At 71.7% G+C, this 42,343-nt stretch carries 38 protein-coding genes and 1 pseudogene; 17 read left to right on the plus strand and 22 right to left on the minus strand.

Annotated features, from left to right (window positions below; translation table 11 throughout):
- A pseudogene (locus AB0O28_RS37575) lies at positions 1–94 on the minus strand (DNA-binding response regulator); the annotation flags it as partial.
- A 100-nt stretch (positions 95–194) separates the two neighbouring features.
- On the opposite strand from AB0O28_RS37575, the gene AB0O28_RS37580 reads away from it, so the two are divergent.
- Positions 195–1,202 (plus strand): lactonase family protein, encoded by a 1,008-nt coding sequence (locus tag AB0O28_RS37580; protein ID WP_363647378.1) that lies wholly within the window; start codon positions 195–197, stop codon positions 1,200–1,202.
- On the opposite strand, the gene AB0O28_RS37585 is transcribed toward AB0O28_RS37580, so the two are convergent.
- From AB0O28_RS37585 to AB0O28_RS37595, 3 genes are all read right to left on the minus strand, one after another.
- Positions 1,192–2,043 (minus strand): SAM-dependent methyltransferase, encoded by an 852-nt coding sequence (locus AB0O28_RS37585; RefSeq protein WP_363647380.1) that lies wholly within the window; start codon positions 2,041–2,043, stop codon positions 1,192–1,194. The two genes, AB0O28_RS37580 and AB0O28_RS37585, sit on opposite strands and share 11 nt — an antisense overlap.
- A gap of 25 nt (positions 2,044–2,068) precedes the next feature.
- Positions 2,069–2,884 carry a DUF4253 domain-containing protein gene (locus tag AB0O28_RS37590; protein ID WP_363647382.1) on the minus strand — a complete coding sequence of 272 codons (816 nt, stop codon included), beginning with the start codon at positions 2,882–2,884 and terminating at the stop codon, positions 2,069–2,071.
- A gap of 69 nt (positions 2,885–2,953) precedes the next feature.
- On the minus strand, positions 2,954–3,925 hold the full coding sequence (locus tag AB0O28_RS37595) for a LuxR C-terminal-related transcriptional regulator (protein WP_363647384.1): 972 nt from the start codon (positions 3,923–3,925) through the stop codon (positions 2,954–2,956).
- A gap of 136 nt (positions 3,926–4,061) precedes the next feature.
- Here AB0O28_RS37595 and AB0O28_RS37600 point away from each other — a divergent pair, with 136 nt between their 5' ends.
- The 4 genes from AB0O28_RS37600 (at position 4,062) to AB0O28_RS37615 (ending at position 8,738) form a co-directional block, all read left to right on the plus strand.
- Complete coding sequence (locus AB0O28_RS37600; RefSeq protein ID WP_363647386.1) at positions 4,062–5,666, plus strand: ABC transporter substrate-binding protein; 1,605 nt, start codon at positions 4,062–4,064, stop codon at positions 5,664–5,666.
- 7 nt (positions 5,667–5,673) lie between these two features.
- The gene (locus AB0O28_RS37605; RefSeq protein WP_363647388.1) at positions 5,674–6,603 is read left to right on the plus strand and encodes an ABC transporter permease; all 930 of its coding nucleotides are present in this window, start codon (positions 5,674–5,676) and stop codon (positions 6,601–6,603) included.
- Complete coding sequence (locus tag AB0O28_RS37610; RefSeq protein ID WP_363647390.1) at positions 6,590–7,429, plus strand: ABC transporter permease; 840 nt, start codon at positions 6,590–6,592, stop codon at positions 7,427–7,429. The genes AB0O28_RS37605 and AB0O28_RS37610 overlap by 14 nt, the downstream gene beginning before the upstream one ends.
- 61 nt (positions 7,430–7,490) lie before the next feature.
- Positions 7,491–8,738 (plus strand): hypothetical protein, encoded by a 1,248-nt coding sequence (locus AB0O28_RS37615; protein ID WP_363647392.1) that lies wholly within the window; start codon positions 7,491–7,493, stop codon positions 8,736–8,738.
- Positions 8,739–8,761: 23 nt separating this feature from the next.
- On the opposite strand, the gene AB0O28_RS37620 is transcribed toward AB0O28_RS37615, so the two are convergent.
- The 4 genes from AB0O28_RS37620 to AB0O28_RS37635 form a co-directional block, all read right to left on the minus strand.
- Positions 8,762–10,039: a M20/M25/M40 family metallo-hydrolase gene (locus tag AB0O28_RS37620; protein WP_363647394.1), complete on the minus strand. Its 1,278-nt coding sequence runs from the start codon at positions 10,037–10,039 to the stop codon at positions 8,762–8,764.
- Entirely contained in the window at positions 10,032–11,873 is a 1,842-nt protein-coding gene (locus AB0O28_RS37625; RefSeq protein ID WP_363647396.1) for a prolyl oligopeptidase family serine peptidase, read from the minus strand. Before AB0O28_RS37625 ends, AB0O28_RS37620 begins: the two co-directional genes overlap by 8 nt.
- Positions 11,870–13,009, minus strand: coding sequence for a C39 family peptidase (locus AB0O28_RS37630; RefSeq protein ID WP_363647398.1), 1,140 nt, complete (start codon positions 13,007–13,009; stop codon positions 11,870–11,872). Before AB0O28_RS37630 ends, AB0O28_RS37625 begins: the two co-directional genes overlap by 4 nt.
- 100 nt (positions 13,010–13,109) lie before the next feature.
- Complete coding sequence (locus AB0O28_RS37635) at positions 13,110–14,240, minus strand: DUF5925 domain-containing protein (protein ID WP_363647400.1); 1,131 nt, start codon at positions 14,238–14,240, stop codon at positions 13,110–13,112.
- A gap of 158 nt (positions 14,241–14,398) precedes the next feature.
- On the opposite strand from AB0O28_RS37635, the gene AB0O28_RS37640 reads away from it, so the two are divergent.
- The 5 genes from AB0O28_RS37640 (at position 14,399) to AB0O28_RS37660 (ending at position 18,372) form a co-directional block, all read left to right on the plus strand.
- On the plus strand, positions 14,399–15,166 hold the full coding sequence (locus AB0O28_RS37640; protein WP_363647402.1) for a peptidoglycan-binding protein: 768 nt from the start codon (positions 14,399–14,401) through the stop codon (positions 15,164–15,166).
- Positions 15,167–15,711: 545 nt separating this feature from the next.
- The gene (locus tag AB0O28_RS37645) at positions 15,712–16,062 is read left to right on the plus strand and encodes a hypothetical protein (protein WP_363647404.1); all 351 of its coding nucleotides are present in this window, start codon (positions 15,712–15,714) and stop codon (positions 16,060–16,062) included.
- The gene (locus AB0O28_RS37650) at positions 16,055–17,596 is read left to right on the plus strand and encodes a hypothetical protein (protein WP_363647406.1); all 1,542 of its coding nucleotides are present in this window, start codon (positions 16,055–16,057) and stop codon (positions 17,594–17,596) included. Before AB0O28_RS37645 ends, AB0O28_RS37650 begins: the two co-directional genes overlap by 8 nt.
- A 33-nt stretch (positions 17,597–17,629) precedes the next feature.
- On the plus strand, positions 17,630–17,917 hold the full coding sequence (locus AB0O28_RS37655; RefSeq protein WP_363647408.1) for a hypothetical protein: 288 nt from the start codon (positions 17,630–17,632) through the stop codon (positions 17,915–17,917).
- Positions 17,918–17,928: 11 nt separating this feature from the next.
- On the plus strand, positions 17,929–18,372 hold the full coding sequence (locus tag AB0O28_RS37660) for a hypothetical protein (protein ID WP_363647410.1): 444 nt from the start codon (positions 17,929–17,931) through the stop codon (positions 18,370–18,372).
- Between the two features lie 143 nt (positions 18,373–18,515).
- On the opposite strand, the gene AB0O28_RS37665 is transcribed toward AB0O28_RS37660, so the two are convergent.
- Positions 18,516–18,665: a hypothetical protein gene (locus tag AB0O28_RS37665; RefSeq protein WP_363647412.1), complete on the minus strand. Its 150-nt coding sequence runs from the start codon at positions 18,663–18,665 to the stop codon at positions 18,516–18,518.
- 54 nt (positions 18,666–18,719) lie between these two features.
- On the opposite strand from AB0O28_RS37665, the gene AB0O28_RS37670 reads away from it, so the two are divergent.
- From AB0O28_RS37670 to AB0O28_RS37685, 4 genes are all read left to right on the plus strand, one after another.
- Positions 18,720–20,552, plus strand: a complete 1,833-nt coding sequence (locus AB0O28_RS37670; RefSeq protein ID WP_363647414.1) for a methylmalonyl-CoA mutase subunit beta — start codon at positions 18,720–18,722, stop codon at positions 20,550–20,552.
- Positions 20,549–22,690, plus strand: coding sequence for a methylmalonyl-CoA mutase (gene scpA / locus AB0O28_RS37675; protein WP_363647416.1), 2,142 nt, complete (start codon positions 20,549–20,551; stop codon positions 22,688–22,690). The genes AB0O28_RS37670 and scpA overlap by 4 nt, the downstream gene beginning before the upstream one ends.
- Positions 22,690–23,679 carry a methylmalonyl Co-A mutase-associated GTPase MeaB gene (meaB, locus tag AB0O28_RS37680; RefSeq protein ID WP_363647451.1) on the plus strand — a complete coding sequence of 330 codons (990 nt, stop codon included), beginning with the start codon at positions 22,690–22,692 and terminating at the stop codon, positions 23,677–23,679. Before scpA ends, meaB begins: the two co-directional genes overlap by 1 nt.
- Positions 23,680–23,777: 98 nt before the next feature.
- Positions 23,778–25,778 carry a CehA/McbA family metallohydrolase gene (locus AB0O28_RS37685; RefSeq protein WP_363647418.1) on the plus strand — a complete coding sequence of 667 codons (2,001 nt, stop codon included), beginning with the start codon at positions 23,778–23,780 and terminating at the stop codon, positions 25,776–25,778.
- Positions 25,779–25,792: 14 nt separating this feature from the next.
- Here the strand turns inward: AB0O28_RS37685 and AB0O28_RS37690 are convergent, their stop codons facing one another.
- The 9 genes from AB0O28_RS37690 to efeU all read right to left on the minus strand — a co-directional run bounded on the left by AB0O28_RS37690 (position 25,793) and on the right by efeU (position 35,553).
- Entirely contained in the window at positions 25,793–26,413 is a 621-nt protein-coding gene (locus AB0O28_RS37690) for a hypothetical protein (RefSeq protein WP_363647420.1), read from the minus strand.
- Positions 26,400–27,971 (minus strand): extracellular solute-binding protein, encoded by a 1,572-nt coding sequence (locus AB0O28_RS37695; RefSeq protein WP_363647422.1) that lies wholly within the window; start codon positions 27,969–27,971, stop codon positions 26,400–26,402. The genes AB0O28_RS37690 and AB0O28_RS37695 overlap by 14 nt, the downstream gene beginning before the upstream one ends.
- Positions 27,968–29,131 (minus strand): toxic anion resistance protein, encoded by a 1,164-nt coding sequence (locus AB0O28_RS37700; RefSeq protein WP_363647424.1) that lies wholly within the window; start codon positions 29,129–29,131, stop codon positions 27,968–27,970. Before AB0O28_RS37700 ends, AB0O28_RS37695 begins: the two co-directional genes overlap by 4 nt.
- Positions 29,132–29,233: 102 nt before the next feature.
- Positions 29,234–30,343 (minus strand): hypothetical protein, encoded by a 1,110-nt coding sequence (locus tag AB0O28_RS37705; protein WP_363647426.1) that lies wholly within the window; start codon positions 30,341–30,343, stop codon positions 29,234–29,236.
- Positions 30,344–30,522: 179 nt separating this feature from the next.
- Positions 30,523–31,722 (minus strand): MFS transporter, encoded by a 1,200-nt coding sequence (locus tag AB0O28_RS37710; RefSeq protein WP_363647428.1) that lies wholly within the window; start codon positions 31,720–31,722, stop codon positions 30,523–30,525.
- Between the two features lie 27 nt (positions 31,723–31,749).
- Positions 31,750–32,226 carry an Rrf2 family transcriptional regulator gene (locus AB0O28_RS37715; protein ID WP_363647430.1) on the minus strand — a complete coding sequence of 159 codons (477 nt, stop codon included), beginning with the start codon at positions 32,224–32,226 and terminating at the stop codon, positions 31,750–31,752.
- Between the two features lie 44 nt (positions 32,227–32,270).
- Positions 32,271–33,536: an iron uptake transporter deferrochelatase/peroxidase subunit gene (efeB, locus tag AB0O28_RS37720; RefSeq protein ID WP_363647432.1), complete on the minus strand. Its 1,266-nt coding sequence runs from the start codon at positions 33,534–33,536 to the stop codon at positions 32,271–32,273.
- 14 nt (positions 33,537–33,550) lie between these two features.
- Complete coding sequence (gene efeO / locus AB0O28_RS37725; protein ID WP_363647434.1) at positions 33,551–34,693, minus strand: iron uptake system protein EfeO; 1,143 nt, start codon at positions 34,691–34,693, stop codon at positions 33,551–33,553.
- A gap of 17 nt (positions 34,694–34,710) precedes the next feature.
- Positions 34,711–35,553 (minus strand): iron uptake transporter permease EfeU, encoded by an 843-nt coding sequence (efeU, locus tag AB0O28_RS37730; RefSeq protein WP_363647436.1) that lies wholly within the window; start codon positions 35,551–35,553, stop codon positions 34,711–34,713.
- Between the two features lie 410 nt (positions 35,554–35,963).
- On the opposite strand from efeU, the gene AB0O28_RS37735 reads away from it, so the two are divergent.
- Positions 35,964–37,547, plus strand: coding sequence for an ABC-F family ATP-binding cassette domain-containing protein (locus AB0O28_RS37735; protein WP_363647438.1), 1,584 nt, complete (start codon positions 35,964–35,966; stop codon positions 37,545–37,547).
- A 52-nt stretch (positions 37,548–37,599) separates the two neighbouring features.
- Here the strand turns inward: AB0O28_RS37735 and AB0O28_RS37740 are convergent, their stop codons facing one another.
- Together AB0O28_RS37740 and AB0O28_RS37745 are read right to left on the minus strand one after the other, a co-directional pair.
- Positions 37,600–37,860, minus strand: a complete 261-nt coding sequence (locus tag AB0O28_RS37740) for a zf-TFIIB domain-containing protein (RefSeq protein WP_363647440.1) — start codon at positions 37,858–37,860, stop codon at positions 37,600–37,602.
- An 18-nt stretch (positions 37,861–37,878) separates the two neighbouring features.
- Positions 37,879–38,724 carry an aminoglycoside phosphotransferase family protein gene (locus tag AB0O28_RS37745; RefSeq protein WP_363647441.1) on the minus strand — a complete coding sequence of 282 codons (846 nt, stop codon included), beginning with the start codon at positions 38,722–38,724 and terminating at the stop codon, positions 37,879–37,881.
- A gap of 183 nt (positions 38,725–38,907) precedes the next feature.
- On the opposite strand from AB0O28_RS37745, the gene AB0O28_RS37750 reads away from it, so the two are divergent.
- Positions 38,908–39,801 carry a TIGR03619 family F420-dependent LLM class oxidoreductase gene (locus tag AB0O28_RS37750; protein WP_363647443.1) on the plus strand — a complete coding sequence of 298 codons (894 nt, stop codon included), beginning with the start codon at positions 38,908–38,910 and terminating at the stop codon, positions 39,799–39,801.
- A 10-nt stretch (positions 39,802–39,811) separates the two neighbouring features.
- Here the strand turns inward: AB0O28_RS37750 and AB0O28_RS37755 are convergent, their stop codons facing one another.
- Together AB0O28_RS37755 and AB0O28_RS37760 are read right to left on the minus strand one after the other, a co-directional pair.
- Positions 39,812–40,273 carry a hemerythrin domain-containing protein gene (locus tag AB0O28_RS37755; protein WP_363647445.1) on the minus strand — a complete coding sequence of 154 codons (462 nt, stop codon included), beginning with the start codon at positions 40,271–40,273 and terminating at the stop codon, positions 39,812–39,814.
- Complete coding sequence (locus AB0O28_RS37760) at positions 40,270–41,622, minus strand: MFS transporter (protein ID WP_363647447.1); 1,353 nt, start codon at positions 41,620–41,622, stop codon at positions 40,270–40,272. Before AB0O28_RS37760 ends, AB0O28_RS37755 begins: the two co-directional genes overlap by 4 nt.
- Before the next feature lie 22 nt (positions 41,623–41,644).
- On the opposite strand from AB0O28_RS37760, the gene AB0O28_RS37765 reads away from it, so the two are divergent.
- Positions 41,645–42,343, plus strand: a 699-nt coding sequence (locus tag AB0O28_RS37765; protein WP_363647449.1) for a TetR/AcrR family transcriptional regulator, incomplete at its 3' end; no start/stop codon positions are given.

Raw genomic sequence — 42,343 nt, forward strand, 5'->3', positions numbered from 1 at the left:
CGCCGACGACCTCGATGTCGTCCTCCGCCTCCAGCAACGCCGCCACACCGCGCCGTACGACCTCATGGTCGTCCACCAGGAACACCCGAATCATGTCTCCAAGCTAAGCCGCGGACGGCCCGAAGGTCCCGCAGGCCGGGGGCTACGCCCGATACCATGCCGTATTCCCGACGATCTGATCTTTTGGAGTGAGAATGTCCCGACCCGGTCTGGTGATCGGCGGATACACCCCCGACACGGAGGGGTCGGGTCCCGGTCTGACGGTGGCCCGCACGCACGCGGACGGGCGGCTGGAGACGGTGGCCGAGACCGCGGCGTCCGGGCCGTCGTTCGTCATCGCGCACCCACGGCTGCCGCTGCTGTACGCCGTGCTCGAACGCGACGGGGACGGCGGCGTCGCGGTGTTCGCCGACGAGCCCGGCGGGCCCGCTCCCCGGCTGCTGGCCGAGCATCCCAGCGGCGGCTCGCTGCCGTGTCACCTGGCGCTCGATCCGGACGGCCGGTGGCTGGCCGTCGCCAACTACGGCGACGGGACCGTCACGGCCTACCGGCTGGGTGAGGACGGGATGCCAGAGCCGGGACCGCTGACGTTCCCGCACGAGGGCGGCGGCCCCCACCCGGGCCGTCAGGAGGGCCCGCACGCGCACCAGGCGGTCTTCGGGCCCGACGGCGTGCTGTACGTGACCGACCTCGGCACCGACGAGGTGCGCCGCTTCCTGCCCGGCATGCGCCCGCACCCCGGCGGCCCCGTACGGCTGGCCTCCGGCAGCGGCCCCCGGCACTTCCTGCACCACGAGGGCCACTGGTACGTCACCGGCGAGCTCGACGGCACGGTGCGCGTCTACGACGGTGAATGGCGGGAGGCGGGCGCGGTGCGGGCGAGCAGCGCCACGGGGGAGAGCGGGGAGGAGAATCTGCCCTCCCACATCGCGCTGTCCGCCGACGGACGGCACCTGTACGTCGCCAACCGGGGGCCGGACACCCTCGCCGTCTTCGCGGTGGACGGGTCCAGGCTCACGATGCTGGCCGAGGTGCCGGCGGGCGGACACTGGCCGCGGCACTTCGCGATCGACGGCGACCGCCTCTACGTCGCCAACCAGCGGTCGGACACGGTCGCGATGCTGGCGCTCAGGGACGGGCTGCCCGAGCCGACCGGCGTGGCGCTGGCGGTGGGCACCCCCTCGTGCGTACTCATCCGGTGATCAGGCCGACGCCCCCGACGATCCACACCCGCTGGGCCTGGCCGGTGCTCTGCGGGACGTCCGGCCGCCACTGGCGGATGTATACGAGGCCGGGATCCACGAGTTCGGTGCCGTCGAAGAAGCGCAGCACCTTCTCCCGGTCCCGCCGAGCGCCGTCGGCCTCCGGCACGATCTGCCGGAACAGCTCGACGATCGGCGCGGCCAGCTCGGGACGGCTGTCGAAGACGGCGTGACCGACGGCGAGGTAGCTTCCGGGCGCGAGGTGATCGCGCACGTGGGCCACGCACTTGTACGGCTCGGCGGCGTCGGGGAGATACTGCAGCCGGGCCGGGATCAGCACCCCGACCGGCTGCTCGAAGTCGATGAGCCGGAGCATCTCGGGGTCGGCCAGCATCTCCGCCGGGCGCAGGATGGAGCCGTCGACCACCCCGGTGCCGGGATTGCGGGCGAGCATGGCCCGCGCGTGGGTGAGCACCACCGGGTCGTCGTCGACGTACACCACGCGGGAGTCGGGCGCGAGCTCCTGGGCGACCTCGTGGGTGTTGCGCCGGGTCGGCAGCCCGGACGCCACGTTGAGGAACTGCCGCACGCCCTGATCGATGAGGAAGCGCACCACCCGCTCCAGGAACTCGCGGGTGTCCACGGCCATCGTCTTGACCTCGGGCGCGATGGTCGTCAGCCGCTCGGCGAACCTCCGGTCGGCGGCGAAGTTGTCCTTTCCTCCGAGCAGGTAGTCGCTCATCCGGGCGATGTTCGCGGTGCCGGTCCTGATGCCCGCCGCCTTGGCGGGCCGCTCGCCCCCGCCCAGCTCCGTGCCGCCCAAACCGCCTCCCTCGCTCACGATCATTAGATTGGTAATTATCGCTCTAATCCCACCAGAACGACCAGGCGTTCTGGCCGACGATCTGCTCGGCGTAGTCGGCCAGCGTGCCCGGGCCCTGCAGGACGCTGTCGGGGCAGAACGTCCAGTGCTCGGCCGCCACGCGCAGCGCGTGCGCGGGGGTGGCGGGCGGCGCGGCGATGCTGAGCTCCAGCGTGTTGAACCCCATGCCGACCACCCGCGCCCCGAACCGCTCCTCCCAGCTGCGCACGACGGCCGCCAGAGGCACGGTCCACTCGTTGTGGTGCAGCGCCCCCTGCCAGCCCATGGCGACCATCGCGTCGGCGCCGCGGCCGACCGCGGTGAGCCCCAGCGGCGTCATCCGCTCGGCCACCACGTCCGCGTACCAGTCGGCGACCACGTCGGGGTCGGCCACCAGCGAGGCCGGCGGGGCGATCCCCGGGCACTCGGCGCCGAACGGCGCGAGATACGCCTCGTGGCCGAGCAGCAGGTCCTGCCACGCCTCGGCCATGAACCCCGCCGCGCTGTAATAGTCGATGTGGCCGGGCGAGTCCGGCGCGATCTGCCCGGCCGACCAGGGTTGCACGCCGTCCTCCAGCAGCACCGGCCACAGGCCCGACCGGGGGTGCTCGGCGCGGAGCCGGGCCCACAGCCCGGCCGGCACCGGTTCGTCGCTCAGCCAGAACGAGGGGCGGTGATGGGTGCGCAGCTTGTCGTAGTCGGGGTCCGGCCACACGAGGGACCCGGACGGCAGGTCCACGGACAGCACCCGCCCGTCGCCGCCGTCTCCGAACAGCAGCTCCAGGCCCGTGGGGAGCCGCCGACGCTCGTGAACCGACATGGGCCAATAATGTCGGACCCGGCCTCGGCGCGTCCCGCGAGGGCGATCATTACGGGATGTCGAGCCGGCTCAGGGAATGTCCAGCCGGCACAGCCCTTCGGCGAGAACCTTCGTGGTCAGGCGGGTCCGGCTGTCGCAGCCCAGCTTGGCGAAGATGTGCTCCAGGTGGGTGGTCACGGTGCGCACGCTCAGCACGAGCGCGGCGGCGATCTGCGGGTTGGAGTCGCCCCGCGCGACCCGGGTGAGCACCTCGATCTCCCGCGAGGTCAGGTCGTACGGCAGGGCGCAGGGGCGCTCGGCGATGACCGTGCCCTGGATGGAGCCGTGGAAGCCCACGCCGGCCCGGTGGAGGCGCAGCTCGCGCCACTGGCCGGTGCCGTCCAGCCACAGCCCCCGGCGCGACAGCTCGCGCGAGTCGATGAACGCCCTGGCCAGCTCGGTCATCGCCGGTTCGGCCGCGAGCGCCTCCGACGGAGGCCACCCGGCCACGTCCCTGCGCCGCCCGCCCCGTTCGTACGCCACGGCGTGGAAGCCGGGCGGCAGGCCGAGGGGGTCGATGACGCAGCGGGTCACGTCGGTGAGATGCGCGAGAGCGGGGGAGACCGCGCTGATCACCGCGGGCGCCTCCGGCGGCAGGTCCGTGCGGGAGCCGACGTGCAGCAGCCCGGTGTAGCGCCCGCCGGTCAGGAACAGCGGCGTCGTGATCCCCGCGTGCCAGCCGTACGGCTCGAGGTGGCGGCGGAAGTAGCGTTCGGTGCCGGGAGAGCCCATGACGACCGGGGTGCGCAGGGACATGGCCCGCCGGTAGGCGTCGAGCCGGGCGTACTCCTCCGCGGCGTCGTCGTCCACCCGCGTGTACCCCGACGACACCAGCGAGCGGTGCCGGCCGGTCGCCGGGTCGAACGCGACGAACTCGTAGGCCTCGACGGGGATGACCTCGCCCAGCGCGGTCATCGCCCCGTGCGCCCCCTGCCGGGCCACCTGGAAGCCCAGTTCGGCGACGGCGTGCAGGCTCCGCGCGCTGAGGCTGATTGCGTCCATGGATCCTCCATGCTCAGCCTGCCGGGTAAAGGTTGCGCAAGGAATAGGTTGCACGAGGAATACGTAAAGTCTCCGATGCAGACGGCGGCCCCGTTTCCTACCCTCACCCGCAACACGACGAAGAGGCGGAGGACCAGTGAGGGTCACGAGAAGCCGGGCGGCCGCCCTCGCTGTGGCCGCCATCATGCTGAGCGGCGGGTGCGGGGGAGGCGGGGGAGGATCGTCCCCGGCGGGCGGCGGCAAGGGGGCGAACGCGTTCTCGGTCGCGCTGACCGAGCCCGACCATCTCACCCCCGGCAACACCTCCAGCGACTACTCGATCACGGTGCTGGACACGCTGTTCGAGACTCCGGTCTCCATCGACGCCGCCGGCGGCAAGCCCGTGATGCGGGCGGCGGAGTCGGTGAGCAGCACCGACCAGAAGGTCTGGACGATCAAGTTCAAGCCGGGGCAGAAGTTCAGCAACGGCGAGCCGGTCACCGCGCAGAGCTTCGCCGACTCCTGGAACGCCACGGCCTACGGCCCCAACGGCTGGACCAACAACTACTACTTCGCCAACATCGAGGGCTACGACAAGCTCAACCCCGAGAAGGGCGACCCGTCCACGGACAAGATGAGCGGCCTGAAGGTGGTGGACGACACCACGCTCGAGGTGACGCTCACCGCGCCGTTCAGCCAGTTTCCGATCACGCTCGCCTACATCGCGTTCGCGCCGATGCCGAAGGCGGCGTTCAGCGACCTCAAGGCGTTCGACCAGGCCCCGGTCGGCAACGGGCCGTTCGTGCTCGACGGCGCGTGGGAGCACAACAAGCAGATCACGATCAAGCGGTCTCCCTCGTACGCGGGCGAGCGCAAGCCCAAGGCGGACGGCGTCACCTTCAAGATCTACGCCAGCCGCGACACGGCGTGGACCGACCTGCGGGCCGGACGGGTGGACCTGATGACGACGGTGCCGCCCGCCAGCACGTCCGAGGCGAAGCGGCTGCTCGGCGCCCGCTTCGTGCAGACCCCCGACGGCACCATGGATTACCTGGGATTCCCGACCTTCGACAAACGGTTCGCCAACGCCGACCTGCGCAGGGCGTTCTCCATGGCCATCGACAGGCAGGCCATCGTGGACGCGGTCTACGACGGCGCGTTCAAGCCGATGGCGTCGCTGCTGGCGCCGCTGGTGCCCGGTTACCGGGAGAACGCCTGCGGTGAGGCGTGCACGTACGACCCGGCCAAGGCCAAGGCGTTGTTCGACCAGGCCGGCGGCTTCAGCGGCACGCTGAACCTGTGGTTCTCCAACGCCGACCCGAGCTACGAGCAGTGGATGACCGCGGTCGCCAACCAGTTGAAGCAGAACCTCGGCATCTCCGACATCACGTTCCGCAAGATCCCGGCCGCCGATTACCTGTCGACTCTGCGGCAGCGCAAGGAGGACGGTCCGTACCGCAACAACTGGGTCATGGACTACCCGAGCCCCCAGGACTACCTCGAGTACATGTGGGGCGCGGGCAACCGGATGGGCTGGGAGAACAAGGAGTTCGACGACCTGATCAAGCAGGCGAACTCGGCGCCGAGCCTCGACGCGAGCCTGCCGCTCTACCAGAAGGCCGAGGACGTCGCGCTGGCCGAGATGCCGATGATCCCGCTGTGGAACTGGCAGAACCAGATCGGCTTCACCAGCCGGCTCAGTGGTGTGAACGTGACCCCGTACAGCAAGAACATCTACACGATCAGCGCGAAGCAGGGGTGACACGGGGGTGAGGTACGCCGCGCAGCGCCTGGCCCAGGCGATCCCGGTGTTCTTCGCGACCACCTTCCTGATCTACACGATGGTGTTCGCGCTGCCGGGCGACCCGATCCTGGCGCTCGCGGGCGACAAGCCGGTGCCCGAGCAGGTGCTCGCGGTGATGCGGGCGCGCTACCACCTGGACGAGCCGCTGCTCGTGCAGTACGGCCGCTACATGCTCGGGGTGTTCCACGGCGACCTGGGGGAGACCTTCACCGGCCAGCCGGTGAGCGAGCTCCTCCAGGACCGGTGGGCGATCACCGCGCAGCTCGCGCTGACCGCCTGGGTCTTCGAGCTCGTCGTCGGCGTCGGGCTCGGCGTGCTGGCCGGGCTGCGCCGGGGCGGGGCCGCCGACACGGCGGTCCTCGCCGGCACCACGTTCGTCATCGCGGTCCCGGTGTTCGTCGTCGGGTACACGGCCCAGATCGTGCTCGGGCTCAATCTGGGGCTGTTCCCGACCGCGGGGTCCGACGAGGGCTGGCCGGGCAGCTACCTGCTGCCCGGCATGGTCCTCGGCTCGTTCGGCCTGGCGTACGTCGCCAGGCTCACCCGCACCTCGCTCGTGGAGAACCTGCGCGCCGACTACGTCCGCACGGCGACCGCCAAGGGCCTCGCCCGGCGGCGGGTGGTGGGGCTGCACGCGCTGCGCAACTCGCTCATCCCGGTCGTGACCTACCTCGGCGTCGACTTCGGCAATCTGATGGCCGGGGCGGTCGTCACCGAGGGCATCTTCAACCTGCCCGGCATCGGCCAGCAGGTGTTCCAGTCCATCCAGCTCCAGGAGGGTCCCGTCGTCGTCGGCGTCGTCACCCTGCTCGTCATGATCTTCATTCTCGCCAACCTGGCCGTCGACCTGCTGTACGGCGTGCTCGACCCGAGGATCCGCCGTGCTCGCGCGTGACGCCTGGGCGGAGCTGCGCGGCCGGGTGATCTTCTGGTTCTCCACGGCCGTCCTGCTGGTGGCCATGGCGATGGCGGCCTTCCCCGGGCTGTTCGCCCGCCTCGGCCCCAACGAGTCCTGCGACCTGCGCATGTCCAAGCGCGGCCCGGCCGACGGCGCGCTGTTCGGGTACGACCTGCAGGGCTGCGACTACTGGTCGCAGGTCGTGCACGGCACCCGGGCGTCCATCGTGGTCGGTGTCGCGGTCACCGTCTTCGCCCTGCTGATCTCCATCGTGCTCGGGCTGGTCGGCGGCTACTACGGAGGCGTCGCCGACGCGGTGATCGCCCGGGTCACCGACGTGTTCTTCGGCATCCCGTTCGTGCTGGGCGCGACCGTCGTGCTGGTCGCCTTCCCCGACCACGGGATATGGGCGATGACGCTGGTCCTCGTGCTGCTGGGGTGGACGACCATGACCCGGCTGATGCGCGGACAGGTCATCGCCGTCAAGGACATGGACTTCGTCGCCGCCGCCCGCATGCTGGGCGCGAGCGACCGCAGGCTGATGTTCCGGCACATCCTGCCCAACGCGATCGCGCCGGTCATCGTGGTGGCGATGCTGAACGTCGGGAACGTCATCGCGGGCGAGGCCACCCTCGACTATCTCGGCGTCGGCCTGCAGTATCCCGACGTGTCGTGGGGCCTGCAGCTGAACATCGCCCAGACGTTCTTCGCCGAGCACCCGCACCTGCTGGTCTTCCCCGCGTTGTTCCTCACCGCGACCGTGCTGAGCTTCCTGATGCTCGGCGACGTGGTGCGCGACGCCCTCGACCCGCGCCTGCGCTGAGACCCCAGCTTTGTCGCTCGAAGCGACCGGGTGGTAGCGAAGGGTGAGCTAGCGTGCGCCCGTGTCTACCGATCTCCCCGCCCGGCACGACCCGGGCGCCTTCGACCTCGCGCGGGACGCGGCCCCGGGCCTGCCGCTGACGCTGGTGGAGCAGTGGCGGGCGAGCGGCCGCACCGCCGCCGACGCCCGGCGCCTGCTCGGCGCGCACGTCACGACCGGATACAGCGTGGTGTCCGACTCCGCCGGCCTGACCAGACTGAGCCGGAGCCTCGGCCTGCTGGAGGTGCTGGCGCTCATCGACGGCCCGAAGCGCGTCCTGCACGCGTACGGAACGGCGGCGGGCGGCCGGGCCGTGGGCGTCTGGGCGGCGGACAACGCGCAGATGTTCCATCCCGCCTCGACCGACACGGGGACGCTGCTGTCGGCGCTGCTGGGGGCGCAGGACGAGATCGCCCGCACCTGCGGCGTCCGCATCGGCATCGGCGTCCACCACGGCGACTACTACGACCTGGACGGCGGCCTGTACGGCGCCGAGGCCGACGCGATCGAGCACCTCGCGGAGAACGACACCGAGGGCGGCGAGATCGCGATCACGGAGGCGGTGGCCGGGAGGCTGCCCGCGGACCACGGCTTCGTCCTGCGCCGAAAGGACGGCCAGGGCGGGCCCTTGGGCGCCGTCTACCGGGTGCTCGACGGCCCGCGCGACGCCGGCACGGCACCCGCCGCCGACGGGTGGTACCCCATCCCCTACTCCGCCGCCTTCTACGAGGATCTGCTGCACCTGGATCCGCAGGACGCCGGGCTCGCCGCGGCCCTCGCCGGCAAGCACCTGCGTGAGCGGACGGTGGTGCTGGTCGAGCGCGGAGAAGAAGCCCGGCAGGACACGGCCGAGGTCGCCCTCCTGCGGGGGCTGGACCTGTCGGCCCGCATGCGGGAGGCGGGCCTGCGCCTCCTGCCCGCGGAGGGAGCCGCCGAGATCAAGGTCGCCGGTCCGCTGGCCATCTACCTGTTCGACGATCCCGGCCCCGCCGTGCCGTTCGCCCTGGAGTTGCGCACCGCCCTCGCCGATGCCGGCATGACCTGCCGCATCGGGGTGGACAGCGGGCCGGTGCTGTCGGGGCGGACGCCGGGCGGCGGCCGCGACGTGGCCGGCGCGCCGGTGAACCAGGCGTCCAAGATGGCGCAGGACCTCGCCGCACCGGGGCGGGTGTGCCTGAGCGAAAGCGTCGGCACTCACGCGGACCTGACCGGATTCACCCTTGCCCGGCACACCGTCTCCGGCGTCGACATGGCCTTCTACCAGTGCTGAGCGTTCCTACGGCTTCTACGGTTTCACGCCGCGACGAGCAGCCGGTCGAGGACACGGACACCGAACTCCAGGCCCTCGACCGGCACCCGCTCGTCCAGGCCGTGGAACATGCCGAAGTAGTCGAGGTCCGGCGGCAGGAGCAGCGGCGCGAAGCCGTAGCCCCTGATGCCGATCCTGGCGAACCACTTGGCGTCGGTGCCGCCGGTCATGACGTACGGCACGGGCCTGCCCGTGGGGTCCTCGGCGAGCAGGGCGGCGGTGAGCTCGTCGAACAGCCCTTCGGCGGGGGAGGAGACGGCCTCCTCGAAGCTGACGAACTCGCGGGTGACCTTCGGGCCGAGCAGCCGGTCGACGGTCTCCAGGAACTCCTCGCGCTGCCCCGGCAGGAACCGGCCGTCCACGTGGGCCTCGGCCGTGCCGGGGATGACGTTGACCTTGTATCCCGCGTCGAGCATGGTCGGGTTGGCCGAGTTGCGCAGCACGCCCTTGAACAGCGCGGCCGCGCGCGGGATCCGCTCGATCTCCTCCTCCAGCCGGCCGGCGTCGATCGGCCGGCCGAGCGCCCGCGACAGCTCCTCGATCAGCCGGGCCACCTCCGGCGTCAGCCGTACGGGCCAGGTATGGTCGGCGAGGCGGGCGAGGGCCCTGGCGAGCTCCGCGACGGGGTTGTCCACGGCGGGCTTGGATCCGTGACCGGGCACGCCGCGGGCCGTCAGGCGCATCCAGGCCGTGCCGCGCTCCCCGACGGCCACCGGGTAGATGCGGACGTCGCCCTCATACCAGGAGAAGCCGCCGGACTCGCTGATCGCCTCCGTGCAGCCGTCGAACAGGTCGCGGTGCCGCTCGACCGCGTGGCCCGCGCCGTACTCGCCGGTGGACTCCTCGTCGGCGAGGAACGCCAGCACGAGGTCGCGCCGGGGGCGCACGCCCCTGCGCGCGTTCTCGCGGGCCCAGGCGAGGGTCATGGCGAGCGTGCCCTTCATGTCGACCGCGCCCCGGCCGTGCACACAGCCGTTCTCGATCTCCCCGGAGAACGGGTGGGTACGCCATTCGGCGGGGTCGGCGGGCACGACGTCGAGGTGCCCGTGCAGGAGCAGCGCGTCGGGGCTGTCGCCGGGGATGCGGGCCACCACGCTGGTGCGCCGCGGCGCCGACTCGAACACCACCGGCTCGATCCCGACCTCGGCGAGCAGGGACGCCACGTATTCGGCGGCCCGTCGCTCGCCCGGCCCGTCGCCGGACCCGTCGTTGGTGGTGTCGATCCGCAGCAGTTCCGAGCAGATCGCCGCGACCTCACTCATGCCCGTCCCCGTCCTGCAGCGTCAGCGGTGGAACCTCGGGCGTCGGGAAGCCGAAGACGATCCCGTAGAACGCCAGCTCGGCCTCCAGGGCCCGGACGATGGTCTCCTCACGCCGCCAGCCGTGCTGTTCCCCCTCGAACGTGAGATACGCCCACCGGTGCCCGTGACGGGCCAGCGCGGCGGCGAAGCGCTCCGACTGCGCGGGATCGACCACCTTGTCCTCCAGGCCGTGCAGGAGCAGGGCCGGGCCGGACGCCCGTTCCGCATGCAGTTCTGGCGACCTGTCCACGTAGCGCTGCCGGGTCTCGGGCAGCGGGCCGATCAGCCCGTCGAGGTAGCGCGACTCGAAGTCGTGCGTCTCGGCCGCCCAGCGCTCGGGGTCGGAGATGCCGTAGTGGGACACCGCGCCGCAGAAGACGTCGCTGTGGACGAGCGCGGCCATCGACGTCCAGCCGCCGGCGCTGCCGCCCCTGATCGCCACCTTCTCCGCCCGCCCGGTGCCCAGCAGCCACCGCGCCACCGTCTCGCAGTCACGCACGTCCACCACGCCCCAGCTGTGCCGCAACCGCTCGCGGTAGGCCCGGCCGTAGCCGGTGGAGCCGCCGTAGTTGACCTCGGCGACGCCGATCCCCCTGCTGGTGAAGTACGCGATCTCCAGGTCGAGCACCGGTGCGGCCGAACTCGTCGGCCCGCCGTGCACGAACACCACGTACGGCGCGGGCCCGCCGTCCGACGGGGCGGCGGGGGCGTACAGGTGCGCGTGCACTCCGTCCACGGTCACGGCCTCGGGGGTGGGCAGCTCGGCGTCCCCGGGCACCGGCTTGCGGGGGGACAGCACCTCGTGCGCCCCGGTGTCCAGGTCGACCCGCACCACCTCGTACGGCCGGTGGGGCGACGCCGCCACGCCCACGACGTGGGAGCCCCGGGCCGACAGGGCGGGGGCCCAGTGGGTGTAGCCGCCGCCCATGTCCCGGATGGCATTCGCTCCGGCGGGGTCGTCGACGACCCCGAGCCGCCGCTCGTCGGCCGTGCCGTACACGGCGGCGATGCGTCCGTCCGCGACGGCGAAGAACGTCCCGCCGATCTTCCAGGTGGCGTCGCCGAACTCCAGCGGCATCGGGGTCAGGTCGCGGGCCGTGCCGTCCAGCCCGACGAGGTGGATGTTCCACCAGCCGGTGGGGTCGGTGACGGCGTACAGGGTCTCGTCGTCGCGCCACTCGGCCTGGCAGGTGGACGCGCCGGACAGCAGGACACGGTGGGGACCGCCCTCCACCGGCCCGACGCAGAGCTCGGTGGCGTCCCAGGGCATGTCCGGGTGGTTCCAGCCGATCCACGCGAGCGTCCGCCCGTCCGGCGACACGCGCGGGTTCATCAGGAAGTGGTGCGTCTTCACCACGCTGCGCAGGGGAGAGCCGTCGAGCGGGACCGCGACGATGTCACGCTCGCCGCTGCGGGCCTCGCCCCGCTCCCGCACGCACCACACCTCGCCGCCGTGGACGACCAGGTCGGCGTAACGGGCGGAGTCGCCCGGCGTGAGCGGGACCGGCTCCCCGCCGGGGGAGCACAGGTAGATCCGCCCGTCCGCCCAGTTGGTGAACACCAGACGGCCCTCGTGCGCCCGCCAGGACCGCCCGCCGTACTCCATGACCCGGTTCCTGGCGTTCCAGCCCTGCGGAAGCACGTCCTCGACCACGCCGTCGGCCCTGCGCCGCACCACACAGCGCCGGCCGCCCTCCCGCGGGCGCGGCTCGTCCCACCAGACCTCGTCGCCCGAGATCTCCACCCACAGGGGGCGGTCGTCCACCCGCGCGACGTCCACGGCCCGAATCGTCACCAGTTCCCCCCGGAGTCTGGAAGCGGAGTGCCGGGGGGATGGACGATGTGCGCGATCCCCCCGCTGCTCGTGGCGCGCAGCCAGACGCTCTCGAACGCGGCACGCGGGTACACCCGCCGCACGCCGTCGTCGTCCGGCGCGGCCGGATCGTTGGCGATCACATCGCCCTCCCGGGTGAACCCGGTCACGACCATGATGTGCCCCCCGGTGGAGTATCCGGCACCGGGCAGCTCGTGATCGCGGAACGCCTGAGAGGTGATCACCGGGATCCCGGCTTCGACGAACCGCTCCAGCTCGCCCAGTGAGCGCAGCCGCGTGACGAAGCCGTCCAGCCCGTACCGCCCGGCGTACGCGACGCCGAAGGGCCAGTTGCCGGTCCCCTGGTAGCTGTGGTCGTACATGTCCCGCGCGGCGTGGTCGACCGCCGGGCACGGGTCGCCGGGGGAGACCCAGGCGAGGTCGGCCGGGGCGGGCCCCCGCCCCCAGTAGTCGAGCACCATCGTGAACGACGCGGGGCTGCACCAGGACTCGCCGCCGCCGTCCCACTGCGGGTAGTGCCCGGCGTGCACCTTCTGCGACCGGCGCGGCACGTCGAGCTCGATCGCCCGCGGCACCGGCGCGCCGCCTCCGCCCGCCTGTCCGCCTCTGCCCGTGTGCTCCACCGCCGAGGCCATCACGGTGAGCGACCGCACGCCGCCGCCGCTGCCGTACACGGTGGTGCGCACCCGGTAGGACGTGACGGGGCGGGCGGCGACGAAGGTGTCGACGGCGACGTCACCGTCGGCGTCCCCCTGGCCGGGCAGCGACGTGCGGTGGATGTCGGCGTCCGTCTCGGCCCACCGGCCCATGACGAACCACTTGGTCAGGGCGCCGGTGACGGTCCGCGCCTGGACCTCGATCTCCAGCCAGGCGCCGGGCGGAGCGGTGGCCGTCCACGAGGGAACCAGTTCGGTCGCCGCGAAGCCGATCTCCCGTTCGGGGGACGTCCAGCGGGTGCAGGGCCACTCCCGCTCGCCGCCGGGCGCGAACGGATCCAGATATTTCGCCGTCCCCGTCTCCCCGGCCCCGACGGACCACCGGTGGAGGACCACGGGGCTCACCTGGGGGCTCGGTCCGGCCGACAGCAGGGTGACCACCTCGCCGATTGTTGTTACCGCCCCGACCTGGCACATCGGATGGTTTACGTATCCGACACACGGACGCTACGCCATCCGCGGCGGTGCTCGGTGCGGCCCTTCAGAGATAGAGGCCGATGGGCGGAGCGGCTTCGCCGGCGGTGCCCGGGCGGCCGTCCCGCAGGGCGAACAGCTCGGCCAGCGTCATCCCGCCGGGGCTCACGCCGTCCGTCCCGCCCAGCCACCGGGCCGCCTGGTCCGCCTCGAAGCGGCCGACCTCGACCTGGGCCAGGCACCGCCCGGGCCGTACGACCGCCGGGTGGAGCCTGCTGAGGTCCTCGTTGGTCGTGATCGCCACGAGCACGTCCCTGCCCTGGCCGAGCAGCCCGTCCGTCAGGTTGAGCAGGCGCGACAGGCCCTGGCCCGTCGACTGCTTGGCCTCGGCGCGGATCAGCTCGTCGCAGTCCTCCAGCACCAGCAGCCGCCAGCGCGGTTCGTCGTCCTCGTCCGGGCCGTCCCAGCCGACGGCGACGTCCATGAGATAGCCGGGGTCGTTGAACAGCAGTTCGGGATCGAGCACGCAGTCGACCTGGCACCAGGGCGCCCACTCGCGCGCGAGCGTGCGCAGCAGCGTGGTCTTGCCGGTGCCGGGCGGGCCGTGCAGGAGGACCAGCCGGCCCGTCACATCGGACGCGGTGGTCGCCATGAGGGCGTCCAGGCGGCGGGAGGCGGCCGTGGGGTAGTTCCGCCTGACCTCCTGCCAGGAGGAGGTCGTGATGGGCTTGGCGGAGCGGTGCGGGCCGTGGCTCGACCGCCACCAGAAGCCCATCCGGACGTGGTCGGCGTCGGGCGCGGCCTCCGCCGCGTTCCTGGTCGCCTGTTCCAGAACGGAGCCGGCCAGTTCCTCGCTCACGGCCGTGGCGGTGAGCGTGGCCGACCTGTTCATGTTGCGGACCACGCGCAGGGTCCACCCCTCGCCCGCGATCAGCCGGGTCTCGTACCCGTCGGTGTGCTGGGCGACGCGCAGCAGCCGGCCGCCCTCGGCGGTCAGCGGGGCGTCGGCGCGCACCCGGGTGAGGCTGGTGGTGCGGGACCAGGGCTGCTCTCCGTTCGCGAACGGCGACAGCGCCAGGGCGTCGATCACGTCGGCGGGGCTGTCGGCGTCGTCGAGCCAGATCCGCATGGGTACGGGCGGCCGCGGGGACGCGGGCGTGGAGTGAGGAGAAAAGTCGACCCCCTTGATAACGGACATATGGTCCATGATCTCGGCGTTCGTGTCGCGCTGTCGATTGGATTTATGCCCCTATTCGCTTTGCTTGCCGTTTAGCCGGTCTGATCTGGGCAAAAAGCAGTACTTGGTGGGGCGTTACCGCTACGCTCGGTATCCAGTCGTCATCAACGGAGAGCACTGTGGCCATCGATCTCGTGTCCCGCGCTGAATGGGGCGCGCGTCCTCCCAGGGGCTCGTACTCGTCGCTGACCTCCACCCGGGGCGTGAAGGTCCACTACACCGGCGGCCGGGTGGATCCCGGCATCGTCGACGACCACGCCAAGTGCGTGGCCATGGTGAAGTCGATCCAGAGCTTCCACATCGACGGCAACGGTTGGGTCGATATCGGCTACTCCATGGTGGCGTGTCCGCATCGGAAGGTTTTCGTCGGGCGCGGGCCGGGACACCTGCCGGCCGCCAACGGCCCGGGCCTGAACTCCGGCCACTACGCCGTGCTCGGTCTCGTCGGCAACGCCGGGCTGATCCAGCCGACCGACGGCATCCTGCACGCGATTCTGGACGCGGTGGAGTACCTGCGCGCCAAGGGGGGTGCGGGCAAGGAGATCAAGGGCCACCGCGACGGCTACTCGACCGACTGCCCCGGCGACCCGCTGTACGCCTGGATCAAGAGGGGTGCGCCGCGTCCAGGGACCACCCAGCCGGAGCCCGGGCCGGAGCCGTCGCAGGAGTGGCCCGGCCGTCTGCTCAGGTATCCGCCGGTGATGCGCGGCGACGACGTGCGCGCCTGGCAGGCCCGGATGAAGGAGCTCGGCTACGACATCGTCGTCGACGGTGCGTACGGGCCGGACTCCCAGGAGGTGTGCCGCAGGTTCCAGAAGGACAGGCGCCTCGAGGTGGACGGCGTCGTCGGTCCCGACACCTGGAACGCCGCCTTCGCCAAGACCTGAGAAGCCCGGCCCGGCATTCTGTTCAGAGTTCTGTGAAAGCGCCGCGGGACAACAGAAGCAGTGGTACGACTGCTACATGACCTCAAGCTATCGCACGAAAGACGGTCACACGGTGGGCCTCGATAGCACGGTTTGGGCGATCAACGGGCAAGGCCCCTTCACACTCACGAAACCCGATTCCGCTCCGCCCGGATGGGTCTACTTGGTGAGTGCCGACGGTGAGGACATGCGCTTGCACGCTCCAGAGGACATCGCGATCTACTACAACCGGGTCCGGCGGATAGAAGTCTGACCGAGGACGTGACCGCAGAGCGACGTCCGCCGCGGTGACGCACGAGGAGTGGAACCGCCATCCCCGTGGGCCTGGCCGCCGGCCTGATCGGTGTCTTTCGTAGCTCCGGTAGCGACGACGCCGTGCGCGGACGACCGGCTGAGGACGCTCATGGATGAAGGCCTGCGCTGAACGCCGGCATATGGATCGAGCGGACCATCGACCTGGAGGCCCGATGCCTGAACCGATCTCCCAGCAGGAGCCCGAAACCGCCGTGCACGCCGCCGCGGCACCGTTCGACGTCGTCTTGACAGTCTCCGAGCCGGCCGACGTCGGTCCGTTGTTCCGCCGTCTCAGCTCCATACCGGATGCGACCATCACCCGAAGGCGTTCTGGCCCGGATGCCGGCGAGCTCGGCGTCGCCGAGGTGCTGCAGATGCTCGTGCCTTCTTCGGCGGTGCTCGCCGTCGCGATCCGGACGCTGCCGGTGTTCATCAAGTCCCGGCGGTCGTCCGTGACCGTGACGGTGACCCGGGGAGACCGGTCCGTAACCCTCACCGGCGAGAACCTCGACGACCCCCAGAAGATCCTCGAGATCACCAACCATTTGCTCGGCGATGATTGACCTGGCGCGCCGGGACTACTCCCGGTCACGTGCGGTTCTCATGGGCACGTGGGACTACACGGACTTCGAGAGGGCCCCCGCGATCCGGCGCAGCTTCAACCGTATGCGGGACCTGCTCATGGACCCGGTGTGCGGCCAGTGGCCCGAAGAGTCCATCAAGCCGTTCGAAAACCTCCGCACGCTCGGCACGACCCATCGCGAGCTCATCGAAACGTTCATCACGGCCACGGATGTCGCGCTCTTCTACTACGTCGGACACGGGATCTACGATCACCGCGAGCGGCTGTGCCTCACCGTGGGCGACACAAGGACCGATGCGAACTTCACGGCCGCCACAGGGCTGCCGTTCGAGGCCGTGCGGGACGCGTTCCACGCCAGCCGGGCCGCCGTCAAGATCGCCGTACTCGACTGCTGCTACGCGGGGCTCGCCGCAGAAGAGCACGGCCGCCTGTCTGCCAACCGCCCGCCCCAGGTGTCCGGCGCATACCTGCTGATGAGTAGCAGCGCGTTCGAGGCCTCCTGGTACGAGACCGAGGCCGTCGCCGACGCACAGACATACTTCACAAAAGCCCTCGTGGACACCGTGCACGAGGGTATCCGCGGCGCACCGGCCGGTCTCACGTTCGATCACATCTTCGGCGTGGTCGCCGACCGGCTCGTCGAGGACGGCAGACCCGAGCCGCGCCGCCGCGTCGAGGATCACGCCGCCGCCTGGGTGTTCGCCGCAAACAACGCCCCCGACGCCCCGCCTGAACCCGGCGCCGACCCGGACACCCTCTACCGCGAGGCTTATCGCCGTGAGACCAAGGAGGGCGTCGAGCGACTGCCTGTGATCGCCGCGATGTATCGCGCGGCGGCCGCGGCCGGACACGCGCCCTCGATGAACCGGCTCGGGCAGATCGCCGAAGGCCGGGTCCAGGCGAGGATGCAGGGCATCGAGCCGGGACCCGTCGACGGTGCGGCGCTTCAGGAAGCGACGCAGTGGTATGTGAAAGCCTCCGAAGCCGGCGACCCGATCGGCCCGCTTCACCTCGGACAGCTCTACGAGGAGCAGTACAAGAACCAGGACCAGGCGTTGTACTGGTACGCCCTCGCCGCGCGCCGAGGCAACGGCGCGGCACAAGAACGGCTGACCGGGCTGGAGCAGCGTATCCGCCTCGGGTTCGACGCGTCCCGGCAGCCCGGGGGCGAGAGTGATGAGGAGCCGGAACCGGCGCGCCCTGCGCCCGCGGCCGGCGTCACCGTCGCCGGCCTCGCTGCCGAGGTATGGCGACAACGATGGCTGGCCGACTGGGACGGCAGCGAGCCGCTGGCGATCGCCCAGTGCCTCGACGTCCTCATTGACGCCTGCGGCGGACCCTACGGTGAGTGGGCGGCCCTCGACGAGGCGGAACAAAAGCGCATCTTCACCGACTTCGTCGCATCGCTGCCACGCAGGGCGGACCTCGCGAGGGCGGCGCGCCGGTACTACGAGGCTGTGGGCCCAGGCAACCTCCGCGATCACGCTGCCGGAATCCGGCGCCAGGTGAAGTGATCTGAACCGAACCTGAAGACAGGGGAGTGCGACATGGCGATCCCGGAAGTCAGCACGGCACTCCGGCAGTCCCTCGAACGGCACCGTTTCTCGCTCCGGCCGCAGCCCGGCGCGCGCCCCGGTGAGGAGACCGTCCACGTCGTCCTCGACAACGGTGAGGAGACGTTCCACGCCGGCCATGTGGACCACCACCTGGGACTTTGGTGTGCCTTCGCCGTCGTGCGCGCTCATGGGCTCTTCCGTTCCGACGAGGTCGGCCGGCACGAGTCGTTTGAGCACGCCGTGCTCGCCGTCCTCGTGAGTTTCACCCACGTCGAGTAGGAGGCGCCGGAATGCGTGTCGAACCACGATTCTGCGACCAGATCAGATGCCTCGTCCTCAAGGACCGCAGGGCGAAGGCGCTCGACGAAGCCCTCTCGCCGCGCGACAGAATCGCCTTCAACGGTTTCCTCGTCTCGGTGATCGCAGTGCTCCTCGCGCCGCGACTGGGTGGTCGGTGCGAGATCGAGGATCTCGCGGCGTTCAGCGACGAGGTCGCTGCCGGGCACCGCAGCGAGCGGCGGCCAGTCAACGAGTTCGTCGTGGAGGAGGTCCTCCGCTACATATACGGAATGCCGCAACTTTTCCGAACGATCCCTGTGCCTCCCACAGCCGTGTCGTGGGCGGGCGCGGCGATCGTGCGATACCTGAACAATACGGACACCAGTATCGCCGCCGACATCGACCGCATTCTCGACACGGCTGTGGACCTCCACCAGCGCCGCACCCGGCGTTGACGCGGCATGATCGCCGCCCCCGAGCTACCAGCCTCGGCCGAAGACCTGTGCGGCAGGCGGAACGAGTGGCTCACCGCACAGCACTGGATCACCTCACGCGACGCTGACCGCAAGGGACCGCTCGCTTACCCCTCGCGGCGGGGTCACCAGGTGGCGCCGGGGCTCTCCGCGCCGCCGCCGCTGGCCAGTGACGCCCCGGCCCCGTCCGCGCCCATCGTCCCACCCCTCCCGCCCATGACCGAGATCACAATACTGAGGAAGATCACGGCTGCGGCCCGGTCGGCGTTGTCCACAGACCGGGACCCCGGGGCTCCCGGAACCGGGCCGATGCCCTTAGCATCCGGTTCATGACGGTGCCGCCTGTTGAACAGGACGATCTCGCTGATCCCGCGGCGGAGTTTCCACAGGCCACGCGGAAACAGTGGCGTGCGCTCGCGGCCGAGGTGCTGCGCAGATCCGGCTGGGACGGTTCGCCGGACGAGGCCGAGGCCGCCCTGACCACCACGACCTACGACGGTGTGACGGTCGCCTCGCTGTACGACGCCGGCGACCTGCCCGGCGCGTCGCCCGCGGTCCGTGCGGTGCGCGGTCCGGGCCCGTGGGACCTGCGCCAGCGGCACGCCGACCCCGATCCGGCCGTGACCAGGGAGGCGATCCACGCCGACCTGGAGAACGGCGTCACGTCCCTGTGGCTCGATCTGAACGCGATCGACCCGGCCGCGCTGCCGGTCGTGCTGGACGGCGTGCTGCTCGATCTCGCCCTGGTCGTCCTCGACGCCGGCCCGCGTACGGCCGAGGCGGCGGAGGCGTTCCTGCGCCTGGCCGGCACGACGGCCGGGGGTGCGGCGCTGCCCGGGGGCAACCTGGGCGCCGACCCGATCGGGCTGGCCGCCCGCACCGGCGCGACCGTGGACACCGGCGCCGCCGTGGCGCTCGCCCGCCACTGCGCCGCGGATCACGCCGGGCTAAGGGCGATCACCGTCGACGCGCTGCCGTACCACGACGCGGGCGGCGCCGACGCCGAGGAACTCGGCTGCTCGGTGGCGACCGGTGTCGCCTACCTGCGGGCGCTGACCGGCGCGGGCCTGACGCTCGAGCAGGCGTTCGGGCAGATCGAGTTCCGGTACGCCGCGACCGCCGACCAGTTCCTCACCATCGCCAAGCTGCGGGCCGCCCGGCGGCTGTGGACGCGGGTCGCCGAGGTCACGGGCGTCGCGGACGGGGCCGGCAGGCAGCTCCAGCACGCGGTCACCTCCTCGGCGATGATGACGGTCCGGGACCCCTGGGTGAACATGCTGCGCACGACCGTGGCCTGCTTCGCGGCCGGGGTGGGCGGGGCGGACGCGGTGACCGTCCAGCCGTTCGACGCCTGCCTCGGGCTGCCCGACGCGTTCGCCCGGCGCATCGCCCGCAACACGCAGTCGCTGCTGGTGGAGGAGGCCGACGTCGCCCGTGTCGCCGACCCGGCCGGCGGCTCGTGGTACGTGGAGCGGCTCACCGACGACCTCGCCGGCCGGGCGTGGGAGTGGTTCCGGGAGATCGAGCGGGCCGGTGGCATGGCGGCCGCGCTGGAACGGCTGGTCCCCGAGCGGCTGGCGGTGACCAGGGCCAGGCGCGCGGACAACCTCGCGCACCGGCGCGACCCCATCACCGGGGTGAGCGAGTTCCCCGACCCGCAGGAGAGGCCGCTGTCCCGGCGGCCCGGCCCCGGGCTCGCGGTGACATCGGGCGGTGTGCCCGGCGTGGGACTGCCGGTGATGCGCTACGCCGAGGAGTTCGAGGCGCTGCGCGACCTCGCCGACGCCCAGCCGAGCAGGCCCACGGTGTTCCTCGCCACGATCGGGCCGGTCGCCGCGCACACCGCGCGGGCGGCGTTCGCCGCCAACCTGTTCGCGGCGGGCGGCGTCGCGACCGTCACCAGCGGCCCGGGCACCGACCCGGCCGCGATCGCCGAGGCCTTCCGCGACTGCGGCACCCCCGTCGCCTGCCTGTGCTCCTCCGACCGGTTGTACGGCGAGCACGCGGCGGCGGTCGCCGCGGCGCTGCGGGAGGCCGGGGCGCGCACGGTCTGGCTGGCCGGAAGGGGGGAGTATGAGGGGGTGGACGCCGCCCTGTACGCCGGATGCGACGCGCTCGGTGTGCTCCGCGCGACGTTCGATGAGCTGGGAGTGAGCCGATGATTCCCGATTTCTCCGAAATCGACCTGGGGTCGGGAGCCGCGGCGGCGGGCATCCCCGGCGGTCCGGTCGGGGAGACTCCTGTGTGGGAGACGCCGGAGGGCATCGCGGTCAAGCCGTTCTACACGGCGGCCGACCTGGAGGACGTCCCGTCCCCGCCGACGTACCCCGGCATCGCGCCCTTCCTGCGCGGGCCGTACCCGACGATGTACGTCACCCAGCCGTGGACCATCCGGCAGTACGCCGGGTTCTCCACGGCGGAGGAGTCCAACGCGTTCTACCGGCGGAACCTGGCGGCGGGGCAGAAGGGCCTGTCGGTCGCCTTCGACCTCGCGACCCACCGGGGCTACGACTCCGACCATCCCCGGGTCGCCGGCGACGTGGGCATGGCGGGCGTGGCGATCGACTCGATCTACGACATGCGGCAGCTGTTCGACGGGATCCCTCTCGACCGGATGAGCGTGTCGATGACCATGAACGGCGCGGTGCTGCCGATCCTGGCGCTCTACATCGTCGCGGCAGAGGAGCAGGGGGTCACGCCGGACAAGCTGGCGGGGACCATCCAGAACGACATCCTCAAGGAGTTCATGGTCCGCAACACCTACATCTATCCGCCGGGTCCCTCGATGCGGATCATCTCCGACATCTTCGCCTACACCTCGGCGAGGATGCCGAAGTTCAACTCCATCTCGATCTCCGGCTATCACATCCAGGAGGCCGGGGCGACCTGCGACCTGGAGCTGGCGTACACGCTGGCCGACGGGCTGGAGTACCTGCGGGCCGGGGTCGGGGCCGGGCTCGCCATCGACGCGTTCGCGCCGCGCCTGTCGTTCTTCTGGTGCATCGGCATGAACTTCTTCATGGAGGTCGCCAAGCTCCGCGCCGCCCGGCTGTTGTGGGCCCGCCTCGTGAAGGGCTTCGGTCCGGAGAACCCCAAGTCGCTGTCGCTGCGCACGCACAGTCAGACCTCGGGATGGTCGCTGACCGCGCAGGACGTGTTCAACAACGTCGTACGGACCTGCGTGGAGGCGATGGCGGCCACCCAGGGGCACACGCAGTCGCTGCACACCAACGCCCTGGACGAGGCGCTCGCGCTGCCGACCGACTTCTCGGCGCGGATCGCCCGCAACACGCAGCTGCTGCTCCAGCAGGAGTCGGGCACCTGCCGGGTGATCGACCCGTGGGGCGGCTCCTACTACGTCGAGCGGCTGACCCGGGAGCTGGCACGGGCGGCCTGGGGGCACATCCAGGAGGTCGAGCGGGCCGGCGGTATGGCTCAGGCCATCGACCAGGGGCTGCCCAAGATGCGCATCGAGGAGGCGGCGGCCCGCACCCAGGCGCGCATCGACTCCGGCAGGCAGCCGGTGATCGGCGTCAACAAGTACCGCCCCGAGGCCGACGAGCCGATCGAGGTGCTCAAGGTCGACAACACGGCCGTGCGCAACCGGCAGATCGACAAGCTCCGCAGGCTGCGCGAGGAGCGCTCGGCCGACGCCGTGGCCGGGGCGCTGGAGGCGCTGACCAAGGGCGCCGCGGCAGACGACAACCTGCTGGAGCTCGCGGTGAACGCGGCCAGGGCCAAGGCGACGGTCGGGGAGATCTCCCACGCGCTGGAGAAGGTCTTCGGACGGCACGCCGCGCAGATCCGTACGATATCGGGTGTGTACCGCGCGGAGGTGGGCGACGCCGCGGACCGGGTCCGGGAGGCGTGCGCGCAGTTCGAGAAGGCCGAGGGCCGCCGGCCCAGGATCCTCGTCGCGAAGATGGGCCAGGACGGCCACGACCGGGGTCAGAAGGTGATCGCGAGCGGGTTCGCCGACCTCGGTTTCGACGTCGACGTCGGCCCGCTGTTCCAGACGCCCGAGGAGGTCGCCCGGCAGGCCGTCGAGGCCGACGTGCACGTCGTCGGGGTCTCCTCGCTCGCGGCCGGGCACCTGACGCTGGTGCCCGCGCTGCGGCGGGCGCTCGCCGGCCTCGGCGCGGAGGACATCATGATCGTGGTCGGCGGCGTGATCCCGCCGGGAGACGTCGAGGAGTTGCGGGCCGCGGGCGCCTCGGCGATCTTCCTGCCCGGCACGGTGATCGCCGACGCCGCCCTGGAACTGCTGCGCGAGCTGTCCGGCCGGCTGGGTCATCAGTGATCACGTCGGCGCTCGAGGACTACGTCAAGGGCGTGCTGTCGGGCGACCGGCGGTGGACCGCACGGGCGATCACCCTGGTGGAGTCGACCAGGGCGGATCACCGGGAGATGGCGCAGCGGCTGCTGGTCGAGCTCACCCCGCATGCCGGCAAGGCGCGCAGGGTGGGCGTGTCCGGGGTGCCGGGAGTCGGCAAGTCCACCTTCATCGAGGCGCTCGGCACCCATCTCACCGGCGAGGGGCACCGGGTGGCCGTGCTGGCGGTCGACCCCTCGTCGCGGCGCTCCGGCGGCAGCATCCTCGGGGACAAGACCCGGATGGCCCGGCTGTCGGCCGACCCGAACGCCTTCATCCGGCCGTCTCCCACGGCCGGGACGCTCGGCGGCGTGGCGAAGGCCACCCGCGAGGCCGTCGTCGTGGTGGAGGCGGCGGGATACGACATCGTCCTCGTCGAGACGGTCGGGGTCGGCCAGTCGGAGACCGCGGTCGCCGACATGGTCGACACGTTCCTCCTGCTCACCCTCGCCCGTACGGGAGACCAGCTCCAGGGGATCAAGAAGGGCGTGCTGGAGCTGGCCGACGTCATCGCGGTCAACAAGGCCGACGGCGAGTACGAGACGGCCGCGCGCAAGGCGGCGCGTGAGCTGTCCGGGGCGCTGCGGCTGCTGCGCGCGGCCACGCCGGTGCTGACCTGCAGCGGCCTGACCGGCGCCGGCCTGGAGGAGCTGTGGCGTCACATCGTGCGCCATCAGGAGGACGCCGACCTCGCCGCCAGGCGCAGCCGCCAGCAGGTCGAGTGGACGTGGGCGCTGGTGCGGGACCGGCTGCTGGCCATGCTCCGCGACACGACGTCGGGTATCGCGCCCGAGATCGAACGGCAGGTCCTCGACGGCACCCTCACTCCGTCGCTGGCCGCCGACCGCATCCTGGCGGCCTTCCTGCCCACAGGCGGTAAGCATGACACGCGGGAGATCACCTTTCCTCCCGGGTGAGAAAGATCGCTACCCCTGTGACCGGGAATGCACTGTTGCACGTTTTCCCGGGCCGAAACCGTGCCACGATGTGGCCGCTTCGATTACGGGGAGGTGCGATGAACCACGATCCGATGATGCCGCCGCAGGTGGAGCGTGCTCTGCGGGAGTACCGCGCGTTACTGTCGGCCCACGGGATGACCTGGGGGGAGCCGCCGCTGGGATACGTCCGGATGATGCCCTTCCTCCGGTTTCCCGAGGAGGCCGACCGGATGAGCGCCGGGCCCGACCTCGACGCGGAGTTCCGTGACACGCTGGACGGCGAGCTCCCCCGGGGCCTGGCCGCGCTGCGGCTGGCCGCGGGCGGTCACAGCCTGGAACACCGCCTGGAACACCGCCTGGAACACCGTCTGGAACACCGTCTGGAACACGGCCAGGCCCGGCCGCTGCTGTCGCCGGGACCGGTGCCCGTCATCCTGCTGGTCGACTCCGCGCTGCCGCATCCGGTGGAGGTGACGGCCGACGGCGTGCCGTACGGGATCGCGGCGGGCGGGGCCAAGCTCCTCGACGTGACGACCGCGACCGTCCTCACGGTGGACGGCGAGGTGGTCGACCTGTCCGGGCTGACCCGGCCCGCGCCGGCCGCGTGGCTGCGGTTGCGCGCGGGCTTTCCGTGCCGGTGGAGCGTCAGGTCGCGGGACGGCCAGGGGTGGTATCCGGAGGGCGTGCCCGAGCGGCGCGACAACGACGACATGCCGTTCTTCCACGGCGACGACATCGTGCTCGCCGTGCCCGCCGAGCCGGTCACGATCCGGGTCACGCGCGGCATGGAGTACGACGTCGTGGAGACGACGGTCGTCCCCCGGACGGGGGAGGAGACGCTGGTCGGGATCGCGCCGCAGCGGTTGTACGACGCCGCCGCCCGGGGCTGGTACGGCGCCGACCTGCACGTTCACATGAACTGGGCGGGCGACCTGGTCGCCGTCCCCGCGGAGGCGGCCGCCGCGCAGCTCGGCGAGGACCTGCACGTGCTCAACCTCGTCGCGGGAAACGTCGCGGGAGACCGGGTCTACGACCGGGAGGCGCTCCAGCACTGGGCCGGGCGCGACCTGCCGTGGTCGGACGCCGGGCACGTGGCCCGGATGGGCGTGGAGTATCGCAACGACCTGTTCGGGCACGTGCACGTCTTCGGGGTGGCCGCGCCGCCCGCCGTCTATCACACGGGTTTCGGTGCCGACGCCGACTGGCCGCCCAACGCGGCGGTCTGCGGCGACCTGCGGGAGCCGCGTGCGGTGCTCGGATACGCCCATCCCTTCCACGGCCCGGTCGCGACTCCCGAGGACGTCGTCGGCGGCGGGACCAGGAACTGCACCGGCCGCGCCCTGGTGGTGGACGCCGCGCTCGGGCTGGTCGACGGGGTGGAGGTCCTGCACTTCAGCGACCTGTCGCCCGCCCCGGGGACCGCCGAGGTCTACCGGAGGCTGGTCGGCGCCGGCAACCGGCTCGCCGCGCTCGCCGGAACCGACACCATGCTGTCGTTCACCCGCCAGGACACGGTCTCCAGCCCGCCGGGCTGGGAGCGCGTCTACGCCCGCGTGGACGGGCCGCTCAGCGCGGAGTCGTTCGCCGAGGCCGTACGGCGGGGCCGCACGTTCGCCACCACCGGCCCCTGGCTGGAGCTCACGGTGAACGGCCTGGAGCCGGGGGCCACGCTCGGCCTGGACGGCGGTGAGACGGTCGAGATCCGGGCGCGGGCCGTCGGGCCCGAGGTGGAGCACCTCGAGATCAGGACCGCGGCGGGTGTGCTGGCCGAGGGACCGGGCCACGAGATCACCGCGTCCCTCCGGGTGGCGGACGCCACCTACGTGGTCGCCGTGGCCCGCGGCGGCGCCCATCCTCGCTCCCCGCGCGGGCGGGCGTACGCCCACACCAGCCCGGTCTACCTGGACGTGCGGGGACGGCGCGTGGCCAGGCAGGAGGATCTCCGCTGGTGCCTGCGATGGCTCGACCTGCTCGACGAGGTGGTCAGGGCCAGGGCCCGGTTGCGGACCCGGGCCCAGCTGCGCGACCACCTCGACCTGATCGAGAAGGCCAGGGCGGTGTACGAGTCGCGCCTGTGACCGGAGATCTGTGACTACAGGTCGAGCGACGACCCGCCGAAGCGGTCCCGCAGGAACCGGCCCTGGTCCCTGAGCGCCTGCTCGTCCCCCTGATAGACGGCCTCCGCGATCGCCGACAACCCCGCCTCAAGCAGACCGAGCTGGGCCATCAGCTCCTCGTGCGCGCTGCGCTCGCGCGGCCCCCGGCGGGTCAGCGCGTACGACCTCGGCAGGTTGGCGTACGCCTCCAGGCTGGTCGGCAGGTAGTCGCGGACGGCCTGGGAGACGACGTGCAGGTGGTCGGGGGCGGAGGTGAGCGCCTCCGCCCTGGCCAGCACGTCGCGCAGGATCGCGGCGAGGTCGCCGACCTTGGCCGCGACGTCCTCGGGGAAGCGGGGTGGCGACACCTCGGCCACGAGAGTGTCGAGGTCGTCCCGCAGCGCCCGCGCCTCGACCTCGGCGTGCGAGATCGTCAGCCGCACCCGGGTGGGCGGGGTGAGCAGCGCGCCCACGCCGTACAGCCCGGCGACGACCACCGGCCAGAACGACCCGGCGAGGCCGAGGAAGTGCAGCCCGAGGCCGCCGAGCGCGAGAGCGGAGCCGACGATGTTCCGCGTCGAGCCGAGGTAGGCGAGGATCCGCTCACTGGTAGCCACGGATCTCCTTGAACGCCGAGGCGAGCGACGCCTGCCGGGCGTCGAACACCGCGCCGCCGGTGAGCGTGGCGACCTGGCGCATCTCGGCCACGTCGCTGTCGCCGAACAGCACCACGAATGTGGGGACCCGGGTGCCCAGGGTCCGGTAGAAGCCGGCGAAGTCCTCGTAGGAGGAGCCGTCGGTGTTCTCGCCGTCCGTCATGAGCACGATCGAGGTGAAGTCCTCCTCGCCGCCCTGGCCGCTGCGGACCGTCTCGTAGGCGCCGCGCAGGCCGTCGTAGATCGCGGTGCCGCCGTACGCCGTCAGGCCGTCGCCGTAGGCCCGGATCTGGCGGAGGACCGCGGCGGGGTCGCGTTCCGGCACCGCGAACGTGCTCGCCTGCCCGGCCGTGGTGCTGAACGGCAGCAGCGTGACCGTCTCCCTGTTGCGGAACCGGGAGAACTGGCCGGAGGCCGAGGCGTCGGCGCCGGTCAGCGCGGTGAGTGCCTGTTTGAGCGCGTCGATGCGGTCGCCCTCCATAGAGCCGGAGGTGTCCAGGACGAACACCGTGCGCGACGGGCGCCGCACCTGGTTGAGGTACGCGTCGATCAGCGCGTCGGCGGCGCTGCGCCGGTTGGGGAAGGGCAGCTCCAGCAGCGGGGCGGTGCCGAACCTGGCGTCGGGCCGCACCTCGGGCACGATGGGCCGCCGCGCCGTGGTCGTCATGATCTCGCGCTGCACTCCGGGTGCGCGCAGCCAGGCCGCCAGCTTGCCGTACAGGGCCTTCTTGGGGGAGGAGGCGAGCAGCGTGAGCGGGTAGTCGGCGGTGACGACGCCGTCGCCGGGATAGACCAGCGTGAGCGGCTCCCCCGAGGCGGTGCGCAGGCCGAGCAGCACGGACTCGTAGTTGATCAGCCCGTCCACGTCGGTCCGTCGCCGGAAGGCGTCGGCGAGCCAGCCGGAGGAGCCCGCGGTGAGGGTCTGCGCGGAGAAGAACCCGATCAGCTGGGGAGTGACGGCCGTGATCTGGGCCTGGTCGAGCGCCTCGCCCGCGTCCGACAGTGCCGCCGCCACGCCGACCAGGGCGGAAAAGCCCGAGTTCGACGACGCGGGGTTCGTCATGCCGAAGGTGAAGCGATGTTTCCGTGCGGCCTCGGCGATGTCCGTCCATGTCGCCCGGCCGGTGTCCCAGCCGAGCTCGCGTGCCTTGGCGCGGCTGAGGCCGAGCACCACGGGCGAGACCATGATCTTGGTCTGGGTGGACAGGCGCGCGCTCGCCCCGTCGATCAGGGACAGGTAGCGGTTGGAGGAGAACCAGACCGCGTCGTAGCGGCCGTCCGCGCCCCCGTTCGCCACCTGCTCGGCGCCGTCCAGGGTGCCGGTGTAGGAGAGCGACACCTTCACGCCCGCCGCGCCGGCCGCCTTGGCGAGCAGCGGCTCCAGATCCTTGATCTCGCTTCCCGCGAGGACGCGCAGCACGTCCGGCCCGTCTTCCGGAGGGGCGTCTCCGCCCGGGTTCGAACAGGCGGCCGTGAGGGCGAGTAGCAGGGCCGCGGCGGCGGTGATCGCTCTTCTCACGACCCCGCCTCGTCGGCGCGGCGGGAGCGCTCCAGATAGGCGCGGGCGTGGTCGAGCTCCACGGTCAGGGTGTCGACGGTGACGGCCATGCTCTCCACGGCCTTGGCCCTGAAGCCGTCGATCATGTCCATCGTCGAGTAAATGTTGTCGAACGCCCTGCTCAGCGCCTCCATGCTCACCGTCGTGGCGGCGGCCTGGGTCTGGATGTCGCCCGCCTGGGTGCGCAACATCTCGCTGGTCGCGAGGATCAGGTCGGAGGTGGTGGTGTTCAGCGCCGTGATCTGGTCGAGCACCAGCTTCTGGTCGGCGAGGGCCTGGGCCACCGTGACGGCCGTGCGCAGCGCCGCGATCGTCGTGGTGGTGGCCCGCTCCACCCCCTTGATCAGCTCCAGGTTGTTCTTGCGCACCAGGTCCAGCGCGAGGTAGCCCTGGGCCGACACGGCGAGCTGGGTCAGCAGGTCCTGGTGCTTCTGGCGGACGCCGAACAGCGCGTCCGAGCGCAGGGCGTTCGCCTTCCCGGGGTCCGTGAGCTCGATCTGGTCGATCCGTCCCTGCAGCTCCGCGTCGAGCGCCGCCGCCAGCACGGCGTACTCCTGGAGCTTCGTCATCGACTCCCAGAGGTTCGCCTTCTCGCCCTCGATGGCGGCGTTGTCCTTGCGCAGCTCGTCCTGCCCGGACTTGAGCGCCCGGATGATGTCGTCGATGTGCTTTTGCGCGCTTCGGTACTTGGCGAAGTAGTCGCGCAGCCGGTCGCCGAACGGGATGATCCCGAGCAGCCGCCGGGTGCCGGCGGTCGCCTGTTCGGGATCGAGATCGACGATCATGCGGCGCAACGCGACGAGCTGACCGGCGACCCGCGCCTGGCCGTCGGCGCCCTCGCCCTTGGCCGAGGCCAGCGCCGCGACCGGGCGCTTGAGCATCCGGTTGGCCACCTGGGAGGAGGCGCGGATCTCCGAGTCGCCCATCGAGGTGATGTCGTGCACCTTCCTGGTGAACGCCGGCGACCGGTGGTCGAGGGTGGTGAGCTCCTCGGCGAAGCCGGACGCTTTGCGGGCGAGTTCGGCGCCGCGCTCGCCGGGGAGCGGCAGCATGCCGGCCGCCTTCTCGACCGGCACCGCCGCCACCGGGGCGGGCGGAGTCAGCACCAGATCTTCGGACACGGGTGTCCTCTCTTCCTGGGACTCTTCCTGGACCCTGTCTTCCTGGGCCCTGTCTTTCTGGACCCTGTCTTCCTGGACCCTGTCTTCCTGAACAAAGGGGGGTCAGGACGACGGCTTCGCGCCGGCCAGGTGGCTCCGCTCGATGGTCGCGACGAGGTCTTCCAGCCGGTCGTAGGCGGGAGGCTCGACGACGTCGACCAGGCTCGCGGGCACCGGCGCCCTGGTCGTGGCCACCAGGTCCGCGAAGACCTTGGGGTCCGCGGTGCGGAAGCCGTATCTCGCGGCGAGACGGGCGAACTCGGGATCCTCCTGCAGCAGTCGCCCGACCTCCGCCGCCCGGTCCGTGAGCGGGACGAGGGTGTGCTTGCTGAGCACGGTCGGCGCGGGGTAGATCAGGCGCATGTCGGGCCGGATCGCCCCGCCGCCCGCGAACAGCCGCGCGGCGTACTGCGCCTCGTAGATCACCACCATCGGCGTCTTGCCGATCCCCAGCGCGAGGTAGTCCTCGAACGGCGCCTCGGTTGAGGACTCCGAGTAGCCCTGGTCGAGGAACAGCGGGGCGACCGTCCGCGCCACCTCGGCGACCTGCGCCCGCGAGGTCACGACATCGTCGCCGTTGGCGACGTAGCTGGTCGCCGCGAGGTACATGGCGGCCGAGTTCGACGTACGGACGTCCGTGGTCGTGAGCAGGATCCGCTTGCGGGCGCGGTAGGAGGCATTGCCCGGCAGCGCGTCCCAGCGGGTGCCCTTCGCGACGAGGTCGAGGAACCCGCGCAGGTCGAGGACCTGGTAACCCGCGCCCGAGTCGTGGACCACGCCCGCCTTCGCGAGCACGTCCAGGATCGGCTGGAACGTCGCGACCGCCATCGGCGAGTAGAACGGCGAGTACGTACGCGTGATCTTGTGCGCCTGCCTGATCTTCTCCGCGGCCGGAACGCTGGAGGGAAAGGCGAAGTCGTACGGGTGCAGGTCCACCGTGGTCGCGATTTCGCGGGATCCCGCGGTGTCGACCTCGACCCGTAGTCCGTGCCTGGCGAACGCCGCCCTGACCGCGGGATCGTCGAAGAAGGGCTTCTTCTCCGAACCGATCACACCTCGGACCGTGGTGAGCGTCCGCTGCTCACCGCCGCCTCCGCCGTTGCCCAGCACCAGGGCGAGGATGACGGCGACGCCCAGCACCAGGGCCAGCCCGACTCCGATCCAACGCTTCATTCATGCTTTCCTTCGCCCCGTGGTTCTGATCCCCGTATTCCGGATTATGGGAGATATAGGGAATATGCGAGCGAAAGGAGAAGGGTGCGGCCGAGAATTCAGAGAATGTTCATTGTGAAGTAATAAGCGGGATCTGATGCCAAGAATGCCGATATATCACCTTTTGGTGATGGACCGCATCAGCGGTACCGCCGGGTGGCGCCCAGGTAGGGCAGGCACAGCAGGGCCAGTCCCGCGCAGACGGCGAGCGCCACGGACGGGCCGACCGGGAGCAGGACGCCGCCCAGCGCCGTGCCGAGGCCGATCCCGGCGTACAGGGCCGAGGCGTTCAGGCCGACGACCACGGCGGTCTCCCGGGGCGCCGCGTTGATCAGCCGGACCTGCTGCGCCGGGGTCTGGAACCAGGTCCCCGCGCCCCAGGCGATCATCAGCGTGGCGGTCAGCGGCAGCCAGTGCGTGCCCGCTCCGGCCGCCCAGGCGGCGACGGCCAGTGTCACGGTCAGCACGGCGAACCCGGCGGCCTGCACGGGGACGGGCCCGTGCCGGTCCACCATGGCGCCTGCCACGAGGTTGCCCGCTACCGCGCCGGCGCCGTACAGGAACAGCAGCCAGGTCTCCGCCGACGCTCCGGCCCCGAGCGCACGCATCACGGGAACGGCGAAGGCGTAGAGCCCGTAGCCGGCGGCAAGCCCGAGCACGGTCAGCGGCAGCACCGCGACCACCCCCGGCCGCCGCAGGGCCGCCAGCCGTTCCCCCAGTGGGATGCGCGGGCCGCCCGGCAGGGCCGGCATCGCGGCGCGCACTCCTGCCGCGCAGACCGCGCACAGCACCGCGACCAGACCGAGCGCCGCCCGCCAGTCGAGGATCTTCCCGGCCAGGTTGCCCAGGGGCACACCGAGGGCGGTGGCGACGGTCAGGCCGCCGACCACAACGGCCAGCGCCCGGGCGCGCTGCGCGGGTGCGACCAGCGACGCGGCCACCGCGCCCGCGTTCGGGGTGAACGCGGCGGCGCCGGACGCGGCCAGCACGCGCGTGATCATCAGCACGGTGAAGTCCGGCGCCAGGGCCGAGGCGAGGTTGGCCAGGGCGAGCACGGTCAGGGCGCCGACCAGCAGGGTGCGGCGGGGCATCCGGGCCAGCGCGGTGGCCAGGACGGGCGACAGCACGGCGTAGGCGATCGCGAACGCCGTCGCGGACTGCCCCGCGGTGCCCTCCGGCACGCGCAGCGAGTGGGCCATCGCGGGCAGGAACCCGGCCACCACGTACGCGTCGGTCCCGACCGCGAACGTTCCGAGGCCCAGAACGAGGGTCGACCCCAGGCCCCGCGGCGCGGCCTCGCGCCGGATAACCGGGATATCAGACGTCCCTGTTTTGTCCATGACAATGCTCCATGCCGAAGTGGGGGATCAGTCGGTCATGCGGCTGTAGTTGCGGCGGGTGCGGGCCGCGCCCGCGGGGGCCTGCTCCATCAGGTCGGCGATCGTACGGCCGGCCAGTTCGCGCCGCCACGCGAGCTCCGCCCGGCGCATGAGGCTGGAGATGCCGCAGGGCCGGTCGAATTCGGGCCCGGCGTCACGCCCGCTCACTCCGCGCTTGCGGATCTCGGCGCAGCGGAACGCGTCGAGCGGCCCCTCGACGGCGGTGACGACGTCCATCACCGTGATCCGCTCGGGTGGGCGGGCGAGCGACCAGCCGCCCCGGACGCCCGGGCTGGAGGTGAGGATCCCGGCGCGGGCGAGCGGTTGCAGCCGCTTCTTCAGGTACTCCTGCGGCAGGTCGAACCACACGGCCAGCCGGCGGATCGACACAGGGGCCTGGTCGTCGAGCCAGCCCAGGGTCACGCAGCAGTGCAGGCCCCACTCGACACCCTCGCCCATCCGCATAACCGGGACTATACACATCCCGGTTAGTACGCGGGCGGGCGGGATCAGGCGAACAGCGTGCGGCCCCAGTAGTCGCCGCCGTCCACCACGCCGGGCGGGCAGGCGAACAGGCCGCTGGAGATGTGCTTGATGTACTCGTTCAGCGCGTCCTTCTCCGACAGCATCCGCTGGATGGGGACGAACTGCTTGCGGGGGTCGCGCTGGTAGGCCATGAAGAACAGGCCGGCGTCGAGCCGCCCGAGGCCGTCGGAACCGTCGACGTAGTTGTAGCCGCGCCGCAGCAGCCGCGCGCCGCCGTGGGCGTCGGGGTGCGCGAGCCGTACGTGCGCGTTGCCGGCGATCACCGGCTGCCCGTCCGGGCCCTTCTTGGCGAAGTCCGGCGCGTCGAACTCCGCGCCGCCCGTGAGCGGCGCGCCCTTGCCCTTGTCGCGGCCGAAGATGGACTCCTGCTCCGACAGCGGGGCGCGGTCCCAGGTCTCGATGTGCATCCGGATCTTGCGGGTGACCAGATAGGTGCCGCCGTCCATCCAGGCCGGGCCGTCGCCGGGCGCGACCCACAGGTGGTCGCGCAGCATGGAGGTGTCCTCGAGCTTGAGGTTGTTGGTGCCGTCCTTGAATCCCATGAGGTTGCGCGGCGTGGCCTGCGCCCGGGAGGTGGAGGAGGTGCGCCCGAAACCGAGCTGGGAGTAGCGGATGGAGACCTTGCCGAAGCCGATCCGGGCGAGGTTGCGGATGGCGTGCACCGCCACCTGCGGGTCGTGCGCGCACGCCTGCACGCAGATGTCCCCGCCGGAGATCCCGGGCTGCAGGTCCTCGCCGGGGAAGGCGGGCAGGTCGGCCAGCGCGGGCGGCCTGCGGTCGGCGAGGCCGAACCGCTCGTCGAACAGCGACGGGCCGAATCCGATGGTCAGCGTCAGGCCGGAGGCGGGCAGGCCGAGCGCCTCGCCGGTGTCGTCCGGCGGCGCCTCGGGAGCCCCGCCCACGGCGCCGAACGTGCCGGCGTCCTTGCCCTGGGTCATCCGGGCCGCGGCGGCGGTCCACTCCTGGAGCAGCTCCACCAGCTCGGCCTTCTTCTTCGTGACGACGTCGAACGCCACGAAGTGCAGCCGGTCCTGGGCGGGGGTGGTGACGCCCGCCTGGCGGGGGCCGTAGAACGGAACGGGGTCGGAGGCGGACGCCGCGTGGGCGGCCGGCTCCTCCAGCAAGGACCGGGTGGCGACCGCCCCAGCCCCGACCGCGGCCACGCCGGCCGCGCCGAGACCGAACAACCGTCTGCGGCTGATCCCCGCGCCGCTCACTGCGCCGCTCACTGTGCTCCTCCGGGTCACCGGGCCACCACCGAGGCGACCTTGCTGATCGGCTCGGCCAGCGCGTTGATCGCGTCGGACAGAGCCTTCAGATCGTCCTTGGACAGCTCGGTGTGCAGCTTCCACCCGTCGCCGCTGCGGTGCGCGGCGAGCGCGGCCTCGGCGTCGGCGAACTTCGCGTCGAGCGTCTTGGCCAGCTCGGCGTCGCGCTCCTCCAGCACCGGCCGCAGCGCCTGGACGGCGGCCTTCGAGCCCTGCAGGTTGGCGTCGAAGTCCCACAGGTCGGTGTGCGAGTAGCGGTCCTCCTCGCCGGTGATCTTGCCGGTGGCGACCTCGTCGAGCAGGCCCTTGGCGCCGTTCGCGAGCTGCACGGGGGACAGCTCCAGCGCCGCGGACTTCGTCACGATCGTGGTCACGTCGGTCATGAGCTTGTCGGCGATCTCACCGTCGCCGCTGACGTCCTTCTTGACCCACAGGTCCTTCTCGATGCGGTGGAAGCCGGTCCACTCCTCGCCGTCCGCCACGTCGTTCTCCCGGGCGTCGATGGCGGGGTCGAGGTCGCCGAAGACCTCGGCCACCGGCTCGATGCGCTCCCAGTACGAACGGGCGACCGGGTAGAGCTCCTTGGCCTTGCCGACGTCGCCGGCCTTGACCGCCTCGGTGAACTCCTTGGTCTTGCCGAGCAGGGTGTCCGACTGGCTCTTGATGTAGCGCTTGTAGCTGGCCACCGCCTCGGCGAGCTTCGCGTCGCTGGTCAGCGGCTTGCTCTCGCCGCTGACCTTGAGGGGGCCCCGGATGCCCTTGCCGGTCATGCCGGGCTTGCAGGCGGTCTCGTACATGCCCGCCGGCAACTCCATCACGACGTCGCGGGTGAGCCCGGGGACGATGTTCTCGACCTCGCCCATGATCCGGTCACCCGCCGCGTACACGTAGAACTCCGTCACCTTCGCGCCGTTGTTGGTGATCGAGAAGGTCGAGGTGCCGGCGGCGAGCTCGGACTTCGCCACCTTGCACTCGGTGTCGGTGGCGGCCACGGCGATCTTCCCGTCGCCGGCGGCGCCGGCCCCGGCCGGCGAGCCGGAGCCGGAGTCCGTGGACGAGCAGGCGGTGAGGCCGGCGAGTGCCAGCGCCGCGGCGGCCAGAACGGTGGAGGTGCGCATCGGTACGTCGACTCCGGTCAGGAAGCGGTCTGGGGGGACTTGGAGGCGGGGCTCGCCGGCGTCCTGGCCGCGGGCCGCAGGAACAGGATCAGGACGGGAACCAGGTAGACGACCCACGCGACGGTCTCCAGCACGCTGGGCTGCGGGGTGATGTTGAACATCCCGCTGAGCAGCGTCGAGTACCAGGCACTGGGGTCGAGCACGCCGCTGATGTCGAAGGCGTGCGTGTTCAGGCCGGAGACCAGCCCCGACTCCTGCAGGTCGTGCACGCCGTATTTGAAGATGCCGGCGGCGACCAGGATCAGCAGCAGGCCCGTCCAGGTGAAGAACTTGGTGAGGTTGATCCGCAGGGCGCTGCGGTACAGCCCCCAGCCCAGCGCGACAGCGGTGAGCAGCCCGAGCGTGATGCCGATCAGCGGGCTCGCGCTGCTGGTCGCGCCCTGGACGGCGGCGAACCACAGCAGCGCCGTCTCCAGCCCCTCGCGGGCGACCGACAGGAACGCCACCACGACCACCGCGGTGGTCCCGAGTTCCAGGGCGGCGCCCATCTTCTGCCGCAGCTCGCCCGACATCTTGCGGGCCGCCGTACGCATCCAGAAGACCATGAAGGTGACGAAGACGGTGGCGGCCAGGGACGTGACGGCGTCGAACATCTCCTGCTGCTGCGCGGCGAGGTGGGCCGCGGTGAAGGTCAGCAGCGCACCGAACCCGACGGCGAGGACGACGGCGGCACCGACGCCCGCCCATACCAGGGGCAGCCGCTCCCGGCGGTCGCTCTTCACGAGAAAGGCCACCAGGATGGAGACGACGAGGGTCGCCTCCAGGCCCTCTCGAAGGCCGATGAGATAACTTGCGAACACATCGCCCTCCGGGCGGACGGTAAGCCTTACCTAAGTTAGGACAGGTTCACCTTACCGACAACAGCCCCGACACGTGGAGCGGGGTAGGCCCTTTGTCACCTTCTGGGACGGCTGAGACTACGGCTCGGGCACGCCGGTGAGAGGACCACCGGGTGGCGCTCACGGGACCGGCGGATTAATTCGATGGCTTCCGTCCCCGCTTCCGGTTATCGTGGCGAACGTCCTGCCGCCGCACCCAGGAGGGTCACTTGGAGCTCTGAGGTCTCGACACCGCGCCCACGGCCGCCATCGGTGGTCCGGCGCAGCGACCTCAGGCAGACCCTCGCCCAGATCCTCGCCTCGCGGCCCGTGCCCGCGGTGTCCCACACGAACGTTCGTCATTTCGCCCTTGGGATACCCGGAGCCGCCTCATGTCTTATTCCATTGTCTGCACGGATTTGTCGTTTTCCTGGTCCGACGGGACGCCGGTCTTCGACGAGCTCGATTTCGCGTTCGGCGCAGGCCGGACGGGGCTCATCGGCGTCAACGGCAGCGGCAAGTCGACCCTGCTCAGGCTGATCGCCGGAGAGCTGACCCCGGCGGGCGGCTCGGTGTCGGTCACCGGGCGGCTGGGCTACCTGCCGCAGAACCTCCCGCTCGGCGCGAGCCGTACGGTGTCCGACCTCCTGGGGATCACGCCCGCGCGGGAGGCCCTGCACGCCATCGAGCGGGGCGACCTGAGCGAGGCGAACTACGACGCGGTGATCTGGGACGTCGAGGAGCGCGCACGGGCCGAGCTCGACCGCCTCGGGCTCACGGGTGTGGACCTCGATCGGACGGTCGCGACGCTCTCGGGCGGCGAGACCGTGATGGTCGGGCTCGCCGCGCGGTTCCTCGCGGAGCCCGACGTGCTGCTGCTCGACGAACCGACCAACAACCTCGACATCGACGCGCGACGGCGCCTGTACGACGCCGTCTCCTCGTGGACGAGGACGCTGGTCGTCGTCAGCCACGACCGGACGCTGCTCGACCTGGTCGACCAGATCGCCGACCTGCCCGCCCGCCGTACCTTCGGCGGCACGCTCAGCGAGTACGAGGAGGTGCTCGCGGTCGAGCGGGAGGCCGCCGAGCGGACGGTCCGCGCGGCCGAGGGCGACCTGCGCCGGCAACGGCGTGAGCTGGCCGAGGCGCAGACCAAGCTGGCCCGGCGCGTGCGCTACGGCAACAAGATGTACGAGCAGAAGCGCGAACCGAAGATCATCATGCAGGAGCGCAAACGCCAGGCACAGGTCTCGGCGGGCAAGCATCGGCTCATGCACGAGGAGAAGGTGACCGCGGCCCGTGAGCGGCTGGCGGAGGCGGAGGAGGCGGTGCGCGACGACGCCGAGATCCGGGTGGAGCTGCCCGCGACCGAGGTGCCGGCCGGGCGCACCGTGCTCGAACTGGACGGCCTGCGCACGGCCGCCGGGCCGATCGGAGACCTGGTCGTGCGCGGCCCGGAACGCATCGCCCTGCTGGGGGCGAACGGCTCGGGCAAGACGACGCTGCTGCGCACGATCCTGGGGGACATCCCGGCGTACGAGGGCTCGGTCCGGCTGAACGCTCCGGTGCGGTACCTGCCGCAGCGGCTCGACGTGCTCGACGACGAGCGCAGCCTGGTCGACAACGTGCGGGCGGTCGCGCCGGAGGCCTCGGTCAACGCCGTCAGGGCCGGGCTCGCCCGGTTCCTGTTCCGGGGCGCACGGGCCGAACGGCCGGCCGGCACGCTCTCGGGCGGCGAGCGGTTCCGCGCCGTGCTGGCCTCGCTGCTGCTGGCCGAGCCCGCGCCGCGGCTCCTGCTGCTGGACGAGCCGACCAACAATCTCGACCTGGCCAGCGTGCGCCAGCTCGCGCAGGCGCTGTCGGCCTATCGGGGAGCGCTCGTGGTGGTCTCCCACGACCTGCCGTTCCTGGAGTCGGTCGGGATCACCCGGTGGCTCCGGGTGGGACCGGAGGGCCTGGAGCCGGCGCGCTGAGCACGCGGGAGGCCGCGGCCCCAATCGGGCCGCGGCCTCCGCGGAAGGGCTTTCAGCTGGAGAACAGCATGCCGACCCAGCTGTTGCGACGGTGGCCGTAGTGGCCGCCGTGGTGACCGCCACCCCAGGCGGGGCCCCCGTGCGCGGGCGGCGGGGGAGCGTAGTGCTGCTGGGCCCACTGCGACTCCATGCGGGTCAGCGTCTCCAGCTCGCCGTAGTCGAGGAAGATGCCGCGGCAGTTGTCGCACTGCTCGATGTGAACGCCGTTGCGGTCGAACGTCCGCATGTTGCCACGGCACTTGGGGCACTGCATCCGACAACTCTCCCTAAGTCAGGTCTCGGCCTCGGTGGCCGCGACGATCCTCCCGCAGGCGGACACCAGGGCCTCGGCGGCGTCGTCGGGCCGTTCGCCCGATTTCGCCGCCGTGGCCACCGCCGTCGCGGCCAGTTGGACGGTCAACGCCCGGGCCGGCGCGTCGAGTTCCCGCCACGGATCGTCCGCGGAGACGGCGGTCCCGCCGGCCGCGAGGTAGGCCGTCAGGAAGCGCTCCCAGTCCGACGGGTCGAGCAGCCCGGCGGCGTACCACGCGGCCGGGCGGGCCAGGTCCCATGCGGGGTCGCCCGCGCCCAGGTCGTCGGGGTCGATGAGCAGCCACGCGCCGTCGTGCCTGACGATCTGGCCGAGATGCCAGTCGCCGTGCGTCAGCGCGCCGCCCTCCCGCACCGGCGGCAGCGTCGCGTACGCCGCCCGGATGGGTGCGGCGACATGGTCCGGGACGCCGACGGCCGCCAGGTCGGCCATGGCCCGCGGCAGCCGCGACGGTCCTCCCGCGGGAGGCAGGTCCGCGGGGGCCCGGCGGGCGTGTAGCAGGGCGAGCAGCCGGCCGCCCTCCTCCCAGGGGGTGGCCCCCGCGTCGACGTCGTCCATGGTGAGGGGCTCACCGGCGGGCCAGATCGTGACCAGCCTGCCGTCCAGCCGTTCGAGGCCGAGAGGGGCCAGCATGACGCCGGGCAGGTTCGCGGCGGCGTCGAGGCGGGCCCGCAGGGCGCGTTCGTCGGTGCCGGGGGGATGGGCCTTGACGACGACGTCCCCCGCCCTGACCACGAGCACGCGGGTCTGCTTGAGCACCGTCACGGGCCCGTCGCGGCGCGCCAGCCGCGCCAGTTCCTCGATCACGGGGGACACCCTAGGGTGTCGCCCGCCGATCTCGCCGTAGCGAGGATCGGCAAGGCGGATGTATCGCAAGGCGGAGGAGGAGGCCATAGCGGAGCTATGGGTGACGACGACAACGCGGCGAGGCGCCGCCTGGGCGACCGCAGTAGGCGGAAGATCGAAGGGGGGCACCCTTAGGGTGTCGCCATGAAGGTTGGTTTCGGTGTGCCGGTGTCGGGCTCGTGGGCGACGCCGGAGAACATGAGGCGGATCGCGCGCCGCGCGGACGAGCTGGGCTATCACGGGGTGTGGACGTTCCAGCGCCTGCTCTACCCCGTGGGCAACCCGATGGGGCCGGTCTACCGGAGCGTGCACGACCCCGTGGTCGCGCTCGCGTATCTGGCGGGCGTCACGGAGCGGGTGCGGCTCGGGGTGGCCGTGCTCAACCTGCCCTTCGTCTCCCCGGTCCTGATGGCCAAGCAGCTCGCCTCCCTGCAGGAGGTGTCCGGCGGCAGGCTCGACGTGGGGCTGGGACTCGGCTGGCTGCCCGAGGAGTTCGCCGCCTCCGGCGTGCCCATGGAACGCCGGGGCAGACGCGGGGAGGAGTACGTCGGCCTGCTGCGGCGGCTGTGGACCGAGGACGTCGTCGAGCACAAGGGCGAGTTCTACGAGGTGCCGCGCTCGCACCAGGACCCCGGGCCGGCCACGCCGCCGCCCGTCATGCTGGGGGGCACGGCCCAGGTGGCGCTGGAGCGGGCCGGGCGGATCGCCGACGGCTGGATCAGCTCCAGCCGCGCCGACCTGAGCACGATCGACCGGCAGATCGCCATCGTGAAGGAGGCGGCCCGGCGGGCGGGCCGCGACCCGGACGCGCTGCGGTTCGTCGTCCGCGGCGTCACCCGGGTCCGTGCGGCGGACGAGGGCCCGCTGACCGGGTCGTACGACAAGATCCGGCGGGACGTCGAGGCGCTGGCGGCCAGGGGCGTGACCGAGGTCTTCCACGACCTCAACTTCGACCCGGAGATCGGCAACCCCGAGGCCGACCCCCGCGACTCCATGCGCCGTGCGGAGGAGGCCCTGGAGGCCCTCGCTCCCCGGTGAGCCTCATGGCCTAGAGTCCCTCGGGAATTTCGATCATCTGGTTGAGCAGGGGCACGAGCCGCTCCTCCTCGTAGTCGAGATGGGCCTCCAGCTCCCCGGCGAGACGGTCGAGTTCGGCGGCGATCTCCGGGTCGCCGCCGTCTGAGGCGTCCAGTCCGGGAGCGTCGCCGTCCAGCAGGGCGCGGATCCGCGCCAGGATCAGCCCCACGACCCGGTGTTCGCGGCGGAGCCGGGCCAGCACGTCGGCGAGCTCGGGATGCAGGCCGTCCAGGTGTGGGAAGAGCACCTCGTCTTCGCCGGTGTGATGGGCGTGCAGAGCCTCGCAGAAGGTCAGGCAGTGCTCCCGTAGATCGGGTTTCGCGCCGGGCGTCCGAAGTTCCGCGAGCCTGCGGCGGAATCCGTCGTGCAGCTTCACCAGCTCGTCTCCCAGCGCGATCGCCCGAGGGTCGGTGGCGTTCTCCTTCCGGGTCATGCCGGCTCCTCCACGGACAGGCGCGGGATCCGGATGACGGCGGCGTGCCCGAAGCCGGAGACCGCCGAGGCCGCCGCCGCGAGCGCGGCCGCGCCGAAGCTCCAGCCCGCCCCCGCGCCGGACATCACGGCCGCGGTCACGGCTCCGGCCAGGCTGCTGCCGACGATCCTGACCAGCGCGTTCACGCCTCCGGCCGCCGACGTCTTGGCGGGCTCGACGTGCTGCACCGCCATCGTGCCGAGGGCCGCGTAACTGAGGCCGATCCCGACGCCCAGCCCGACGCCGGCGCCGTAAAGGGCCGCCGGGCTGTCGTGGCTGACGGCCAGCCACAACGCGGCCACGGCGACCAGGCAGGACCCGGCGCCGACCAGGGACGACGCCGCGAACCGGCGCATCAGGGGACCGGCGAGCAGCGAGACCGCGAGCATCAGCAGCGCCGTCGGAAGCAGATACAGGCCGACCTGGAGCACCGAGGCGCCGAGTGAGGCCTGGGCCACCGACGAGAGCGTCGTGATGGTGCCGAACAACGCGAACCCCAGGAGCAGCGAGGCCACTGTCGCGCCCACCGTCCTGCGGTCCAGCAGCATGGGAATCTCGATCAGGGGCGACGCGGTGCGGCGGGCCGTCAGCACCCAGACGGCGCACAGGCCCACGGCCGCCGCCGCCAGTCCCAGAGTCGGCGGCGAGGTCCATCCCCACGCGGAACCCTTGCTGACGGCCAGCAGCAGGCAGACCAGCCAAGAGGCCACCAGCGCCGCGCCCGCGACGTCGGGGCGGCCGCCCGTCCGGCGCAGGACCGGCTCGCGGACGACGAGGACGACCAGGAGGAGACCCGCCGCGCCGAGCCCGGCGAGGATCCAGAACAACATCCGAGGGCCGCCGCCGACGAGACCGGCCAGGATCATCCCGCCGCCGCTGCCGACTCCGATCATGGCGCTCAGCGCGCCCATGGCCGTCGGCAGGCTCTCCCGCGTGACCTGCTGCCTCGCGATGCCCATGGCCAGGGGTAACAGGGCCGCCGCCGTGCCCTGGAGGACCCGGCCGGCGATGACCGGGGCGAGCGTGTTCGACGCCGCCGACAGCACCGATCCGGCGACCAGCAGGCCGAGCGCGGCCGCGATCACCGGCCGCCTGCCGTACAGGTCGCCGAGACGCGCCAGCAGGGGAGTGGACACCGCTCCGGAGAGCAGCGAGGCGGTGAGGATCCAGGAGGCGGAGGTGAGCGGGACGGCGAGCTGCCGCTGCAGCACGGGAAGCAGCGGCACGACCGCGGTCATCTGCAGCGTGCCCACGGCCACGGCGAACGCGAGCACGCCGACGGCCGCCCAGGGGCGAGACTTTGTATACATGTAAACAAAGTAACATGGCGGAATGCCGACGCGCACGGGGCGGCCCCCCAAGATCTCCAGAGCGGACATCGTGGCCGCGGCCCACCGGATCATGCGGGAGGAGGGCACGCAGGGCCTGACCATGCGGAAGCTGGCCGGCGAGGTGGGCACCACCGCGATGGCCCTCTACCGCCACGTGCGCGACAAGGACGAGTTGATGCAGCTGCTGCTGGACGACTACGCCGCGAAGGTGACGAAGCCCGAGTTTTCCGGCGACCTCGATCCCGGTGAGCGTGTGGTGGCCGCGGCCGTCGCCATGCGGGACGCCTTGATCGGCGTGCCGTGGATCGTCGAGGTGCTGAGAGCCGACGACATGATGTCCGTCCACGCGCTGTGGTATCCGGAGACGATCATCGACGCGGCGGTGCGCTCGGGGATGCCGAGGGAGGCCGCCGTGGACATGTACCGGATCATCTGGCACTACACGGCGGGTGAGATCGCGGCGCGGGCGGCCGCGGCGCGCCGGCGGGAGAACGAAAGGCCGACCTATCGCGCCGCGGTGTTCGCGAACCTCGATCCGGCGGAACTGCCGAATCTGGCGGCGCTCGGCGAGCGCTGGGAGGAGCTGACCGCCCGCGACACCTACGAGACGGGCGTGCGCGCGATCGTGCGCGGCCAGATTCGGCAGTTCCGCCGGATCGAGGTTCGCGAACACCGCGGCGCGATAGGTCGGCCTTTCGTT

This window comes from Microbispora sp. NPDC088329 (assembly GCF_040685655.1).
In the GTDB taxonomy this organism is placed as follows: domain Bacteria; phylum Actinomycetota; class Actinomycetes; order Streptosporangiales; family Streptosporangiaceae; genus Microbispora.

Coding starts and splice junctions, on each gene's coding strand:
- AB0O28_RS37580 (WP_363647378.1), top strand. CDS start 195: ATGTCCCGACCCGGTCTGGTGATCGGCGGATACACCCCCGACACGGAG.
- AB0O28_RS37590 (WP_363647382.1), bottom strand. CDS start 2,884: ATGTCGGTTCACGAGCGTCGGCGGCTCCCCACGGGCCTGGAGCTGCTG.
- AB0O28_RS37595 (WP_363647384.1), bottom strand. CDS start 3,925: ATGGACGCAATCAGCCTCAGCGCGCGGAGCCTGCACGCCGTCGCCGAA.
- AB0O28_RS37620 (WP_363647394.1), bottom strand. CDS start 10,039: ATGAGTGAGGTCGCGGCGATCTGCTCGGAACTGCTGCGGATCGACACC.
- AB0O28_RS37635 (WP_363647400.1), bottom strand. CDS start 14,240: ATGTCCGTTATCAAGGGGGTCGACTTTTCTCCTCACTCCACGCCCGCG.
- AB0O28_RS37650 (WP_363647406.1), top strand. CDS start 16,055: ATGATTGACCTGGCGCGCCGGGACTACTCCCGGTCACGTGCGGTTCTC.
- AB0O28_RS37655 (WP_363647408.1), top strand. CDS start 17,630: ATGGCGATCCCGGAAGTCAGCACGGCACTCCGGCAGTCCCTCGAACGG.
- AB0O28_RS37660 (WP_363647410.1), top strand. CDS start 17,929: ATGCGTGTCGAACCACGATTCTGCGACCAGATCAGATGCCTCGTCCTC.
- AB0O28_RS37670 (WP_363647414.1), top strand. CDS start 18,720: ATGACGGTGCCGCCTGTTGAACAGGACGATCTCGCTGATCCCGCGGCG.
- scpA (WP_363647416.1), top strand. CDS start 20,549: ATGATTCCCGATTTCTCCGAAATCGACCTGGGGTCGGGAGCCGCGGCG.
- AB0O28_RS37685 (WP_363647418.1), top strand. CDS start 23,778: ATGAACCACGATCCGATGATGCCGCCGCAGGTGGAGCGTGCTCTGCGG.
- AB0O28_RS37705 (WP_363647426.1), bottom strand. CDS start 30,343: ATGAAGCGTTGGATCGGAGTCGGGCTGGCCCTGGTGCTGGGCGTCGCC.
- AB0O28_RS37710 (WP_363647428.1), bottom strand. CDS start 31,722: ATGGACAAAACAGGGACGTCTGATATCCCGGTTATCCGGCGCGAGGCC.
- AB0O28_RS37715 (WP_363647430.1), bottom strand. CDS start 32,226: ATGCGGATGGGCGAGGGTGTCGAGTGGGGCCTGCACTGCTGCGTGACC.
- efeO (WP_363647434.1), bottom strand. CDS start 34,693: ATGCGCACCTCCACCGTTCTGGCCGCCGCGGCGCTGGCACTCGCCGGC.
- AB0O28_RS37735 (WP_363647438.1), top strand. CDS start 35,964: ATGTCTTATTCCATTGTCTGCACGGATTTGTCGTTTTCCTGGTCCGAC.
- AB0O28_RS37740 (WP_363647440.1), bottom strand. CDS start 37,860: ATGCAGTGCCCCAAGTGCCGTGGCAACATGCGGACGTTCGACCGCAAC.
- AB0O28_RS37750 (WP_363647443.1), top strand. CDS start 38,908: ATGAAGGTTGGTTTCGGTGTGCCGGTGTCGGGCTCGTGGGCGACGCCG.
- AB0O28_RS37755 (WP_363647445.1), bottom strand. CDS start 40,273: ATGACCCGGAAGGAGAACGCCACCGACCCTCGGGCGATCGCGCTGGGA.
- AB0O28_RS37760 (WP_363647447.1), bottom strand. CDS start 41,622: ATGTATACAAAGTCTCGCCCCTGGGCGGCCGTCGGCGTGCTCGCGTTC.